At 69.2% G+C, this 57,671-nt stretch carries 42 protein-coding genes and 9 pseudogenes (1 of these 51 running past the window's edge); 27 read left to right on the forward strand and 24 right to left on the reverse strand.

The window, feature by feature from the left end:
- Together ACZ4O3_RS40590 and ACZ4O3_RS40595 are read right to left on the reverse strand one after the other, a co-directional pair.
- A partial coding sequence (locus ACZ4O3_RS40590) for an IS3 family transposase (RefSeq protein WP_467727320.1) occupies positions 1–481 on the reverse strand: 481 nt, incomplete at its 3' end.
- Complete coding sequence (locus tag ACZ4O3_RS40595) at positions 478–786, reverse strand: transposase (protein WP_467727322.1); 309 nt, start codon at positions 784–786, stop codon at positions 478–480. The genes ACZ4O3_RS40595 and ACZ4O3_RS40590, both read right to left, overlap by 4 nt.
- Before the next feature lie 202 nt (positions 787–988).
- On the opposite strand from ACZ4O3_RS40595, the pseudogene ACZ4O3_RS40600 reads away from it, so the two are divergent.
- The 4 genes and pseudogenes from ACZ4O3_RS40600 to ACZ4O3_RS40615 form a co-directional block, all read left to right on the forward strand.
- Positions 989–1,198 (forward strand): annotated as a pseudogene (locus ACZ4O3_RS40600) (telomere-protecting terminal protein Tpg); the annotation flags it as partial.
- A gap of 1,255 nt (positions 1,199–2,453) precedes the next feature.
- Positions 2,454–2,942: a hypothetical protein gene (locus ACZ4O3_RS40605; protein WP_467727323.1), complete on the forward strand. Its 489-nt coding sequence runs from the start codon at positions 2,454–2,456 to the stop codon at positions 2,940–2,942.
- 53 nt (positions 2,943–2,995) lie between these two features.
- On the forward strand, positions 2,996–3,268 hold the full coding sequence (locus ACZ4O3_RS40610) for a hypothetical protein (protein WP_467727325.1): 273 nt from the start codon (positions 2,996–2,998) through the stop codon (positions 3,266–3,268).
- Positions 3,269–3,787: 519 nt separating this feature from the next.
- Positions 3,788–4,976 (forward strand): annotated as a pseudogene (locus ACZ4O3_RS40615) (IS110 family RNA-guided transposase).
- Positions 4,977–5,010: 34 nt separating this feature from the next.
- On the opposite strand, the gene ACZ4O3_RS40620 reads toward ACZ4O3_RS40615, so the two are convergent.
- On the reverse strand, positions 5,011–6,024 hold the full coding sequence (locus ACZ4O3_RS40620) for an IPT/TIG domain-containing protein (protein WP_467727327.1): 1,014 nt from the start codon (positions 6,022–6,024) through the stop codon (positions 5,011–5,013).
- Between the two features lie 355 nt (positions 6,025–6,379).
- Positions 6,380–7,123, reverse strand: coding sequence for an IPT/TIG domain-containing protein (locus ACZ4O3_RS40625; RefSeq protein ID WP_362713887.1), 744 nt, complete (start codon positions 7,121–7,123; stop codon positions 6,380–6,382).
- 2,411 nt (positions 7,124–9,534) lie between these two features.
- Here ACZ4O3_RS40625 and ACZ4O3_RS40630 point away from each other — a divergent pair.
- A complete protein-coding gene (locus ACZ4O3_RS40630) occupies positions 9,535–9,753 on the forward strand; it encodes a hypothetical protein (RefSeq protein ID WP_362713884.1) in 219 nt (72 codons plus the stop codon).
- Between the two features lie 171 nt (positions 9,754–9,924).
- Positions 9,925–13,509, forward strand: coding sequence for a sodium/proline symporter PutP (putP, locus tag ACZ4O3_RS40635; RefSeq protein WP_467727329.1), 3,585 nt, complete (start codon positions 9,925–9,927; stop codon positions 13,507–13,509).
- Here the strand turns inward: putP and ACZ4O3_RS40640 are convergent.
- Positions 13,506–14,476: pseudogene (locus ACZ4O3_RS40640) on the reverse strand (IS630 family transposase). The gene putP and the pseudogene ACZ4O3_RS40640 overlap by 4 nt on opposite strands.
- A gap of 148 nt (positions 14,477–14,624) precedes the next feature.
- On the opposite strand from ACZ4O3_RS40640, the pseudogene ACZ4O3_RS40645 reads away from it, so the two are divergent.
- Together ACZ4O3_RS40645 and ACZ4O3_RS40650 are read left to right on the forward strand one after the other, a co-directional pair.
- Positions 14,625–14,822: pseudogene (locus ACZ4O3_RS40645) on the forward strand (transposase); the annotation flags it as partial.
- A 194-nt stretch (positions 14,823–15,016) separates the two neighbouring features.
- Positions 15,017–15,193: a hypothetical protein gene (locus ACZ4O3_RS40650; protein ID WP_467727330.1), complete on the forward strand. Its 177-nt coding sequence runs from the start codon at positions 15,017–15,019 to the stop codon at positions 15,191–15,193.
- Positions 15,194–15,283: 90 nt separating this feature from the next.
- On the opposite strand, the gene ACZ4O3_RS40655 is transcribed toward ACZ4O3_RS40650, so the two are convergent.
- From ACZ4O3_RS40655 to ACZ4O3_RS40670, 4 genes are all read right to left on the reverse strand, one after another.
- On the reverse strand, positions 15,284–16,411 hold the full coding sequence (locus tag ACZ4O3_RS40655) for an epoxide hydrolase family protein (protein ID WP_467727331.1): 1,128 nt from the start codon (positions 16,409–16,411) through the stop codon (positions 15,284–15,286).
- Positions 16,412–16,531: 120 nt separating this feature from the next.
- Entirely contained in the window at positions 16,532–16,666 is a 135-nt protein-coding gene (locus tag ACZ4O3_RS40660; RefSeq protein ID WP_362713891.1) for an aromatic-ring hydroxylase C-terminal domain-containing protein, read from the reverse strand.
- Between the two features lie 404 nt (positions 16,667–17,070).
- Complete coding sequence (locus ACZ4O3_RS40665) at positions 17,071–18,552, reverse strand: AMP-binding protein (RefSeq protein ID WP_467727333.1); 1,482 nt, start codon at positions 18,550–18,552, stop codon at positions 17,071–17,073.
- Between the two features lie 140 nt (positions 18,553–18,692).
- Positions 18,693–20,078 carry an MFS transporter gene (locus tag ACZ4O3_RS40670; protein WP_362713874.1) on the reverse strand — a complete coding sequence of 462 codons (1,386 nt, stop codon included), beginning with the start codon at positions 20,076–20,078 and terminating at the stop codon, positions 18,693–18,695.
- A 170-nt stretch (positions 20,079–20,248) separates the two neighbouring features.
- Here ACZ4O3_RS40670 and ACZ4O3_RS40675 point away from each other — a divergent pair, with 170 nt between their 5' ends.
- From ACZ4O3_RS40675 to ACZ4O3_RS40685, 3 genes and pseudogenes are all read left to right on the forward strand, one after another.
- Positions 20,249–22,087 carry a helix-turn-helix domain-containing protein gene (locus ACZ4O3_RS40675; protein ID WP_467727335.1) on the forward strand — a complete coding sequence of 613 codons (1,839 nt, stop codon included), beginning with the start codon at positions 20,249–20,251 and terminating at the stop codon, positions 22,085–22,087.
- A gap of 610 nt (positions 22,088–22,697) precedes the next feature.
- Positions 22,698–23,099 (forward strand): annotated as a pseudogene (locus ACZ4O3_RS40680) (glycoside hydrolase family 78 protein); the annotation flags it as partial.
- Positions 23,100–23,678: 579 nt separating this feature from the next.
- Positions 23,679–25,910 (forward strand): annotated as a pseudogene (locus ACZ4O3_RS40685) (family 78 glycoside hydrolase catalytic domain); the annotation flags it as partial.
- A gap of 288 nt (positions 25,911–26,198) precedes the next feature.
- Here the strand turns inward: ACZ4O3_RS40685 and ACZ4O3_RS40690 are convergent.
- Positions 26,199–26,954: a FadR/GntR family transcriptional regulator gene (locus tag ACZ4O3_RS40690; RefSeq protein ID WP_467727337.1), complete on the reverse strand. Its 756-nt coding sequence runs from the start codon at positions 26,952–26,954 to the stop codon at positions 26,199–26,201.
- Positions 26,955–27,057: 103 nt separating this feature from the next.
- On the opposite strand from ACZ4O3_RS40690, the gene ACZ4O3_RS40695 reads away from it, so the two are divergent.
- Both ACZ4O3_RS40695 and ACZ4O3_RS40700 read left to right on the forward strand, forming a co-directional pair.
- On the forward strand, positions 27,058–28,830 hold the full coding sequence (locus tag ACZ4O3_RS40695; RefSeq protein ID WP_467727338.1) for an IlvD/Edd family dehydratase: 1,773 nt from the start codon (positions 27,058–27,060) through the stop codon (positions 28,828–28,830).
- A 47-nt stretch (positions 28,831–28,877) separates the two neighbouring features.
- Complete coding sequence (locus ACZ4O3_RS40700) at positions 28,878–30,065, forward strand: fumarylacetoacetate hydrolase family protein (protein WP_467727340.1); 1,188 nt, start codon at positions 28,878–28,880, stop codon at positions 30,063–30,065.
- A 176-nt stretch (positions 30,066–30,241) separates the two neighbouring features.
- On the opposite strand, the gene ACZ4O3_RS40705 is transcribed toward ACZ4O3_RS40700, so the two are convergent.
- The 4 genes from ACZ4O3_RS40705 to ACZ4O3_RS40720 form a co-directional block, all read right to left on the reverse strand.
- Positions 30,242–32,623, reverse strand: a complete 2,382-nt coding sequence (locus ACZ4O3_RS40705; RefSeq protein WP_467727341.1) for a beta-xylosidase/alpha-l-arabinosidase — start codon at positions 32,621–32,623, stop codon at positions 30,242–30,244.
- Between the two features lie 115 nt (positions 32,624–32,738).
- A complete protein-coding gene (locus tag ACZ4O3_RS40710; RefSeq protein WP_362719150.1) occupies positions 32,739–33,635 on the reverse strand; it encodes a carbohydrate ABC transporter permease in 897 nt (298 codons plus the stop codon).
- Position 33,636: 1 nt separating this feature from the next.
- On the reverse strand, positions 33,637–34,539 hold the full coding sequence (locus ACZ4O3_RS40715; RefSeq protein WP_467727344.1) for a carbohydrate ABC transporter permease: 903 nt from the start codon (positions 34,537–34,539) through the stop codon (positions 33,637–33,639).
- Positions 34,536–35,846 carry an extracellular solute-binding protein gene (locus tag ACZ4O3_RS40720; RefSeq protein ID WP_467727346.1) on the reverse strand — a complete coding sequence of 437 codons (1,311 nt, stop codon included), beginning with the start codon at positions 35,844–35,846 and terminating at the stop codon, positions 34,536–34,538. Before ACZ4O3_RS40720 ends, ACZ4O3_RS40715 begins: the two co-directional genes overlap by 4 nt.
- Positions 35,847–36,509: 663 nt before the next feature.
- Between ACZ4O3_RS40720 and ACZ4O3_RS40725 the strand changes: the two genes are divergently transcribed.
- Both ACZ4O3_RS40725 and ACZ4O3_RS40730 read left to right on the forward strand, forming a co-directional pair.
- Entirely contained in the window at positions 36,510–37,547 is a 1,038-nt protein-coding gene (locus tag ACZ4O3_RS40725) for a LacI family DNA-binding transcriptional regulator (RefSeq protein ID WP_467727348.1), read from the forward strand.
- Between the two features lie 436 nt (positions 37,548–37,983).
- A complete protein-coding gene (locus ACZ4O3_RS40730; protein WP_467727385.1) occupies positions 37,984–38,241 on the forward strand; it encodes a hypothetical protein in 258 nt (85 codons plus the stop codon).
- A gap of 111 nt (positions 38,242–38,352) precedes the next feature.
- Here the strand turns inward: ACZ4O3_RS40730 and ACZ4O3_RS40735 are convergent.
- A pseudogene (locus ACZ4O3_RS40735) lies at positions 38,353–38,472 on the reverse strand (IS5/IS1182 family transposase); the annotation flags it as partial.
- Between the two features lie 84 nt (positions 38,473–38,556).
- Between ACZ4O3_RS40735 and ACZ4O3_RS40740 the strand changes: the two are divergent.
- A pseudogene (locus ACZ4O3_RS40740) lies at positions 38,557–38,655 on the forward strand (IS5 family transposase); the annotation flags it as partial.
- Positions 38,656–38,849: 194 nt separating this feature from the next.
- Here the strand turns inward: ACZ4O3_RS40740 and ACZ4O3_RS40745 are convergent.
- Positions 38,850–39,515: a TetR family transcriptional regulator gene (locus tag ACZ4O3_RS40745; RefSeq protein ID WP_467727349.1), complete on the reverse strand. Its 666-nt coding sequence runs from the start codon at positions 39,513–39,515 to the stop codon at positions 38,850–38,852.
- A gap of 100 nt (positions 39,516–39,615) precedes the next feature.
- Between ACZ4O3_RS40745 and ACZ4O3_RS40750 the strand changes: the two genes are divergently transcribed.
- Positions 39,616–40,608, forward strand: coding sequence for a quinone oxidoreductase family protein (locus ACZ4O3_RS40750; RefSeq protein WP_467727351.1), 993 nt, complete (start codon positions 39,616–39,618; stop codon positions 40,606–40,608).
- 438 nt (positions 40,609–41,046) lie between these two features.
- On the opposite strand, the gene ACZ4O3_RS40755 is transcribed toward ACZ4O3_RS40750, so the two are convergent.
- Positions 41,047–41,964: an endo-beta-N-acetylglucosaminidase H gene (locus ACZ4O3_RS40755; RefSeq protein WP_362719167.1), complete on the reverse strand. Its 918-nt coding sequence runs from the start codon at positions 41,962–41,964 to the stop codon at positions 41,047–41,049.
- Between the two features lie 309 nt (positions 41,965–42,273).
- On the opposite strand from ACZ4O3_RS40755, the gene ACZ4O3_RS40760 reads away from it, so the two are divergent.
- Entirely contained in the window at positions 42,274–42,402 is a 129-nt protein-coding gene (locus tag ACZ4O3_RS40760; protein WP_467727354.1) for a hypothetical protein, read from the forward strand.
- A 117-nt stretch (positions 42,403–42,519) separates the two neighbouring features.
- On the opposite strand, the gene ACZ4O3_RS40765 is transcribed toward ACZ4O3_RS40760, so the two are convergent.
- From ACZ4O3_RS40765 to ACZ4O3_RS40775, 3 genes are all read right to left on the reverse strand, one after another.
- Positions 42,520–44,484 (reverse strand): RICIN domain-containing protein, encoded by a 1,965-nt coding sequence (locus ACZ4O3_RS40765; RefSeq protein WP_467727355.1) that lies wholly within the window; start codon positions 44,482–44,484, stop codon positions 42,520–42,522.
- A 608-nt stretch (positions 44,485–45,092) separates the two neighbouring features.
- Complete coding sequence (locus ACZ4O3_RS40770; protein WP_467727357.1) at positions 45,093–46,124, reverse strand: serine hydrolase domain-containing protein; 1,032 nt, start codon at positions 46,122–46,124, stop codon at positions 45,093–45,095.
- Positions 46,121–46,957, reverse strand: a complete 837-nt coding sequence (locus ACZ4O3_RS40775) for an IclR family transcriptional regulator (protein WP_362720046.1) — start codon at positions 46,955–46,957, stop codon at positions 46,121–46,123. Before ACZ4O3_RS40775 ends, ACZ4O3_RS40770 begins: the two co-directional genes overlap by 4 nt.
- 54 nt (positions 46,958–47,011) lie before the next feature.
- Here ACZ4O3_RS40775 and ACZ4O3_RS40780 point away from each other — a divergent pair, with 54 nt between their 5' ends.
- From ACZ4O3_RS40780 to ACZ4O3_RS40800, 5 genes are read left to right on the forward strand one after another with little or no spacing between them, the layout of a single operon-like run.
- On the forward strand, positions 47,012–48,589 hold the full coding sequence (locus ACZ4O3_RS40780) for an ABC transporter substrate-binding protein (protein ID WP_362720043.1): 1,578 nt from the start codon (positions 47,012–47,014) through the stop codon (positions 48,587–48,589).
- Positions 48,586–49,578, forward strand: coding sequence for an ABC transporter permease (locus ACZ4O3_RS40785; protein WP_467727358.1), 993 nt, complete (start codon positions 48,586–48,588; stop codon positions 49,576–49,578). Before ACZ4O3_RS40780 ends, ACZ4O3_RS40785 begins: the two co-directional genes overlap by 4 nt.
- Positions 49,575–50,507, forward strand: a complete 933-nt coding sequence (locus ACZ4O3_RS40790; RefSeq protein WP_362720040.1) for an ABC transporter permease — start codon at positions 49,575–49,577, stop codon at positions 50,505–50,507. The genes ACZ4O3_RS40785 and ACZ4O3_RS40790 overlap by 4 nt, the downstream gene beginning before the upstream one ends.
- Complete coding sequence (locus ACZ4O3_RS40795) at positions 50,504–51,349, forward strand: ABC transporter ATP-binding protein (protein WP_362720036.1); 846 nt, start codon at positions 50,504–50,506, stop codon at positions 51,347–51,349. The genes ACZ4O3_RS40790 and ACZ4O3_RS40795 overlap by 4 nt, the downstream gene beginning before the upstream one ends.
- Positions 51,346–52,239 carry an ATP-binding cassette domain-containing protein gene (locus tag ACZ4O3_RS40800; RefSeq protein WP_362720033.1) on the forward strand — a complete coding sequence of 298 codons (894 nt, stop codon included), beginning with the start codon at positions 51,346–51,348 and terminating at the stop codon, positions 52,237–52,239. The genes ACZ4O3_RS40795 and ACZ4O3_RS40800 overlap by 4 nt, the downstream gene beginning before the upstream one ends.
- A gap of 65 nt (positions 52,240–52,304) precedes the next feature.
- Here the strand turns inward: ACZ4O3_RS40800 and ACZ4O3_RS40805 are convergent, their stop codons facing one another.
- Positions 52,305–53,243 (reverse strand): ROK family protein, encoded by a 939-nt coding sequence (locus ACZ4O3_RS40805; RefSeq protein ID WP_467727381.1) that lies wholly within the window; start codon positions 53,241–53,243, stop codon positions 52,305–52,307.
- Positions 53,244–53,305: 62 nt separating this feature from the next.
- Here ACZ4O3_RS40805 and ACZ4O3_RS40810 point away from each other — a divergent pair, with 62 nt between their 5' ends.
- Genes ACZ4O3_RS40810 through ACZ4O3_RS40820 form a run of 3 tightly spaced genes read left to right on the forward strand, consistent with a single transcriptional unit; the run spans position 53,306 to position 55,628 of the window.
- Entirely contained in the window at positions 53,306–54,079 is a 774-nt protein-coding gene (locus ACZ4O3_RS40810; RefSeq protein ID WP_467727361.1) for a creatininase family protein, read from the forward strand.
- 14 nt (positions 54,080–54,093) lie between these two features.
- Positions 54,094–55,221 carry a mandelate racemase/muconate lactonizing enzyme family protein gene (locus tag ACZ4O3_RS40815; protein ID WP_362719652.1) on the forward strand — a complete coding sequence of 376 codons (1,128 nt, stop codon included), beginning with the start codon at positions 54,094–54,096 and terminating at the stop codon, positions 55,219–55,221.
- The gene (locus tag ACZ4O3_RS40820; RefSeq protein WP_467727363.1) at positions 55,218–55,628 is read left to right on the forward strand and encodes a RidA family protein; all 411 of its coding nucleotides are present in this window, start codon (positions 55,218–55,220) and stop codon (positions 55,626–55,628) included. Before ACZ4O3_RS40815 ends, ACZ4O3_RS40820 begins: the two co-directional genes overlap by 4 nt.
- 354 nt (positions 55,629–55,982) lie before the next feature.
- Here the strand turns inward: ACZ4O3_RS40820 and ACZ4O3_RS40825 are convergent.
- Positions 55,983–56,558, reverse strand: a pseudogene (locus ACZ4O3_RS40825) (IS701 family transposase); the annotation flags it as partial.
- A gap of 272 nt (positions 56,559–56,830) precedes the next feature.
- Here ACZ4O3_RS40825 and ACZ4O3_RS40830 point away from each other — a divergent pair.
- Positions 56,831–56,974 carry a hypothetical protein gene (locus tag ACZ4O3_RS40830; protein ID WP_392202997.1) on the forward strand — a complete coding sequence of 48 codons (144 nt, stop codon included), beginning with the start codon at positions 56,831–56,833 and terminating at the stop codon, positions 56,972–56,974.
- A 223-nt stretch (positions 56,975–57,197) separates the two neighbouring features.
- On the opposite strand, the gene ACZ4O3_RS40835 is transcribed toward ACZ4O3_RS40830, so the two are convergent.
- Together ACZ4O3_RS40835 and ACZ4O3_RS40840 are read right to left on the reverse strand one after the other, a co-directional pair.
- Complete coding sequence (locus ACZ4O3_RS40835) at positions 57,198–57,377, reverse strand: hypothetical protein (protein ID WP_467727365.1); 180 nt, start codon at positions 57,375–57,377, stop codon at positions 57,198–57,200.
- Between the two features lie 280 nt (positions 57,378–57,657).
- Positions 57,658–57,671, reverse strand: the 3' end of a protein-coding gene (locus ACZ4O3_RS40840) for a TetR/AcrR family transcriptional regulator (RefSeq protein WP_467727367.1). It continues 571 nt past the right edge of the window; 14 of the gene's 585 nt are visible here — the last part of the coding sequence; its start codon lies beyond the right edge, outside the window — the gene reads right to left on this strand; the stop codon is at positions 57,658–57,660.

Consider the following 57,671-nt stretch of genomic DNA (forward strand, 5'->3'; position numbering starts at 1 on the left):
CCCGGCGGGAGGCGATGTCGATGACAGTGGCCAGATAGAGCCAGCCCTCCTCGGTCGGGACATAGGTGATGTCGCCGCACCAGCGGGTGTCGACACCGGCTGGGTCGGGATCGAACTGCCGCAAGATGAGATCGGGCCGGGCGGCGGCGCGGGGGTCGGGGATGGTGGTCAGATGCCGTCGTCTGCGGTGGCGGCCCTCCAGGCCCGCCGCTCGCATCAGTCTGGCGATGCGGCGGCGTCCGCAGAGGGCGCCCTCGCGTTTCAGGACGGCATGGATGCGTGGGGCGCCGTAGGTGCCACGGGACTTGGCGTGGACCTCGGTGATCTGCCCGGTCAACTCGGCGTCACGGACCGCCCGCGGACCGGGCCTGCCGGTGCGGCGGGCATAGAAGGCGGTTCGGGAGACCTCCAGCAGTTCACACGCTCGTTTGACGCTGTGACCTGCACGCTTCTCCGCCTCGATGAACGGGTGCACCGTCACCGGGTCTCCTTCGCGAAGAAAGCCGTCGCACGCTTGAGGACCTCCACGTCCTCACGGAGCCGGCGATTCTCCCGCCGCAGCGCGGCCAGCTCCTCGCGTTCGCTGCTGGTCAGGCCGTCGCGTTCGCCCGCGTCGACCTCGGCCTGGCTGACCCACAGCCTCACCGCAGTCTCCGTCAGGTCGAAGTCCTTGGCGATCTGACCGACCGAGCGGTCACCACGCCGGCACAGCTCGACGATCTCGGCCTTGAAGTCCGGCGTGAACGAACGGCGAGGCCGAGGCTTCTTCTTCCCCATGCTCTCCATGATGGACATCCTCCCGGGGCAGAACCCCTGATCTCGGATGTCCGTCAAAGCGGATCAAGCCCACCCTGGAGGAAGTCCGCCTCACGGACATCGAGCACCTGGAGTTCGACCTGTAGCGAACGCACCCCGAACAGCCCACGAGCCCGGTTTGTGACTTGAGAGCTTCGCTTGGCGAGTGAGCGCGTGAGTTGGCTACTGGAGCATCCGGTGTCGACGGCTTGGTGAGCCGGGACAAGAGTCGGCCGGCGCGAGATACGGGGACCTGGTCAAGCAGTACAAGGGCACCAAGGCGGTCGCCCAGATGCTGCGGATCTTCCAGCGCACCGTCGAGCGATACGTGAAGGACCAGATCAAAAAGCCCCGCCCGACCTCGCCTCACGCCTGGAGACCAGTCAAGAAGCGGTGGCAGCCGCCCGCGGCACGTGCCATGTGAGGTGCCGTCAGCGAGGCAGTCCTGATGGCCTACGAGCGGAGGCCCGTCCGCAATCTCCGAGGCGGGCTCTTCTCGATCGGGGCGACACGGCGATGGACCTCACAATTCACCCTCGTGGCACCCGTAGTTGTAGGCGTCGAAGTTCCAACCGAACCGCGTCAGGAAAGGAATCGTTCGATCCTGGTCGTGTCGTAACGGGGTTCTCAGCGGTATATACGCTTTTCTCTTCACGTCTCCCTAGTCACACACACGCGGTGGAAGGCGTGGTGGTTCGTAATGCGAAGGATTGTCGTTTCATCGTTTTTTCTGGGAGCGGTGAGTCTGGGTCTGTCCTGTGGGCTGTCAGGGCCGGTAGCGGCAGCTCACGGGATAAAAGGCGGCGCACTGTCAGGGGTTACGCCCGCAAACGCGCAGCGGGACCCCTCCCTGGCCTCGGTTCGCGGGACCGTCACGGCGAGGAACGGCTTGAGCATCCGCGCCCTGCCGACGGCTCGCTCTGCCGAGCTGGGTCATTACTCCAGGGGCGCGCGGATCGGAATTTGGTGCAAGTCACGCGGCACGAGCGTCGATGGCAACACAACGTGGTACAGGCTTGCGGAACGCTCGGGCTGGGTGGCTGCCCGCTACGTCGAAGTCTCAAGTGCCGTGCCGCTGTGCGGCGAGCCGGGCCCCCAGGGCCCCCAGGGTCCCCAGGGCGAAACCGGACCCGCCGGTCCCGCCGGACCTGCCGGTCCTCAGGGTGAGACCGGGAGTGCCGGTCCTCAGGGTGAGACCGGGACTGCTGGACCCGCCGGTCCTGCCGGTCCTCAGGGTGAGACCGGAACCGCCGGACCTGCCGGTCCTCAGGGTGAGACCGGGAGTGCCGGTCCTCAGGGTGAGACGGGGACTGCTGGACCGGCCGGTCCTGCCGGTCCTCAGGGTGAGACGGGGACTGCTGGACCCGCCGGTCCTGCCGGTCCTCAGGGTGAGACCGGGACTGCCGGACCCCAAGGGCCCTCCGGCACCGCCGACGTCACTCCCGTATTCGGAGAGACGACGACGCTCGGACCGGGGGCGACGACGGCTGTGGTTGCCTTCTGTCCGGTCGGTCAGAAGGCAATTTCCGGCGGTTGGTTGGCGGGCGACGAGGTCATCCCCGTTGGTAGTTTTCGGACTACGAGCTCGAATGCCGACGACAGTTGGACCGTCAATTTCCACAACACCTCGACCACCCAGGAGTACTCCATTACTCCCATTGCCTATTGTGCGCCGTGACGGCGCAGCGATACCGCGGCGTCCGGATCACCTCCACACGGTCCTGCCGGTCGGGGCGAGGGCCGATCAGGGCCCCGGCGTACAGCTACGGCCACAGCGCCTGAGCGCCGGGACTGCAGGCGGTCACCAGGCCTCGTCGTCCCGGTTCCTCGCCTCGCTGGGCGAGGAACCGGGCGAAACCCCGGTCGGCGCGGGCCAGAAGGGCCGGGCCTACCTGACCGTGACGAACGCGTTCGCAGGGCTCCGCCTGCTGCTGATGAGCGACCGGGACAAGGACGCGGAAATCCTCACCCTGCGCCATCAGATCATGGTGCTGGAACGCCAACTCGGCAACGATGGAGTGCGGTTCTCCCCGAGCGACCGTGCGTTCCTGGCGGCGTTGCTCCACCGACTCCCGGTGGAGGCGCTGCGCAGGGTGCGGTTGGTGTCCGGCCGGACACGGTGCTCCGCTGGCACCGGGACCTGGTAGTACGCCGCCACGCCGCCACGTCCCGGCCGAAGCGCCCGCGACGGCCGCGGACCGTGCGTTCCATCCGCGCCCTGGTCCTGCGCCTCGCGCGGGAGAACCCCAGCTGGGGATACCGCTGCATTCACGGCGAACTCCTCGATCTCGGGATCAAGGTGGCCGCCTCCACCGTCTGGGACATCCTCAAGGAGACCGGAATCGACGCGGCGCCCGAACGGACCTCCAGTACCTGGACGGGCTTCCTTCACCCCAAGCCGACGCCCTGCTGGCATGCGACCTCCTGGAGACGGTCACCCCGCCCGGGGCGCGGCTATATGTGTCCGCGGTAATCGAACACGCCGGCCGCCGGACCCGGATCGTCGGCGCCCCCGCACACCCGACCGCCACATGGGGACGCAAGCCGCGTCATGAACCTCGAAGACGCCGGCTGCCGACCCCGGTTCATGATTTGTGACCGCGACGGGAAGTTCCCGCCCTGTTCGACACCATCCTGAACGCCGCGGGGATCGAAGTCGTGCTCAGCGGCGTACGGACGCCGCGGATGAACTCGGTCATGGAAAGGTGGGTGCAGACCTGCCGACGCGAACTGTCGGACCGCACCTTGATATGGAACCAGCGGCACCTGCTCCACGCATTAGGGGAGTTCGAAGACTTCTACACCACCCACCGGCCCATCAGGGCATCGGCAAAGCCCGACCGCTGCACCCGGTGCCGATCAACGATCCGGAGCAGACAACCCACCTCGACGTCCGAAGACGGGAACGACTCGGCAGCATCCGCCACGAGTACCAACATACCGTCTGAGCTGGGCGGATGAGGTTTTCGGCAGGAGCAACGTCAGGAGCACGATGAGCTGGATATGGGTGGGGATCGACAGCGGCAAGGGCCACCATCACGGCCTCGCCCTGGATGCGGACGGCAAGACGCTGCTGTCCCGACGGTTCGCCGACGACGAGCCGGAGCCGCTGAAGCTGATCGGCGATGTCCTGGACCTGGCCGACGACCGATTGGTCACCTGGGCCATCGACATGACCGGCGGGGAACCCGTGCTGCTGCTGGCCCTGCTCGTCCGCCACGGCCAGCAGGTCCTGTACATGCCCGGCCGGCTGGTCAATCGGGCGTCCGACGGCTACCGCGGCCAGGGCAAGACGGACGCCCGTGACACCTACGTCATCGCCGACCACGCCTGGATGCGGCGCGACCTGCGGCCCATCCGCCCCGGCGACGAAGCGGCCATCGAGCTCAAGCTCCTGACCGGCCGCCGGGCCGACCTCGTCGAGGACCGCACCCGCGCGGTCAACCGCCTGCGCGGCACCCTGCTGAGCATGTTCCCGGCCCTGGAGCGGGCCCTGGACATGGCCAACACCGGCCCGCTCAGGATGCTGACGGGCCACCGGACTCCGGCCGCGGTCCGCCGGACCAGTGCCACGCGGCCGACGAAGTGGCTGGCCAACCGCAAGATCCGCAGCGCCAGGTATGTGGGCGAAGCGGCCGTCGAGGCCACTGAGCGACCGCTGTCCCCGGGGAGAAGACCATCGCCAAGCTGGTCCCCACTCCGGCCGAGGAGGTGATGGCCCTCAACGAGCAGATCGCCGAGATGGACAAGTTCATCGAGGGCCGGTTTCGCGAGCACGAGCTTGCCGACATCGTCCTGAGCGTCCGCGGCATCGGCACGACCCTTGGTGCCGAGCTCCTTGCTGCCGTCGGCGGCAGCCTGGATGAGTTCGACTCCCCGGACGCCCTGGCCGCCTTCGCCGGGGTCGCCCCAGCACCACGCGACTCGGGCAAGATCTGCGGCAACCCCGACCGTCCGATCGCCTACCACCGCGCACTCCAGCGGGTCTTCTACACGTCCGTGCTGATCAGCGTCCGCTACGACTCGAACTCGCGGAAGTTCTACGATCGCAAACGCGCCGAAGGCAAGAAGCACGTCAGGCCGTGGTCGCCCTCGCGCGCCGACACGTCGGCGTCATCTGGGCTCTCATCCGTGACCGACGGTGCTACGAAATGACACCACCGGTGACGACGGCGGCTTGACAACACCAACAAGAGGCAAGAATGCCTCGGCCGCTCAGATGCCGGGGGGCGCGGTCCGGGTGTAGGCCAGTCCCGCGCTGGTGCCGCCGGGGCTGATGACGGTGACCTGGACGGTTCCCGCCGATCCGGGAGGGGCGGTGGCGGTGATCTGTGTGGGGGACACGATCGTGAACGCAGTTGCTGTGGTGCCGAAGCGGACTGTTGTCACGTCGCCGAGGTTGGTTCCGGTGAGTGTCACGGTCGTGCCCCCCGTAGATGGTCCTTCATTGGGCGACAGGCTCGTCAGGGTGGGCAGCGCGACGTATTGGAAGGCAGCCCCTCCTCCGGTGCCGCCTGGGGTGATGACCGTGATCTGGGCGAACCCCGTGGATCCGGGAGGGGAGGTGGCAGTGATCTGTGTGGCCGACACGACCGAGAACGCAGCTGCTGTGGCACCGAAACGGACGGTCGTGGCGTTGAGCAGGTTGTTTCCGGTGAGTGTCACCGTGGTGCCGCCCCCGGTGGGTCCTTGGCCGGGAGAAACGGCTGTCAGGGTCGGCAGCGCGACGTAGTAGTAGGCCAGCCCTGCGCTGGTGCCGCCAGGGCTGGTGACGGTGACCTGGGCAGGTCCCGGCGTTCCGGCAGGGGCCGAGGGGGCGACGGAGCTGATCTGCGTGGCGGACAGGACCGAGTACGCCGCCGTTACAGTGCCGAAGCGCACTGTTGTCGCTGGGCTGAAGTTGGTCCCCGTGAGTGTCACCAGGGTGCCGCCCATCATGGGTCCTTGACCGGGAGACACGGCTGTCAGGGTCGGCACCGCGACGTAGGAGTAGCTCAGCCCACCGCTGGTGCCGCCGGGGCTGATGGCGGTGACCTGGACGGTTCCCTCGGTTCCGGGAGGGGCGGTGGCGGTGATCTGTGTGGGGGACACGATCGTGAACGCAGTTGCTGTGGTGCCGAAGCGGACTGTTGTCACGTCGCCGAGGTTGGTTCCGGTGAGTGTCACCGTGGTGCCGCCCGCGGTCGGTCCTTGATTGGGAGACAGGCCTGTCAGGGCAGGTGTCGTCATGGTGCCTCTTCGCAGCGGTGGACGGATACGGCCATAAGGGGTGGGGCAACGGTGACGGCCCGGGCGCCTTCCGGGGTGCACGGGCCGCCTGCTCGCCCGGCATGCGCCGGGAAGAGAGCGTCAATCAGGTACCGGGGCCCGCCACCGCCTGCCACCACCCATCACGCAGGCTCCGACCAGACGGGAGGACGCTCGCGGTCTGGTCGGGACCGGCCAGGCGGGTCGAACCCCCGGCCCGGGATGACTTCCGGACCGGGGGCCTTGGGGGCGGGCGCGGCACCCTGTGCGGTCAGCGCGTCCGCCCCGGGGCGGGACGACGGTCGCCGGCTGTGGCCGGCTCGCCCCTGAGGGGCGGTCAGATGCCGGGTCCTGTGATGTAGGTGTACCCGTCCGCGGCAGTCGCGCTGCCCGCGTCGTTGGTCACGACGACGTCGACGGCACCGGCCGCCCCGGGGGGCGTGACGGCCGACACCGCGGTGTCGGAGAGCACGGTGAAGGGTGCCGGGTTCCCGTCGAAGGTGACCTCGCTCGTGCTGGTGAGACCGGTGCCGGCCACGGTCACGGTCGTGCCGCCCGTCGTCGGCCCCGACGCGGGGGTGACCGTCGTGACCGTCGGGGCGGCGACGTAGGTGTACGAGAGCCCGTTGTTGGTGCCGCCCGCCGTGGTGACGCTGACTCCCACCGAGCCTGCGGCGCCGGCCGGTGCGGCGACCGTGATCTGGCCATCGGACACGACCGTCGGTACCGCCGTGTTGGCGCCGAAGGCGACGCTGCTGGCAGTGGACAGGCCGGTGCCGTTGATGGTCACGGTCCCGCCGCCTGCGGTGGACCCTGAGGACGGACTGAGGGACTGCTTGAACGGCGCTCCGACGTAGTAGAAGGGGATGGGGTTGCTCGTCCCTCCCGGGGTGATCACGGTGACGCCGACCGAGCCGTTGCCGGACGGGGAGACTGCGGTGACCTGGGTGGGCGAGACGTTGGTGACGGCGGTGGCGGACCGGGTACCGAAGCGCACGGCGGTGGTGCCGCTGAGGCCGGTGCCGGTGATGGTGACGAGTGTGCCGCCGCCACTTGATCCTTGGTTCGGGCTGATGGGCATGAGAGGTTCCTCCTCACCCGCAATGCGGTACATTGCGAGCAGTGATGGGACGTTCGGGTTCGGGTTCGCGTGCGTCTCGGGTGATTGCGACTCGGCTCGCGTGTCCACTGGCCAGGTCGTAGTTCGATGGCCCTGCGCAGTTGCTGGCTTGGCGGTATCGGCCGTCTGCCTGATACGCAGGGCCATCGACGAACACCCCTGATCCGGCGCCGGATCAACGACTCGCTCGCATCCGCTCGAAGAGTCGTACATCCATCGAAGCGGACAACTCCGATTAACCCATTCGGGTGGCATGTCCACAAGCTCTCTGACAAGATGCCAGCCATTCAGTCGAGCGCTCGGTGGGTACATGCGGAGCATTAACGGCGCACGTGTGAATAGCTGTTAGTACTATCTGCAGAACTGGAATTAGCCTGGGCCGCCCCAGCGGTTCCCGCGGTCCGCTCGCCTCGAAGCGTGGGGGCCTCCCACTGCGGGGCGTGTCTGATGTGCAACAGAAATCGAACACGCTCTAATGGAGTCATGTCGCGAAACAGCTTCCCCGACGACTTGGTGCAGATACAGGGCGACTGGATTTGCACGTACGAGGAGCTCGCCCTCCGTTCCGGGGATTGAGGAACATCCGTGTCAGATCGTGCGCTGTGGATCCGTAGGCTCTGGCGGGCGGCTGCCGGAGCGTCGACAGCCGGACCGGTCTGAAATCCCCCCACGGACAACACCCCAATATCTGCGGTAAAGGGCAGCGAATTGCATCTAGGGCGTGTTTGAGGTGTGGTCACAACGCCTGCCGTATGAGGGTGAGTTGGACGGTCGACTTGTAGCGGACGGCGAGCTTGATGCCGGGTGAACGCTGCCGATGTGTACTGGCCAGGTTCAACCAGCGCACGTCCCTTTCCCGGGCACCGGGAAAGCCGGCGACGAGCCGGCAGCCGTCCTTTGGTACAGATGGCGTCAGCCGTCGCGGGAGGCGTACTCGCTGGACGCCGGACACGATCTTGCCGCGTACCGCCCCGCCCCTGCCACGCCTCAGTCGGGACGCTGTTCCCACTCGTCCCCTCGGGGCCCGGCACGAAGCCAGGCGGATACCAGGCTTGCTCCGACGACTGGGCGGTCGTCCCGCTCGCCTCCCCAGCGTGCTCGAAGGTCATCACCCAGCGTTCCCTGGGGCGCGACGGATCCACGTGGATCCCGGCCAGTGTCCAGCCTTCGGACTCGATCACCGAGGTGGAGCGGTCCTGGATCTGCTGAATCGCACTGTTCAGTCAGTGAACGTAAGTGGTTTCGCCTCGCTGCCGAGCTGTGATTGCGCCCTGAGTCATGCGCTTACGCCCCCACTTTTGCAAGATCCCCATGATTGCCCCTCCCCGCCTGGCCGGGCCCCACGGCCCGATCACGGGGACGATAGCGGTACGTCACCTCCGCTCCTGATCGGGGTAGGCGCATTGACTTGTGGCGACATTGAGGCGCGTGCATTGGGTTTCACCGGACGTAGCCACGCGTCGCGCGGGTCGCGGCCTGGCCGTCCCGCCCATCCGCCTTCCAACTGGTGCGACCGTCCTGGCAGGCGACCCGGTGCCTCGTTTGCCGGGCCCGCTGCCAGGACGGTCTTCAGGGAGGTGGTTCCTGCCTGCATTGCACCGTCCCACGGCGGCACGGCAGGGCAGGTCACGCGGACTGCTGCGGCAGGGTGTTCGTCCCCGTCTGACGCCACCGTCCCGAGCGGGACCTGGAAATGGTTCTCGTGTCGCCGCGATGGCCCGGGAAGATCCTCAGAACCGCCGCTTCGGCGCCCCTCACCACGGATACCGGCTTCATTCGCCCCTGTCGGAGGCGGCGATCTGCTCCACAGGGCAACTGCACAGCGTCACTCTTCCCGCGTCCCACCGGGACTTCCTCAGTATGGTCGCCGGCGGCGGGGCGGGACCGGATTGCGGGCTGCTGGGCCTGGCGGAGACAGTGGACGAGGAAGAGGCCCTGCACGACGTTCGGGCCGAGTGCGTGCGAGTCGGCTTCCTGGCTTGCCCCGTTCCCGCATACCAAGGACCGGCCGGGGCCGGGCAGAGGAGGCGACAGCGACTACTCGGTCGCGGTGACGCTCGTCCTCGGTGAGATCGGATGCGGCATGTTCTCTCGCCTCGTCGTCACGGGCAGAAATGCCGGACAAGTGTGGCTCGACGACTCGTCGTGGGGCGGTCCGGCCTAAGGACCGGACTTCCATGACTGGTACACCGTATGGCTGGCATCTCAGTAGATCTCGAAGTCGAGTGGGATCGCTCGAATCGACGGCGCCGGATCAACAGAGGCTGGGCGAGGGCCACCCTAGATCAGATCACTGGAATCGGGACTTGCTGTGCGCAGGTGCTGATCCGGGTTCGTTCAGGTTCGGACCAACCGCTCGCGATGATCGAACCGTGACGGCTGATCTGAGCGGGCTCGGCGAGCCCGTAGTGCTGGAACAGGTAACTGATGAGCAGCGACGCAGACCGCACGAGGCCGACCTGGCGAGACCCGGCAAGGTCAGCGGGTTGCTGATCAAGACGCTCCTGCCGGACATGGCCACGCATGACGACGATGTGACACTGCTCCTGATCGGCCTGCCCATGCCGAAGGGAGAGTGCTTTCGTACCTGATCTCCGCGATGGCGGTCTTCTTCGGCCTCGGCGTGGCACAGTGCCCGTGCCGGCCCCGACGCGGGTGGCACCGGCCGCCGACGGCGACCGGAATCTGTAGATTTGTAGGGATCACGACTGTCGGTCGTGCGGTTGTAGTCCCGTGCTCATTCACCTCGCAGGCGAGGCATCATGTCCGACTTGAGTGCGCCGATCGTGGCCACGTTCCTCGTGTACGTGGCCGTCATGATCGGAACCGGTGTCTGGGCCTACCGCCGTACGCACACCTTCGCCGACTTCGCCCTTGGCGGCCGCAGGCTCCCCGCGTTCGTCGCTGCCCTGTCCGCAGGAGCGAGCGACATGTCCGGCTGGCTGTTCCTGGCGTTCCCCGGCGCGGTGTATGCGGCCGGTATCGGGGCCAGCTGGATCGCGATCGGCCTGGTGCTCGGTACATATTTCAACTGGCTGTTCGTCGCGCCGAGGCTGCGCACCTACACGGAGCGCGCCGGGAACGCGGTAAGCCTGTCGGCCTACCTGGAGGAGCGGTTCGAGGACCGCACCCGGATGCTCCGGATGGTCTCGGCTGCGGTGACCCTCGTGTTCTTCACCGTTTACGTCGCCAGTGGGCTGGTGGCCGGCGGGCTACTGTTCGGGCGCATCTTCGGTGCCGGGTTCGGGCTCGGGGTGGCCCTGACCGCCCTGGTGATCGTCGTCTACTCCTGCCTGGGCGGCTTCCTGGCTGTGAGCCTGACGCACGTCATGCAGGCCACGCTGATGTTCCTCGCCCTGCTCGTGCTCCCCGTCGTCGGTATCGCGACGCTCGGCGGCCTCGGTGCGCTTCGTGACGCCCTCGACAGCAAAACGCCCAGCCTGTTGGACATGGGTGCCACGGTCGACTTCGCGAATGGACGGTGGTCGGGAGGCGTCGGGCCGCTCGGCGCCGTCTCGATCATCTCGTTGCTCTCATGGGGCCTCGGCTATTTCGGGCAGCCGCACATCCTGGCCCGGTTCATGGGCATCCGGAGTACCAGTGCCGTACCCGCGGCCCGTCGGATCGAGACCGGGTGGGTGGTCGTGGTGCTGGCCGGTGCCACAGTGGTCGGCCTGCTGGGCATCGCGCAGTTCGGCACGCCGCTCCATGACCCGCAGACGGTGTACATCGCTCTGAGCCGGACGCTGTTCAGTCCGTGGGGCGCCGGTGTGATGCTGATCGCGGTGCTCGCCGCGATCATCTCGACCGCGGACAGTCAGCTCCTCGTCTCGTCCGTCGCCCTCACGGAGGACTTCTACCACGCGTTCCTCAAGCGGCGCGCCTCGGACGAGGCACTGGTGTGGGTGGGTCGCGCCGTCGTCGTCGTCGTGACCCTCGTGGCCTCCGTGATCGCGCTCAGGGGCGGCGGGCTGCTCGGGATCGTGGGGTACGCCTGGGCGGGCTTCGGGGCCGCTTTCGGCCCGGTGGTCCTGCTCTCGCTGTACTGGCCGCGCATGACCTGGGCAGGGGCCATGGCCGGGATCGTGTCCGGCGCAGTCACGGTGCTCCTGTGGCGTGTGGTCAAGCCGCTGCACGGCCCCTTCTGGTCGGGCGTCTACGAGATGATTCCGGGCGTCCTGGTCGCCACCGTCGCGGCACTGATCTTCGGCAGGTTCGTTGGTCGGCCCCCGAAACGGGCCTTCTGGCGGATGCCGGGCGGCGGGGTGAGCCAGCTGATGCTCACACCCTTCCTCAGCCACGCACCGGTCGGTATCGCCGTCCTCGACACGGATCTGCGGTACGTCTGGGTGAACGAGCCACTGGCCCGCCAGATCCCCCTCAAACGGCGGCTGGGACGGCGGATGGCGGAGGTCCTGCCGCAAGCCGAGGCCGATGCCTTCGAGGAGCAGATGCGCGAGGTTCTTCGCACCGGTGCTCCGGTGATGGACTACGAGTACCGAGGTGCCGGCTACGCGGTGCACGATCGGAGTCGCGCGATCTCCGCCTCCTTCTTCGCGATGAAGGACCGCCACGACCGGAACGTGGGCATCTGGTACATGATCATCGACGTCACCGAGCGATGGCGGGCCCAGGAACGTCTGGCGCTGCTCAACGACGCCGCTGCCCGTATCGGAAGCACCCTGGACGTGACGCGGACCGCGCAGGAACTGGCCGACGACGCTGTACCGGCCGTCGCCGACTTCGTCGCCGTCGACCTGCTGGACTCGGTCATGAGGGGTGAGGAGCCGGCACCCGGGCCGATCGGCATGGCGCCCGTCATCCGACGGGCGGCGCAGCAGTCGGTACGCGAGGGCTGTCCCGAGGCAGCCCTGGCCGTGGGGGAGACGGTCCGGCGAGCCCCGTCGTCGCCCGTGACCCGCTGTCTGATGGAGAGCAGGACGCTGGTCGAACGGGTCTTGGACCGCACCGACAGCCCGTGGGTGACCGTGGACGAGACGCTGGGCGCCTCGTTCCTGGACTACGACTTCCGCTCGGCGATGGTGGTCCCGGTGCGGGCACGCGGCGTCACCCTGGGCGTGGCGACCTTCGCCCGATCACGGAGGCTGGGGCCCTTCGAGGAGGACGACGTACGTCTGGCCGAGGAACTCGTCTCCCGTGCCGCGGTGTGCATCGACAACGCACGCCGTTTCACCCGCGAACGCACCGCAGCCCGCTCCATGCAGCGCTACCTGCTTCCGCAAGACCTGACGGGAGGGTCCGCTCTCGCCGTGGCCTCGTGGTACCTCCCGGCCGATGCCCCCAGCGGTGTGGGCGGCGACTGGTTCGACGTGATCCCGCTTTCCGGGGCAAGGGTCGCGCTGGTCGTCGGTGACGTGGCCGGGCACGGTATCAACGCGGCGGCGACGATGGGCCGCCTGCGCGTTGCGGTACGCACGCTCGCCAACCTCGACCTCTCTCCGGACGAACTGCTGGCCCATCTGGACGATCTGGTAATCGGCCTCATGGGAGCGCACGACATGGATGCGCCGTTGGAGGCCGAGGGTGAGGCGACGGGCACCGCGTTCCTGGGCGCCACCTGCCTGTACGCCGTCTACGACCCGGTCAGCAGGCGGTGCACCATGGCCCGGGCCGGTCACCTCCCCCCGATGATCGTCGCTCCCGACGGCGCCGCCGACATTCTGGACCTGCCCGCCGGACCACCGCTCGGCCTCGGCTACCTCCCCTTCGAGTCCATTGAGACCGAGCTGGAAGACGGCAGCCTCATCGCCCTCTACACCGACGGCCTCATCGAGTCCGTCGACCGGGACATCGACGTCGGGCTCTCCCGGCTGGGCGATGCCCTCACGGCGCCCCCGCCGACCCTGACGGGCACCGGCCAACGAGTGATCGACAGCCTGCTGACGAGTCCGCCTGCCGACGACGCGGCCCTGCTTCTCGCCCGGACCCGGGTCCTGGCCCCGGACCGCGTCGCCTCCTGGGACCTGCCCAGCGATCCGGCCGCCGTCGCGCACGCCCGCGACCTCGCGGCTCACAAACTGACGGAGTGGGGCATCCCCGATCTGACGTTCACCACGGAACTCATCGTCAGCGAACTGGTGACCAACGCCATCCGCCACGCGACCGGGCCGGTCTGCCTGCGCCTCATCCGGGACCGCGGTCTGATCTGCGAAGTCTCCGATGCCAGCAGCACCTCGCCCCGCCTGCGCCACGCACGTACCACCGACGAGGGGGGACGGGGCCTGCTGATCGTTGCCCAGGTGGCCCGCCGGTGGGGCACTCGTTACACGAAGACCGGCAAGGTCATCTGGACGGAGCAGGTCATTGCGGCCGACGCGATCGACTAGTGTCCCGCGCCGGGAATTCGTTCGCGATATGTCGCGACACGCTGGAGGATCTCGTCGGCGTCCTTGGTCCAGATGAACGGCTTCGGGTTGTGTTCCACTGGGCGATCCAGGCGCGGAAGCCGCGCTCCAGGGCCTGGAGGTTCCTGTGCACTGCGCGGCGTGTCCGCTTGTCCGTCAGCAGGCCGAACCACCGCTCGACCTGGTTGGGCCAGGACGAGTAGGTGGGCGTGAAGTGCATGTGGAAGCGGGGGTGGGCCTGAAGCCACTTGCGGACCGTGGGCGCCTTGTGGGTGCTGTAGTTGTCGCGGACCAGGTGGACGTCGAGGTGCTCGGGGACCTCCTTGTCCAGCTTGGCAAGGAACTTCTTGAACTCCGCTGCCCGGTGGCGACGGTGGATGGAGCTGATCACCTCGCCGGTGGCCACGTCCGGCGCGGCGAACAGGGTGGTATGCCGTGGCGGACGTAGTCGTGGGTCCACCGCTCGGGCATGCCCGGCATCATCGGCAGCACCGGAGCCGAGCGATCCAGCGCCTGGATCTGTGACTTCTCGTCGACGCACAGGACCAGTGCCTTCTCCGGCGGGTCGAGGTAGAGGCCGACGATGTCGCGGACCTTGTCGATGAACTGCGGATCGTTGGACAGCTTGAAGGTGTCCACCTGGTGCGGCTTGAGTCCGAACGTGCGACAGATCCGCCCCACGGTGGACTTCGACAAGCCGCTCTCCGCCGCCATGGAGGCTCCAGGAAACGGCGGCGCCACTTGCCCGCCGTCTGCGGCCAGATGCCGAGTTCGGCGGCCACCTGCTGGTTCGACTTTCCCTCCGCGCCACCCAGCACGATCCGGCACCGCTGAGCCAGTGCCTGAGCCGAGGTCGCCCGCCGCGACCCGCGCACCAGTGTCCCCCGCGCTCGTCGTCGGTCAACGTCACCTCGGCCACCGGCCGTCCCGGCCGTCCCGGGCTACACATATTCAACGAACTTCAGGCGCAGGACACTAGATGATCAATTCCAAGGGATGCCTGCGGAAGGTGTGGGGTGGGCGGCGGCCGAAGCCACCGCGAGACGGTCAGGGGGCGGGCGGCCGGCCCTCGTCGTCGAGCTGTCAGTCAGAGAGGGCCCTCCAGCCTCTGGCGGCAGATCTGGTCGAACAATCCGCAGGAGAGGCTGAACAAGGAGATCCGCCGCCGCACCGACGTGGTCGGCGTCTTCCCCGACCGCACCGCGCTGATCCGCCTGGTCGGCGCGGTCCTGGCGGAGCAGAACGACGAGTGGACCGAGGCCCGCCGCTACATGGGACTCGAACTCCTCGCCAAGGCCGTCTCCACCCGGTCGAGTCAGAAACCGACGAGACCGCCCTGCCCACCGAACTCACCGCATAACCTCAAAGACGAGATCACCGAGTGGCCGTCGATACACCACTCCAGCGGACGTGACCCTGCCTGCCTGATCCGTCCCCGCCGGCGCCGCCGGCCGCGAAGCTGCCGGACCATCCGGCCTACCGGCAGATCATGGCGGTGTTCGCCGTGGCCGACGCCCCGCTGCGAGCACGGACGGTCTGCGAGGCGATGGTTCTGGAGATCGCGCCCAGCAACGTCAACAACGTACGGCTGAAGCTGAAGCGGCTGGTCGAACCCGGGATCCTGACCGAGCCCGAGCAGGGGTTGTTCACCCAGCCACGGCCATAGCCACCCGGAGAGGCCACCGCCAGCCCAGCCGCAAGCACGAAACGGACAGCACGTCGCTTACCGCCGTCTGAAGAACACGATCGAACAGGATCACGGGGACGCAGACCCCCGCCTCGCCAGGTCCACTGCCGTGCGGACGCCGGCGGCGTACTCCGCCGGGCGCTCCCAGGCCGCGAAGTGACCGCCGGCGAACTCCTCCGTCCAGGAACGGACGTCGAAGAAGCGTGCCGCGAACTCGCGGGGCGCGTTGACGAGGTCCTTGGGGAAGATCGTGAAAGCCGTGGGGACGTCGATGCGTCCGGCCCCGGCCGGTTTCGACCCGCTCTCGGCGTAGGGGGTGAAGGAGGTGCCGATGGCGCCACTGACCCAGTACGCGGTGATCCACGTGAGCAACTGGTCCCGGGTGAACACCCTTTCCACATCTCCGCCGCAGTCGGTCCAGGCCCGCATCTTCTCCAGGATCCAGGCGGCCAGGCCCGCGGGCGAGTCACCGAGTGCCACCGACAACGTGTGCGGTTTGGTGGCCTGTTCGTGCATGTAACCGCCCTCCGTGGCTTGCCAGTGACGACCGTGCCGGACGTACGCCCGCTCCGCGTCTGACAGGTCCGTCGGCGGGTCCACCAGGAAGCGGTACTGCGACACGTCCGTCAGGTGCAGGGCGGCGACGCGGTCGGGGTGAGCGGCGGCCAGCGCCTCGGCGACGTCGCAGCCCACATCACCGGCGGACACGACATAGCGCTCGTAGCCGATCTCGGCCATCGCGTTCGCAACCGCTTCGGCCATGTCCCCGGACGACATGCCGCGGCGGGCGACCGGGGCGGCGAACGGGAAGCCGGGCAGGGCCGGGACGACCACGTGGAGGTCGGACAGCAGGGGCCAGACCCTCTCGAACCGCAGGACGGAGTCGGGCCATCCGTGCAGGAGCACCACCGGGACCGCGTCGGTGTGCGCCGCCCGCAGATGCATCGCCCGCACCGGTGCGTCGCCCCGACCGGCGAGGACCCAGGGCAGGGCGCGGAGCCGAACTTCGTGCTCGCGCCAGTCGTAGGAGTGGGCCCAGTAGGAGATGAGGTCCGCGAGATAGTCGCCGTCGACACCGCGCGCCCAGCCGAACCCGGTGGGGACGGCGACCCGGCGGTAGCCGCGCAGGCGCAGGCGCAGGTCGTCGAGCACCGACTGCTCCACGGCGGGGGCAGCGGCCTGTTCCGTGCTGGTCATACTCGGTCGATCCTCTCGTTCGTCTGAAGCGTGTCTCAAGTCCGCATCCCGGTGATGCCCAGAACGCACTCTGAGAGGCGTCTGCCCCGGAGGGCGTATGGGGTACCCCGAGACGATCGGTCACCCAGGTGGTGACCAGGCGGTGGCGCTGCCGAACCAGCGGGCAGCAGCGCGGGAGAGCGCGCCGCGGTCGGGATCGAGGCCATCGGCCCAGGCGACGACGTCGGGGCGGACGACGAGGGCACCGCACCCCAGTCGCGACTACGGTTCACCCACTGTCGGCACGAAAGCCACCGCGAAACGGATCTACGACTACGACTACACCGACGGCACCTGAAGACCAAACGGAGCGCACGCCAAATGCACGGACGAGCAGGTTTCACCCTGCTTCGGCACTGCATCCTCCTCGGATAGCGGTACGCTCCGTCACCACCGAATGGGAGACAGAGCCGTTGAATTGACACACCCGTCACCCACGGTAATCGCAATGAACTGCGCGGTTCCGCGGTGATCGGCCCGCCTCGGTGGAGAGATCCTGGCTGCCGTCAGGCGGATGGGGGCGTCGGCGAGGCTGAGCCACCAGTTGGCTTCCTCTGCGATGAGGGGGCCGGATCGGAAGGAGCGGGTGAGCGTCGGGGTAGTGGCGTCGTAGCCGGTCATCACGTCGACGACAGGCGCTCGGCGCGGAGCGCGGAGCGCCGCAGTTTGCCCGCCGCGTTACGCAGGGGAGTCGTGACCAGTTCGATGGACCGAGGCCGTTTGTGGGGTGACAGGCGGGTGGCCAGGAACGCGTCGATCTCCTCGGTCGTCGTCGGACGGCCTTCCTCGATCTGGACGATGGCGTGGACGCGGTTGCCGCGGTCCGGGTCCGGCAGGCCGATGACCGCGCCGGACAGGACGTGCGGGTGCTCGGTGAGCGCGGCCTCGATCTCGGCGGGATAGACGTTGACCCCGCCGACCAGGAGCATGTCCGAGCGGCGATCGTGCAGGTAGAGATAGCCGTCCGCGTCGAACTCGCCGATGTCGCCGAGGGTCGACCAGCCGTCCCGTTCCTCCGTCTCGGCGCCGATGTAGCGGAAGGCGGGCGGCTTGCCCTCCGTGACGCGCATGAAGATCTCACCGGCTACTCCTGGCTCGTTCACCGGCGCGCCGTCGAGGCCCATGATCTTGATCTCGCCCCAGGTGGGACGGCCCACCGAACCCCGGTGGGCCAGCCACTCGGTACCGGAGATGGTGCAGCCGGCCTGGGCCTCGGTCCCGGCGTACAGCTCCCAGATCCGGTCCGGTCCGAGCCAGTCGATCCACGCCTGCTTGGTCGCCGGCGGGCACGGTTCGGCGCAGTGCCACACCGAGACCAGCGAGGAGAGGTCGTAGCGGTCGCGGGTCTTCTCGGGCAGGGCCAGGATGCGTCGCATCATCGTCGGCACCAGATACACCCAGGTGATCCCGTGCTCCTCGACCTCTGCCAGCACCCGCTCGGCGTCGAAACGCTGCAGAAGGGTGACGGTGCCGCCGTTGAACAGCGTCGTCATGGCCGTGGAGAAGGGCGCGTTGTGGTGCACCGGCGCGGTGACAAGGGACTGTTCGCCCGGCCTGAGACCCCACGCCTCCATGTCGAAGGGGTTGAAGGCCCCCTCGGCCCCCGAGAGGATGATCTTCGGCCTGCCGGTCGATCCGCCCGACGTGGGCGCCTTCCACGAGGGACCCACTTCTGTCACGAGGTCGCCACCCCCGGCGCCCTGACGGCGAAGTTCCGCGACCGTGGTCGCCCTGAACCGGCCGTTCCCCGCCGGTGTGGCCGGATCGAGGCCGACGACCACCGCCGGATCGGACAGCGTGAGGATCGCCTCCTCCTCGGGCGGCGCAAGCCGCGTCGACAGCGGCTGCGGCACGGCACCGAGTCTCAGGCAGGCGAAGGCCGCGGCCACGACGTCCACGCCGTTCGGCAGTGCGAGCGGAACGATGCGTCCGTTCGTCACGCCCGACTGCGCCAGCCCCCGCGCGATCTCGCCGCTCGCCCGGAACAGCTCCGCCCACGTCAGCTGATCCTCCCCGGAGCGGACCGCGACGGTCTCGGGACGCTCAGCCGCGTACGCCTTGGGGATGTCACCGAGGGGGAACCCCGGTCGGGGGGTGAACATGGCGATCTCTCCTCGTGGTTCGCGATGCCGGGCCGCTGGTGGGTTCCGTACGGTTCTGAGCGGACGGGACGTAGGAAACATAGGGAACATCTGGGAATTCAAGCCTCTCCGGGGCGTCCGGACAGTCTCCGGCCGACCGTTCAGGCGTACAGCTGGGTCCCGGGAAGCTTCTCCGGATCGGCCCGTACCTCCGCCGGGTTCGTCTCGGGCAGGAACCACGCGCTGACGAAGGTGATCAGACCCATGAGCGCGATGTATACCGCGACCAGGGTGGTCGTTCCGGTCTTGGCGATCACGGTGGTCATCAGGACCGGTGTGCTGCCGCTGACGGCGATGGCGGACAGCTGGTACGCGAAGGAGGCACCGGAATAGCGGACGTCGGGGGCGAACAGCTCGCCGAGATACGCGGCCATCGGGGCGTAGGTCAGCCCCTGGAAGAGGAAGCCGACGCTGACGGCGATGAAGACCAGCGGGACCGACGCCGTGTCCACCAGCGCGAAGTACGGGAACGCCCAGGCCGCTACGCCGAGCCCGCCGACGAGGATGAGCCTGCGCCGGCCGAAGCGGTCGGACAGATGGCCCGCGTAGGGGAGTATGCCCGCCATGAGGGCCGAGCTGAGCAGGGTGGCGGTCAGCAGTGAGTTGCGCTCCATGTGCAGCGTCGTGGTGCCGTAACTGAGCAGGCCGGTGATACTCACGTAGAAGAGGCTGTTCGTGGCGGACAGCGTGCCGCAACCGAGCAGAATCGTACGCCAGTTGCGGCGAACGGCTTCGGCGATGGGAGCCCGGACCACCCGTGCCTGCGCGGTCCTGGCCGCCGCCTCCTGCAGCTCGCGGAAGTCCGGGGTGTCCTCGACCTTGCGCTGGATGTGCAGCACGACGGGGAACATGACCGCGCTGAGCAGGAACGGGATGCGCCAGCCCCAGCTCAGGAACGCGTCGCTCGATACGACGCTGCTGGTCGTGGTGAAGATCAGGTTCACGATGATGACCGCCACCGGGACGCTCGTCTGGCCGAAGGTGCCGGCGAACCCGCGGCGTTTGGGGTGGGCCGACTCCGTGAGAAGGAGCGCGATGCCGCCCCACTGGCCGCCCGCGGCCGCACCCTGCACGAAGCGCAGCAGCACCAGCAGAACCGGGGCGAGCGTGCCGACCTTCGCGGCGCTCGGCAGACAGCCGATGAGGAACGTCGCGACGGCCATCCCTGTCAGGCATACGACGACCGTGGGCTTGCGGCCGTACCTGTCACCGAAGTGACCGGCGAGGAGACCGCCGAGCGGCCGGGCCACGAAGCCCGCCCAGAAGGTGCTGAAGGACAGCAGAGTGCCCATGAAGGCGGATGAGTGCGGGAAGAAGACGTGCGGGAAGACCAGAGCCGCCGCCGTACCGTACAGGAAGAAGTCGTACCACTCGATCGAACTGCCGATCAGTCCGGCTACGAGCAGTTGCCAGCCGGTGCGGCGTCCGGAGGCGGTGGCGGGGTCGGAGCTGTTGCCCTGGATGGGGGCCTGCGCGGAAGAGGCCATGGGAGGCATCCCTCGGTTCTCGGTAGGGCTGCGACCTGCGTCACAACTCTGTGTCGTGCGGCGAGAGTAGAGCTGAGCAGGCGCTTTGCAGGATGGGACGGAGATACACTCCTGGCGCTCACGCGGTGGAGGAAACCTCCACCTGCTCGCTTCTCGTGGAGGCCGGACCGATGCCACGCACCGACTCCGACGCGCAGGATGCTCGCGATCAGGGTGGAAACGCCGAACACCACGAACTGGCCGCTTACCGTCTGCGCCGCGAGCGCGAGCTGACCAGCCTCTACGCGACGGCCCGTTCGCTTGCCGTGCTCGGGGAGGTCGACGTGGTGCTCCCGTCGATCGTCCGAGAGGCACACGAGCTGATCGGCAGCGACTTCGCGTACCTCTCGCTCCTGGACGCCGACGGCAACCTCAGGCTCAGGGCGTCCGCGGGCACCATCTCACCGGAGTTCTCGTCCGCGCGGATGCCCCCGGGGGCCGGCCTGGGCGGACGGGTGATCGAGACCAGGGCCCCCTACTGGGTCAGCGACTACCGCGCGGCCGACGGCATCGACCACAACTCGTGCTTCGACCGGCTCGTCGGCGACGAGGGGCTCGTGGCGCTCCTCGGGGTGCCGCTCCTGGTCGGCGATCGGGTGATCGGTGTCCTCTTTGCCGCCGACCGCACCGAGCGCCCCTTCCCGAAGGACGAGGTGGCCCTTCTCAGTGCCTTCGCCGACCACGCCGCCATCGCCCTGAACAACGCCCGGCTCTACGAGGAGAGCCGGGTGGCACTGCGGCGGCTGCGGGACGCCTACCGTGTCATCGAGGGCCAGGTCGCCACGATGGAACTGGCCGCGGCGGTGCACGAGGCGCTGACCCACGTGGTGCTGACGGGCGGCGGGCCCGGTGACATCGCACAGCTGCTCGTGGACCACCTGGAGGGTGCGGTCACGATACGGGACCGTGACGACAAGGTCGTCGCGAGCCGGTGCCCCGGCTCCGCGACGCCAGACGTCGACCCGCCGCTGGAACGGGAGCTGCTGGAGGAGGCACGGCGAACCGGCCGGTGTGTCCACGGCCGCGGCGACGACGGTACGGTCCTCAGCGTGGCGGCCATCCAGGCCGACGGCAGCCATCTCGGTTCTCTGTCTCTGTGGCGGCGGGCGGCCACGGACTCGGCGGATGTCCGGATGCTGGAACGCTCCGCGCAGATCACCGGCCTGCTCGTGCTCATGCGCGAGGCCCGCGTCGAGGCGGAGGAGCGGGTGCGGGGCGAACTGCTCACCGAACTGCTGTCCCGCCCCCCGCTCCACCCCGTCCACCCGACCCTGCGTGACCGCGCGCTCGCCCGTGGCATCGACGTGGACCGCCTGAACGTCCTCGTGGCGGCCGACTGTGCCGGGCGTCCCGCCGCCGACGTCGTCCGCGAGCTGCACGCCGCCTCCACCGAGTGGTCCGGACTCGCGGGCGAATACCTGGGCCGGGGGACGATGCTGCTGCACACCGACGACCCGGAGACGGCGGCCGCGGCGTTGCACCACCGGCTCCGTCACCGTCTGGGCTCCCCGACCCTCGTGGTCCTCGACCGCGTCACGGGCCATGACCGCTCGCGCTCCTTCACCCTCGCCCAACGCTGCCTCGACGTCATGCGCTCCCTCGGTGACACCGACCGTGGCGCCACCACCCGTCACTACGCCATGTACGCCCTTGTCTTCGACCCCCGACGCGCCCACGAACTGCGGGACTTCATCTCCGACACCCTCGGTCCCCTCCTCGACTACGACCGCCGCCGCTCCACGGACCTCGTGGCCACCGCCGCCGCCTTCTTCACTCACTCGGGCAACCTCAGCCGAACCGCCCACGCCCTCCACATCCACACGAACACCCTGCTGAAGCGGCTGGACCGCATAGGGGCGGTCCTGGGAGCGGACTGGCGCGCCGGTGACTGGGGACTGCGCGTACATCTCGCCCTGCAACTGCATCAGTTGAGGCGGGCGCCCGACGGGCGGGTGGCGGAGGGAAGGTGAGCGGCGCCGCCCCGACGCACGGTCCTGGACGGGTTCCGCGCACCCGGCACGCCGCCGGGCACGCGCGCTGCCGAGCGTGACGCGGCAGCGTCCATCCGATGCCGATCACGGCCGTCGAGGGCGTCCACCACGCTCATTGCGACACCACGCCGTATGAACGGGCCCGCGCGCAGCGGAGGTCGGGACGCACCGTATGAGGTCCCGGGCGGCGTGGGTTCCGGTGTGCGGTGGTGTCCGGCCCCGGACAGTCGCAGGGCATTCCCGCAATCCACCCGTCACGCTCCGCGCCACCTGCCCGACCGCGACACCGTCGGATTGAACCGATACACACGGCGTCCAGCCGTCCCTTCTCCGGCCCATGAGGCGGCCACGCGGAGATCACCCAGCCGTGAGAACACGACGACTGTCCGGAACCCTCGCCATGGCAGACACCGTTGCGACAGGAAGAGCCGACTCGTCTGATCCATTGACCCCGACGGAATGCGCTCGTACATTGCCAACGTCCCAGTCGATTGAAACGTTTCATTCCGCGGTGATGGTCCTGCCGCGACTTGGAGGGAAGCCCGTGCACAGTCGCTGGCGCTGGAAATCATCACGATGGCTCACGGTCATGACCCTGGTGGGGGCGGTGGTCTTCGGGGTGTCGCCGGGCGGTCCGGGAGTCGCGGTAGCCGCGTCCGGCCGGATCACCGTTGGACAACTGACCGTGGACGGCACGGTGAACCCGCTCGGCACCGACGACACCCGGCCCAGCCTCGGCTGGCAGTTGCACTCCTCCGCGCGCGGAGACCGGCAGACCGCGTACCGCGTCCTGGTGGCGAGCAGTCCGAAGCGTCTGACCACCGAGGACGCGGACGTCTGGGACAGCGGCCGGGTGTCCGACGCGGACTCGGTCGGAGTGGCCTACGGGGGACCGGAGTTGACCTCCTCGCGTGCCTACTACTGGACTGTGCGGGTGTGGGACGCGCACGGCAGGGCCTCCCAGTGGAGCCCGACCGCGCACTGGGAGACCGGTCTGCTGAACGCGGCGGACTGGCAGGGCGCTCAGTGGATCAGCCCGGACACCGGCAACAGTTACTCCTGGTCGGACTTCACCCTCGACGCGGACTTCACCATCAAGACCGGTGCGGCGAGTGTCCTGTTCCGGGTGAAGGACGCACAGGACTACTACATGTGGCAGATCAACGCCGCGCAGGCGGCCGGCAAGGTGCTGCTGCGTCCGCACGTCCAGTCTGGCGGCCGGTTCACCAACCTCGGCGAAGTCGATCTCAGTCCGGTCATCACCACCGCGAACGTCAACGCCCCGCACCACCTGACCATCAGAGCCGAGGGCAGCGGCATCACCACCTCGATCGATGGCGCCCAGGTCGACTCCCGTACCGACACCACGCTCAGCGCGGGCACCCTGGGCTTTCGCAGTTCAGTGACCAACGGTGTTGCCGAGGACGCCCTGTACGACAACATCGCGGTTCACGGCACGGACGGCGCCGCTCTCCTCTCCGACGATTTCAGTACCTCACCCGACCCGCTCTTCCCCGACAGCCCGGTCACCGGCGGTCAGCTCGAACCCAGGGGCGACCCGACACTGCTCGACGCGGAACCCGACGCGCCGATGCTGCGCCGTGCCTTCTCCCTCGACAGAACGAAGGTCGCGACCGCCCGCGCCTATGTGTTCGGCCTGGGCTTTTACGAGTTGCACCTCAATGGGGCCAAGGTCGGCGACCAGGTGCTGGCCCCGGCCTCCACTCCCTACGACAAGCGCGACCTCTACACGACATACGACGTCACCGACGACCTCAAGAGCGGCGCGAACACCGTCGGGCTGTGGCTCGGGAACGGATACGACGAACGCTTCAGCCCCTACGGCTTCCGCTGGTCCGGGCCTCAGCAGGCCGTGATGCTGCTCGAGGTCAGCTACGCCGACGGCCGTCGGCAGACCATTACCACCGACAGCAAGTGGAGTTGGTCCACCGGCCCGATCACCAGCAACGGCATCTACGCGGGCGAGTCCTACAACGCACAGTTGGAGAAGGACGGGTGGGACAAGCCCGGCTTCGACGGAACTCGCTGGCAGCCGGTACGGACCGTGCAAGCGCCGACCGGCACGCCGGCGGCCGCCACCCTGCCGCCGATCCGGGTCACCGACACGCTCGCGCCGGTGAGGCTCACCGAGCCGAAGCCTGGCGTCTACGTCTACGACTTCGGTCAGAACATCGCCGGCTGGGAGCGGCTGCACGTCAAGGGCGTGGCGGGCAGCACCGTACGGATGCGCACGGCCGAGGAGGTCGGTGCCGACGGCATGCTCGACACCACCACCAACCGGGCGGCGGCGGCCACCGACCGTTTCACCCTGGCAGGTACTCGCACCACCGAGACGTACGAACCCCGCTTCACTTACCACGGGTTCCGCTATGTCGAGGTCACCGGCTACCCGGGCACTCCGACGACGAAGAGTCTCGACGCCAGGGTGGCGCACGCCGACGTGGCGTCGACCGGCATGTTCTCCTCGTCCGATGCGCTGCTCGACCGGATCTGGCAGAACAACAGGTGGACCATCCTGAACAACTCGATGAGCCTGCCCACCGACAACCCGGTCCGTGACGAACGCACCCCGCCGGGCATGGACGTACAGGCGTATCACGACGCCTCCGTGCGGGAGTTCGGTATGGACGGCTTCTACGCCAACTACCTCCAGGACATGCCGCCCGGCACTCCGCTCCCCAACGACGGGGGCAACGCCCAGCAGCCCGACATGGGCGGCGACCAGATCACCCTGGCCTGGGCCCTCTACGAGCAGTACGGCGACCGCGCCACACTCGAGACCGCGTACCCGGCGATGAAGAAGTTCGTCGACACCAACGCCACCGACGTGCCCGGACACATCTGGCCGGCCGGCAGAGGGTTCGGCGACTGGTGCCCTCCCGACCGCAGCTCCAACGCGAACGGCGGCCTCGGCAACCCGAACGCAGGCAACTGCACCAGCGAAGTCTCGGTGGTGAACACCGCCCTGTCGTACCTTCAGGCCGTGGATGTCGCCAAGGCGGCCGAGGCACTGGGCCACCGCGACGACGCCGCGCATTTCACCCACCTCGCCGACGCCATCAAGCAGGCGTTCAACACCGAGTTCCTCAACGCGGCCGGCGACACCTACGGCGACGGACGCCAGACGACCAGCGTGCTGCCGCTCGCCTTCGGCATGGTCCCCGCGGAGAACGTCGACAAGGTCGGTGCCCAGCTCGTCAACACCATCCTCACCAAGGACGCCGGTCACCTCGACACGGGCATCTTCGGCACCCGCTACCTCATGGACGCGCTCGCCGTCATCGGCCGGACCGACGTGGCGATGACGGTATTGGGCCAGCGCACCTATCCCGGCTTCGGCTACGAGATCACGAAGGGGGCGACGACCTCGTGGGAGGAGTGGACCTACGCATCGAGCATGGAGAGCCACGACCACGCCATGTTCGCCGGTATCAACGCCTCCTTCTATACGCAACTGGGCGGCATCCAGCCGACCGGCCCCGGCTACAGCACCGTGGCCATCGACCCGCAGATCCCGCCGGGCCTGCGCCACGCGGCGGCATCCATCGAGACCGTCCGCGGCCGGGTTGCCAGCTCCTGGACAAGCGACGGCGACAGCACCACCCTTGACGTCACCATCCCGGTCGGCAGCACCGCGACCGTCCATGTCCCGCACCTCGGACAGCCCCTTGTGACGGTCCGAGCCACTTCCGGTGCGCGACCGCAGAACAGTGGCGATGACGAGACCGTCTACAGGGTCGGCTCCGGCCACTGGAAGTTCACCGTGACCGGCCACAGCTGAGACACTCACCCTCCCATCCGGTTCCGTCAGAGGGCCCCGCCTCTCTGACGGAACCGGCGCACGCCACGCCACCGCCACCAGAGCGCAGGCCGGCAGGGGCCGGTGTCATCACCGATCGGCAACCGGTGTCAGAACCCACCCGCGGCGCCAGTGCGGAGCATCAGCTGGTGGTCTCCCCGGGCCCGGATTTCAGGCCCCGTCGGCGTGGACCGTTCGTAGGTCAGGTGCGGCCGGTCCGGGGCACCGGCAGCCCGTCCAGGCCGATGTTCACCATGGTGTCCGGGTCGTTCAGGTGTCGGGCCGGCTCGAAGCGGATCCCTTGACCGGGCTCTGCGCGATGTCCCTGTCCGCTGCCTCGATGAGAGCCCGTACGGCGGCCGCCGCGGCCGCGCCGTCCCGGGTCTCGACGGCTCGCACGACGGCCCGGTGACCTGGCAACGAGGCTTCCACCGCACCGGGGGTCCGGGTGCTGACCAGGAAGCTGTGTTCCAGCGCGACGTGGACAGCCCGGCCCAGTGAGCCGAGGAGAGGGTTGCCGCTGGCGTCGAGCAGGGCTTGGTGAAAGGCGATATCGGCCTCGACGTACCCCGTGCCGCCGGGCTCCGCCGCCGCGGCCTCCATGGCCGCCACATGGTCGTACAGGGCTCGGACCTCGTCGGAAGTGGCCCGGCCGGCAGCGAGCCGGGCCGCTTCGGGTTCGACGACCCGGCGAAGTTCACCCGTGTCACGCAGCAGAGCCGTGGCGTTTTCGGCCTGTTTCCAGCGCAGCACGTCCCGGTCCAGGTGGTTCCACTGCTTCGGGGGCAGCACGCGGGTACCCGTACGCGGGCGCACATGCAGCATCCCCTTCGCCACCAGTGCCTTGACCGCCTCGCGCAGGACCCCTCGACTGACGCCGACCTCGGCGGCCAGCGCGTCCTCGACCGGCAGTGTGTCACCGGGCTTCCATCCGCCGCCCACGATCCGTCGCCCGAGTTGGTCGACCACGCGTTGGTGCATGGTCGGGAAGTCCACCACGATGTCCGCCTCCCCCCTGGACGCCATTCATCGAATCATTTAATGATTGCCTGACAGGGTACGGCCTGCGGGTCCCCACCCCCATGGCCCCACCCGAAGCGGACCACGTCACAGCCACGGGAGTGCGTGTATGACCGAGGGTCGAGAAGCCGGCAGCCGGAGCCAGGCATGGTTCGGCGCACAGGGTCGCAGCGGCATGGTGTACCGCTCCTGGATGCGCAACCAAGGACTCGGCCACGAGGTGTTCGACGGGCGTCCCGTCATCGGTGTCGCGACGAGCGCCTCGGAACTCGCACCGTGCAACACCCATCTGACCCAGGTCGCGGAAGCAGTCAAGAGGGGAGTGTGGCAGGCGGGTGGGCTGCCTCTCCAGTTCCCCACCATGGCCACGGGCGAGACCCTGATGCGCCCCACCGCCATGCTCTATCGCAACCTCATGGCGATGGAGGTCGAGGAACTGATCCGGGCCAACCCCCTTGACGGCGTGGTGCTGCTGTCAGGCTGTGACAAGACGACACCCGCCATGCTCATGGGCGCCGCGAGTGTCGACCTGCCCGCCGTCATGGTCACCGGCGGCCCGATGCTCAACGGCAAGTACCGCGGGCAGGACGTGGGATCCGGCACCCACGTGTGGAAGTTCGAGGAGGAGTTCAAAGCCGGCCGGATGACCGCGGAGGAGTGCTTCTTCGCGGAAGGGTGCATGGCCCGTTCCCACGGGCACTGCATGACTATGGGGACCGCGTCGACGATGGCTTGTCTGGCCGAGGCGCTGGGCATGCAACTGCCGGGGTCCGCGGCCTGGCCGGCGGTCGACGCACGTCGGATGGAGACCGCGCAGGCGGCGGGGCAGCGCATTGTTCGCATGGTGGAGGAGGGCCTGCGCCCCTCGCGGATTCTGACCCGGGAGGCGTTCGAGAACGCCGTCCGGGTCAACGCGGCCATCGGCGGTTCCACGAACGCCGTCATCCATCTCATCGCCATCGCCGGGCGTGTCGGTGTCGGACTGGGTCTGCAGGACTTCGACGACCTCGTCCGGGAGGTGCCGACCCTGGTCAACCTGATGCCCAGCGGCAAGTACCTCATGGAGGACTTCTGTTACGCGGGCGGACTGCCCGTGGTCATGGCCGAGCTGCTGCGCGGCGGACTGCTGCACGGCGAACAGATCACGGTCACCGGCCGCACCGTCGCTGAGAACGCTGCGAACGCCGAGAACGCCGAGAACGCCGAGAACACGGAGAGCGCCGATCGCGCAGACTCCGACGTCATCACCGGCCTCGACGCCCCGTTCCAGCCGGCCGGCACCGGTATCGCCGTCCTCAGGGGGAACCTGTGCCCCGACGGTGCCGTGATCAAGCAGTCCGCCGCGTCACCGCACCTGCTCACCCATCGTGGACCCGCACGCGTCTTCGACACCCCGGAGGCATACCACGAGGTGGTCGACGATCCCGAACTCGACATCGACGAGAACACCGTGATCGTCATCCGCTACGCGGGCCCCCGGGGTTACCCCGGCATGCCCGAGGTCTCCAACGTCCCGCTGCCCGCGAAGCTGCTGAAGGCCGGCGTCAAGGACATGGTGCGCGTCTGCGACGGACGGATGAGCGGCACCGGGTACGGGACGGTGGTTCTGCACGTGTCGCCCGAGGCCGCCGTCGGCGGGCCACTCGCCCTGGTGCGCGACGGGGACTTCGTCGTTCTCGACGTCCCGAGCCGCACCCTGCACCTGGACGTGGACGACGCCGAGCTCACGCGCCGTCGGCTGGCGTGGCGCGCGCCGGCCGAGCGGTACACCAGCGGCTACACCTGGCTCTACACCCAGAACGTGGAACAGGCCCACGAGGGCGCGGACTTCGGTTTCCTGCGCGGCAACCGCGGATACGAGGTCCCTCGCGACTCCCACTGAGCACCGGTCCAGTCGCCTCACACCTCGAACCCAGGGGAGCGTTGACCGTGGAATCGGAAACAGCCCATCCGCGGCCGGTCCTGACCGCCGGCACCGTCCTGCCGGAGGACGCCGACCGAGCCGCGCTCGTCGCACGCGTCCATCACCCCGAGTGGGACGGACCGTGCGTGGCAGCGGTCCGGGGCGAGCAGGTCGTCGACCTGACGGCCGTCGTGCCCACCGTCTCCGACCTCATGGAACGCGACGACGCGGCGGAGGTCGTCCGCGATGCCGAGGGCGGAGACGTCTGGTGCCTGGACGACCTGCTCGGGGCACCGGTCGGCCGCCGTGACGTTCCGCACCTGCTCGCCCCGGTCGATCTGCAGGTGATCAAGGCCGCCGGCGTCACCTTCGCCCGGAGCCTGATGGAACGCGTCATCGAGGAACGCACGGGCGGCGATCCGGCTCTGGCCGCCATGATCCGGGCCCGCGTCGGTCAGGTGGTGGGCGGCACGCTCGAAGGCGTCCGTCCCGGGTCCCCGGAAGCGGACAAGGCCAAGGAAGTGCTGGTCTCCGAAGGACTGTGGTCGCAGTACCTGGAGGTCGGGATCGGGCCGGACCCGGAAGTGTTCACCAAGGCCCCGGTACTGTCCGCGGTCGGAACCGGCGCATACATCGGGGTTCTCGGCACCTCGGTGTGGAACAACCCTGAGCCCGAGGTCGTCCTCGTCGCGGACTCACGCGGCCGGATCCGGGGAGCGGCACTCGGCAACGACGTCAATCTCCGCGACGTGGAGGGACGCAGTGCCCTGCTGCTGTCCCGCGCCAAGGACAACAACGCCTCGTGCGCGATCGGCCCCTTCGTCCGCCTGCTCGACGACGGCTTCGACCTGGAAGCCGTACGTGGTCTCGACGTCGACCTGCGGGTCGAGGGGACGGACGGATACGTGCTGCACGGCAGGAGTTCCATGCGGGAGATCAGCCGCGACGTAATGGACCTGGTGGCCGCCACACACGGACCGCACCACCAGTATCCGGATGGCTTCGTGCTCTTCACCGGAACGCTGTTCGCTCCCACCGAGGACCGGCAGGCGCCGGGCGCGGGCTTCACCCATGAGTACGGCGACCTGGTGCGGATCTCCAGCCCGAGACTCGGCGCCCTGGTCAACACCGTCATCGCCAGCGAGCGGGCCGCGCCGTGGACATACGGCGTCGGAGCCCTGATGCGCAATCTCGCCCGGCGAGGCGTGCTGTGACGGCACGTCGGGTTGCCGCCTGGCCACGGGGGCCCGGCGGCCGTCCCTTGGTGCCGCCGACACCGAGGTTCCCCGTCCCTGTCGTGCCAGGCCAGGCCAGGCTAGGCCAGGCCAGGACGGGGACGGCCCGGCCGCGCGTGCGCAGCGCCGCCGCGGTGTGCGCTGCGCACCCGGCTTCATGCCTGGCCGACCGGCTCCTGGCGGATCGTGGCGTGCAGGCGCCTCGTGTGATCCACGTGACGAACGGTCCCGGTCAGCGTGACGGCGGCCGTCAGGCGTCGATCCGTGCTGGAGGCGGCCAACCGCAGTTCCAGCTCACCCGGTTCGACCACCCGTCGCCCGTCGCGTCCGGTGAAGGAGGCGATGTCTGCCGGGACCGTGACATGCAGACGCCGTGCAGCGCCCGGTTCGAGGTCCACCCGTGCGTAGCCGACGAGGCGTTGCACCGGCTGGACGACGGACGCGACGGGGTCGTGGAGATAGAGCTGGACGACCTCGGTGCCCGCTCGCCCACCTGAGTTGCGGACGGTGAAAGCGAAGGCGAACTCGCCGTCCGTCGGTGTCTCCCGCACGTCCACGATCAGATCTGTCCAGTCGAACCGCGTATAGGCCAGGCCGTGGCCGAAGGCGAACGCGGGGGTCGGGTCGATGTTGGACACCTCGTTGGCGTGCGCCAGCCGGGCCCCGAGGTAGCCGGCCGGCTGGGAGCCCGGCCCGCGCGGGACGCTGACCGGGAGACGGCCGGAGGGATTGGTGCGGCCGCTGAGCACTCCGGCGATCGCGCGCGTGCCCTCTTCCCCCGGGAAGAAGGACTGCACGATCGCTGCGGACTCCTCGACGGCGCGGCCCAGAGCGTACGGTCGTCCGCAGAGCAGCACCGTGACCACGGGTGTCTCAAGGTCGAGCAGCGCGTCGAGCAACTGCTGCTGCGCACCGGGCAGCCGCAGGCTCTCCGCGTCACAGCCTTCGCCGCTGGTGCCGCGCCCGAAGAGCCCGGCGCGGTCACCGAGCACCAGCACGGCTACATCGGCCTCGCGCGCCGCCCGGACCGCCTCGCCGATACCGAGGAGATCTCCGTCGTCCACACCGGTTCCGCGGGCGACTGTGATCTCGGCGTCGGGAAACTCCTCGGTGAGAGCTTCGCGCAGCGTGGGCAACTCGATACCGAGGGGGGTCGCAGGATGGTGCATGCCGATGTGCTGGGGAAATGAGTAACAGCCCAGTACGGCGACGGGCTCGTCGCTGTTGGGGCCGAGCAGCGCGATACGGCGGGGCCTCTCCAGAGGCAGGGTGCCGTCGTTGCTCAGCAGCACGACCGCTTTCTCGGCGACCGCGCGGGCCAGCGCGCGGTTCTGCGGACCGTCCAGGTCGATCCGGCCGCGGAGTGCGGCCGGATCGACCAGGTCCGCTCCGTCGAGTGCGGCGGGGAAAGGGCTCCAGTCGGGGTCGAGCAGCCCGAGCATCGCCTTTTGAGTGAGCACTCGGCGCAGGGCGCGATCGACCAGTGCCTCCGGAACACGGCCGTCGGCGACGGCTTCGGTGAGGGGTACGCCGTATGCCTTGACATTGGGGAGTTCCACGTCGATGCCCGCGCGCAGTGCCGTTCCGGCGGCGTCGTCCCAGTCGGCCGCGATGCCGTGCAGAGTTCTGAGGAAGGCGACGGCGAAGTAGTCCGAGACGACAGTTCCGTCGAAGCCCCACGTGTCGCGCAGCAGTCCGGTGAGCAGTTCCTCGTCCGCACCGGCGGGCATGCCGTCGGTGTCGGTGTAGGCGTTCATCACTGACCGGGCGCCGCCTTCACGGATCGCCATCTCGAAGGGGGGCAGCAGCACGTCGGCGCGTTCACGGGGTCCTACGGAGGCGGGAGCGAGATTACGCCCGGCACGCGAAGCGGAGTGGCCGACGAAGTGCTTGAGGGTCGCGATGATCCCGGCGGACTCGAGGCCCTGTACGTAGGCGGTCCCGATGGTGCCCACGAGGTAGGGGTCCTCGCCGATGGTCTCCTCGACGCGGCCCCAGCGGGCGTCGCGCACGACGTCCAGGACGGGCGCGAGTCCCTGGTGGACGCCCACGGAGCGCATGTCCCGGCCGATGGCGGCCGCCATGCGCCGCACCGTGTCCGGGTCGAAGGTGGCGCCCCAGGACAGTGGAACGGGATAGGCCGTCGCTCCCCATGCGGCGAAGCCGGCCAGGCACTCGTCGTGGGCGAGAGCGGGGATGCCGAACCGGTTGGTGGCGGCGACACGGGTTTGGGTGCGAGCCAGGGAAAGCGCGCCCAGGGCAGGGTCGACGGGGCCTGTGCCGAAGGGGCGGGTCAGCTGGCCCAGTCCATCGGGCAGGAGCGCGTCGAGATCGACGGCTTCCTCCATGTCGTGCTGATGGGGGGCTACTTCACCGCCCTGATCGGAGGCCCCCACCCACACTCCGTACAGTTGGGCGGTCTTCTCCTGCAAGGTCATCGCGTCGATCAGGGCGTCGACTCTGGCGGTGACGGGGACGGTCGGGTCGTTCCAGACCGAGACGGAGGGGGAGTTGTCTGCAGCCACGTGGGAATTCACTTTCCTCCCATGTCTGTCAGCCCCTTGAGCGGGCCCGACGGGCGAACGGGTAGACGGGCGGAACTGGGGCTGGGGATCCAGCCTGATCGCGGGCCGGCCCGGCGGCACGATGTCGTCAACGGCCGAAGCCGGCGGTCAGGCCGCTCAGCAGTTGCCTGCGGGCGAACGCGTACAGGACCAGGACGGGCAGGGTGGTGAGGACGACCGCGGCGAGGACGGCAGGGACGTTCACGCCGTACTGGCCCTGGAAGGTCCAGAGCGCCAACGGCAGGGTCCGCCGGTCAGGACTCTGCGTGAGGATCAGCGGCAGCAGGAAACCGTTCCATATGGTCAGCGCGTTGAAGATGGTCACCGTGATGATCGCCGGCCGGGTCAGGGGTGCCGCCAACCGCCACAGTGCGGTCCATTCTGAGGCGCCGTCGACGCGCATGGAGTCGAAGAGCTCTTTGGGGATGTCCCGGACGAAGTTGCTGAGCACCAGCACGGACAGTGGGATGGCGAAGGCGATGGACGGGAGGATCAGGGCCAGCAGGCTGTCGTACAGGTGGAGCCTGATGATGATCAGGTAGACCGGAATCACCGTTGCCTGAAGCGGGATGGCCAGACCCATGAGGAACAGCCCGTTCATCGCCCGCAGGATCCGCATGCGCCAACCGCGGACGACCGCGTAGGCGGCCATGAAGGAGAAGACGACCGCCGGGAGGACCGCGCCGACCGTGACCACGACACTGTTGATGAAATAGCGAAGGAAGTCGGACTCGATGACCAGCCGGTAGTTGTCGAGTGTGGGGTTGGCCGAGGGCACCAGAGGGTTGCTCGCGTAGTAGTGGCTCTGCGCCTTGAGGCTGGTGATGAGGGTCCAGTACAGGGGTACGGCGACGACGAGGAACCAGAGCCATCCGGCAAGGCCACCGGCCCAGTTGCGTCGGCGGCCCGGGTACGGGAAGGGGCGTTGCCGCTTGCGGGGGCCGGATTCCCGCGGTCGTCGCGGCTCGGTCGGCGTGGTGGGCACCTCAGGCTCCCTCGAGCTGGCTCGCTCCGGCATCCCGGCCCCCCAGCCGGCGCAGCAGCAGGGCGAGGGCCAGACCGATCAGGACGAGGATGACCGCGATGGCGCTGGCCTGTCCCATCAGGCTGGCCTGGAATCCTCGCTTGTACATGTCCAGTGCCAGCACGCGGGTGGCATCGCCGGGGCCGCCTTCGGTCAGGACGAAGATGAGGTCGAAGAAGGTCAGGGACCCGACCACCATGAGCGTGGACGAGGTGACGATGGTGTACCTGAGCTGCGGCAGCGTGATGCTGAAGAACTGCCGGACCTGTCCCGCTCCGTCCAACTGCGCCGCCTCGTACAGGGACTTCGGGATCTGTTGGACGCCACCCTGGTAGATCAGTGAATGGAACGGGATGAACTGCCAGGAGACGACGAACACGACGATCCCGAAAGCGAGGCCCGGCCTCCCCAGCCAGTCCTGGCTGAGCACCTGGATCTTCAGCCCCGCCCCGAGCCCGAAGTTGGGGTCCAGGAGCGCCTTGTACGCGATCGCGATCGCCGCGGAACTGAGCATCAGGGGAACGAAGTACACCACGCCCAGGACCGCGCGATAGCGTTGACGGCCGGCCAGGAACACGCCCAGCAGAATGCTCACCGGCGTCTGAACGGCCCACGACACCGCCATGACCAGAAAGGTCACCCAGAGCGCGTGGGGGAGCCGCGGATCGGTGAGCACCGCACGCCAGCTGGCGAGGCCCGAGGGGTTGATCGCGCCGATCCCGTCCCATGTGGTGAAGCTCAGCGCGAAGACACCGGCCAGCGGAATCACGGCGAAGGCGACGAACACCACCAGCGCCGGCATGGCCAGCCAGGGCAGGATGCCGGGGGATCCAGGACGTGGCGGATGGCCGTGGAGTGAACTCATTTGCCGGTGACCTCGTTGAGGTTGCGAGCGAACTGCTGTGGCGATACGGACAGCTGGAACAGCTTGACGATGTTGTCCAGCAGGGTCTCGGCGGCCGTCGGGGGGAGGGCCTGGTCCCAGGACTGGCCGAACACCTTGGCCTTGCTGGCGATGTCATAAGTGAACTGCAGGAAGTCGGCACTCTTCGAGGCGGCCAGCAGCTTCTCCGTGCCCAGCCGGATCGGAACGGACCCGTTGTCGATCCACTTCTTCACCTCGGCGTCCTGGAGGACACCTGTGGCGAAGAAGTCTTTCGCGATCTTCTTCTGCTCGGCGCCTGCCTTCGAGGAGATGGACAGGTACTGCGCGGGGTTGCCGACGGTGTCGCTCGGGTCGCCCTTGCCGCCGTCCACAGGCGGGAAGGTCATGTAGCCCAGCGCGCCGCTGGAGACGAAGTCCCCGCCGTCCGCCTTCTGGATGCCGTAGGACCAGGCGCCGTGCAGCATCATCGCCGCCCGGCCGGTGTAGAGCAGCGCCTGGTCCGCGTTGGAGTCCGCGGTGATGGAGGAGAAGCCCTTGACGAACCCGTGGGCCCTGACGAGGTCCTGGACCTTGGTCAGCGCGTTGATGGCGTCGGGGTTGGACCAGGCGTTCTTCTCGCCTTCGATGATGGCCTGGAACACCTCGGGACCGCCGATGCGGTCGAACAGGAATTCCAGCCACATCATGTTGGTCCACCGGGACTGGCCGCCCAGGGAGAACGGCGCTATCCCCTTCGCGTTGAACTTGGGCACCAGCGCCATGATGTCGTCCCAGGACTGCGGCGGTTGCGCGTGGATCTGATCGAAAGCCTTCCTGTTGTAGTAGAGGATGATCGGCTGGACGGTCTCGCACGGCATCGCGTAGATCTTGCCGTCGACGGTCGCGGCACCGAACGAGGACGGGAACAGCCGCTTCTTGACCTCGGAGTGCTCCTCGAACCACGAGGTGAGGTCCTCGACCTGGCCCGCTTCGACGTAGGTGCGCAGCGTCCCGCCGCCCCAGCCCCAGATGACGGTGGGCGCCTGGCCGGCGCCGATGGCGGTCTTGATCTTCGTCTTGTACGCGTCGTTCTGGTAGGTGGTGCCCTTGATCTGCTGCTTGGGGTGGGAGTCGTTGAACGCGTTCACCGCACCGGTTCTGACGCCCTCCTGCGGCTGGCCGTTCAGATACCAGTACGTGGCCACACCTCCGCCCTTGCTGGGGCCGGAAGAACCGCAGGCCGCCAGTGCCGCGGAGACCGGTACGCCGGTGGCCAGGCCAAGGAGGGTGCGTCGGGAGAGCGCCATGTTTTTCTCCGCACTCGAGAGCCGTCGGCTTCTCGTGAGTCATGGTGAAAATGTTTCGAAATCCCTTGCGCAGAGCTCTGGTTGTGAAAATTAGGTTTCGAGCTGACGCGCTGTCAAGATGTGTGTAGGGCTGTTGTCAGGTGCTCTTGAGCTGGATGATGTTGGCTCGGCGTAGCGTGAAGAGCATCCGGAGCCGGACCGAAACAGTTTCGAAGATGCGTGGTCGGTGCGCGGGAGGGTCGCCGGCTGCCGCACCGTTGGTGCAGGTCGCTGCGTGCCGACTGGGGCCGATGCCTCGGGTGCAGGACGAGGAGGAGGTCCCCTTGCCGAGGCGCTGCGGCACCCCACAGCGGCCGGGTCCGCGATCGTCCACCGGACAGCGGACGGGCCGCGGCTGACCCCCGCGGAGCATGCGTTCGTCGGGATCCGGGGAGCGCCCCCGCGCGAGGCCGACCACGGGCTTCGTCGTGGCCCCCGAATACCCACCGTCACGGAGCGGGCGGCGGCCTCCGCCGCCCGTCGGTCGGGTCGCCCTACTGGACGGAGACCGGGCCGCCCGGTCCAGCTCAGGGCCGGGATTGCCGTACTGTTGACCGGTTCCACCCGTGTCGCCGGCCCGACCGGCGGCCCGTCCCACGGGTGGATTACAGGTGAGAGGAACCGATGCGACCGAACGCCAGGCGGACCACGTTGGCGGACATCGCCCAGGCAGCCGGGGTCTCCGTCGCGACCGTGTCCAAAGTACTCAACGGTCGCGGTGACGTGGCGCCGCATACACGCACCAGGGTGCAGGAACTACTCCAGCAGCACGAGTATCTCGCACCCGTGCTGCGCCACATCGAGGCCGTCGAGAGTCCCACCATCGAGGTGCAGTTCAAGGGTGCACTCAAGTCGTACGTGGCCGAGACGCTGGAAGGAATCATCGATTCCGCCGCCGAGCTGGGAGCCTCGGTGGTGATCAGCAGGGCGTCCCATGCCCCCCACTGGGCCAGGGACCTGGTCTCGGCCGGACGGAGGGCGGTCATCGCGATAACCAGCGTGTACACCGCGGCGCACCTGAACGAGTTGGCCCGGTCGGGGCTGCCGCTGGTCGTGCTGGACCCGTTGCACCTGCCGGACGGCCGGGTCAACAGTGTGGGGGCGACGAACTTCGCCGGAGGTCTGGCAGCGACGCAGCACCTGCTCTCACTGGGTCACCGCCGCGTCGCGTATCTCGGCGGACCGGCCCTGGCCGTGTGCAACCAGGCTCGGATGCACGGCTACCGCGCCGCGATGGAGGCGAGTGGAGAGCAGGTACCCGACGTCTACCTGCGGCCGGGCGAATTCACGTACGAGAGCGGGTTGCTCGGTGCCAAGGCGCTGCTGGATCTGCGTGAGCCGCCGACGGCGATCTTCGCGGCCAACGACGAGATCGCTCTCGGGGCCGTCGAGACCGCTCGCACCCGAGGTCTGCGTGTTCCCGAGGACCTGAGCGTGGTCGGCTTCGACGACACGAGCCTGGCCCAGATGGCTTCACCGCCACTCACCACGGTGCGCCAGCCTCTGCGCGAGATGGGCGGTGCCGCCCTGCGCACCGCCCTACGGTTGGCCAACGGCGAGAAAGTCGAGTCCCATCACATCGAACTCGCCACCGAACTCGTGGTTCGCACCTCGACCGCGCCGCCTCGCGCAGGCACCCCGGCCTCGGGTGATCGCGGGTGAGAGGTGTCCGGACGGAGCCCGCACGGCGTTCGGGGCCGCGCACAGGAAGTCGGTGGCGCTGATGAAGGTGAAGTGGACGATCGGCGGTGCGGTGCCGCGATGCCGATGAGGGGGGCGGGGCGGGGTTCTGGGTGCCCCTGTCCGGGTGGGGCCGTGGAGCCCCGGGCGATCCGCCGAGGGAGGGCGACCGAGGCCGGAAGCCGGTAGAAGCCGGCACTTCCCATCGCTTCGGGGGAGTTGCCGACATGCACGCGGCTCGGCATCGAGCTCCACGCCGTCCCATTGGAGCGCTGGCGGCGTCCGGTTGTCAGGTGGTTGTGGCGACGAGCAGGAGCAGCGGGTCGTCGGCAGGTCGAGTCTTCAGGCATGACGTGGGGACCGAGTACTCGTTCGACGTCCGCTTCTGGCTTTCTCGGCGGCCGTACTGGTCGCAGCCGTGGATCGGCCCTTCGCCCCCGACACGGTCGTCCGCGGGGTGCTCGCCCGGGGCCCGCCACATCGCGAGCGCCTGGCCGGCGTGTTCCCCAAGACCTGGAAGCAGGACGGCCGGCCCGACACCGCTCCGCCCTTGATGCAAGCGGCGTGCGAGTACCCGGAAGCGGCGACGCTGGTGGGGGAGTTGTCCAGGGGCCGCGTCGTCAGCCCGATCGTCGTGGCGATCGCCCCGGAGCAGGCCGGGCTGAAGGCTTCCTGAAGGGCAGTTGCCGCCCTGGGCCTGCACGTAGGACGCTCTGCTCGCGTTCGACGTCCCCGCCGCCCTGCCCGGACAGGCTCTGGCACCGGGCCGGGTTCGAGGTCTCTTCGGCCGGCGTCGGGTCCAGATGGGGACGGCGGCGAGGTGGAGTGCGGCCTGGTGGGCGATGGCGAGCTCGTCGGTCCGCATGGCCGGGCGGCGGCATTGGCTACGCCGGTTGATGCACGCTTCACCGTGTTCGGCGGATACCACAACAGCATCCCCAACCACGGCGCCTGGCTCGGCATCTACGCGGCAGTGGTCCAGCGACCACGGACGAAGGGCTTCGGACCTGTGCCGAAACGGGGGGTGATCGAGCGGACCTTCGGCTGGCTCATGCAGTACCGCCGCCTGGCAGGGGACTACGAAGCCCTCCCGTAGAGGTACCGCACGACGATCCACTGGGCGGTGGCTGGCAAAATGTCCCGCGAACCCTGTCTGCCGACGGGCTCCATGAAGGGGGCTGCTGATGGCCGGCAGGTGGCCCGGGGGCGGGACGGGTTTTCCCGTGGTGGGTATGGCCATCGACCGTAAGGAGCAGGTCGGGAAGGCTGGAGGGTGTGGCCAATCTACGTCGCGTCACCCCGGGGGGTCGTCTCGGTGAGTCCGATGGCGAACGCCTTGAGAGAGCGATTGAGACGCGGAGCGAAGTCGAGTGCAACGTGGCCCCACTGTGGTTCCTGCTCGTAGAGCGCCGCGAGGGTGGGGGTGGGGTGTGAGACCTGCCAGAAGCCGGAGGCCAGGGTGATCGCGACGGCCAGCAGGTTGCCGATCTGTTCCAGCGTCATGGTGCTTGCGCGGTCCAGCGCGTCGGCGATCTCGTCGTGCGCGGCGAAGGCGTTGGTCTTGTAGCGGCGGGCCCGTTCGATGTCGACGTCGCCTTCGAGGTGGAGCGTGGCGTGGGTCAGCAGGTCGCAGAAGACCGGCAGTGCGACCAGGGTCTCGCTGACCACGGCCGCGGTCTGCGCCGGCCCGAGCTCCGCGCGGCCGTCTGTCTCGTTTCTGATCGCGTCGCGCCACTGCTGCCATCCGCGTTCGGCCAATTCAAGGAGCAACTCCTCCTTGCTGGCGAAGTAGCGGCGTACGCCGGTGCGGTGCAGGCCGGCGCGCTCGGTCACTGCGGTGAGCGTGACGTGCCGGACGCCTCCGAGGTCGAGCGCGAGCGCTTCCGCCGCCTTGAGCAGATCTTCCGAGCGGCGGGTCTTGTCTTCGGCTGACCTGGCTCTCTGCTGCATTCCCCCACACTAACGCACGTTGTGATGCGCTAACCGGAATCGGGTGGTACGGTCGAGATAACGCATCACGAGGTGCGTTAAATGAGAAGTGGGAACCATCATGAAGGCGATACAGGCTGTCCAGTTCGGCGCACCGAGCGTGCTCACCGTTGCCGACCTGCCGGATCCCGCCCCCGGGCCCGGCCAGATCGCGATCGACGTCACCCACGCCGCCGTCGGGCTCATCGACGTGTACCTCCGCCAGGGCCTGTTCAAGGGCGCCCCGGGGCTGCCGCAGCCGCCCTACGTTCCCGGCCTTGAGGTCGCAGGCACTGTGCGCGCGCTCGGCGAAGGCGTCACCGGCTTCGCCGTCGGCGAGAAGGTGGTGTCACTGTCCTCCTACGGGACGGGCGGATACGCATCCGTGTTCGTCACCGACCAGGAGCGAGTCGTCTCCACGCAGGACTACGACATCGATCCCGCCCTGGCTGTCGCCGCCATTCCCAACGCGCTCATGGCCCACATCGCTCTCACCCGCGCCATCAGCATGTCCGCCGGCGAGAGCGTCCTCGTACACGGCGCGCTGGGCGGCCTGGCCTCCGCCTTCCCCGGTATCGCCCGACAGCTCGGCGCATCCCGGGTGGTGGGCACCGTCCGCTCCGGGAAGATGGGCGCGGCGGCCGCGAGCAGGCTGCACTACGACACCATCGTCGACTCGGCCCAGCTGCCCGACGTCCTCGGCGACGAGAAGTTCGACGTCATCGTCGACCCCGTCGGCGGACTCCTGCGTACTCAGAGCCTGGACCTGCTGGCACCCTCGGGCCGTCTCCTGCTGGTCGGCAACGCCAGCGGCGACTGGGACCAAGGCATCGACGGCAACCGTATCTGGCAGGGCAACATCACCGTCACCGGATTCAACGCTGGCGGTTACGTCCCGGCCCACCCCGAGTCCGTTGAGTCCGCCGCCCTGGCCGCACTGAAGGCGGTCGCGGGCGGACTGGCCGACATCGAGATCGAGACCCTCCCCCTGGCCGACGCGGCGACCGCACACGAACGGCTGGAGAACCACGCAACCGACGGCCGCATCGTCCTCACCGTCTGCGATGCTCGCTGAAGCTTCCTGCCTCGTTGAACCCCAGACCAAGTGGGGCGACGAGCACCCCTGGCCGTTTTGCAGCGGGCGCTGGGGCACGCGCGTCACAAGAGGCTGCCGTGAACACGCAACGGCCCCAGCGCGGATCAGATCCGGCGGTTGATGTGTCCCGGGCAGAGGGACTCCAAGACGGTTCACAACGGCTGTCTGGATCTCGGGAAGCACGGGATGGCGGTCCTGGAGGGCCCCAGCCGGAACGGGGCGAGTGCGGCTGACGCGGCTCGGGTTGGAGGCGGCCCTGGAGGTGTTGGGCCGCCCGCTGGGTGAGTACGGTGAGAGCGAGGACCTCGGCGACCGCGCCTTCGACATCGTTGTCCAAAGCGCGGCCTGCCCGGGGCGCGGCTCTACGGGATGCGGCAGGTCCGGAGGGGGTGCCGGACGCCGGGGTGTGTGGTCGGGCTACGGCGTGTAGTGGGCGTCACTGCCGTACAGCTCCTTGGTGAACGCGGAGACGTCGGCGCTGCGATCGGCGGCGTCGAGGTTGTACGTCAGATAGACGCCGTACCCCTCGCTGACCGTGCGGCGGGCGAGGCCGGCTGCCGTGCTCTGCGAGGTCCTGCCGATCTCGACGGCCGCGGGTGACAGTTTCGACTTGGGCAGTGCGATGCCGGGAACCTGCCAGGTGCCGTAGTACGGGTTCCAGGCGTAGTCGAACTTGGACGAGATGTCGACGCCGCCGTAGGACAGGCGAGACGCGGCCGGCCCGATGTTGTAGAGGCTGATGATCTTGCCCGGTATGTCGGCGCGCAGTGCCGACACCAGGTACACGAACGAGCTGGCGTTGGGCTGGCCGGTGCCGTTGTTGCCGTATTCGGCGTACTCGTCGTCGAAGTCGATGCCGTCGAGGCCGTACTTGGCCACGGTGTCCGACAGTTGTTTCGCGAACGCCGAAGCCGCCTGCTGGGACGGGAAGTTGGCGAAGCCCGCGCCCTGGTGGTTGCCGAGCACCGAGAGGACGACCTTGATGCCCTTCTGTTGCAACGGCCGTATCTGCGTGGCGGCGTTGTCGAGGACGTGCTGCACGTTCTCGTTGAAGTACAGGGTCGCTGCCTTCGTGCCCGTGTCGTAGTTGATGTTCGCCGCGAAGATCACGGCGACGTCGAAGACGTTGCCGCCGCCGTTGGCGAGGGTGTACTTGCCGACGTTCAGGATGCTGTTGTTGTTGACCTCGACGTACGCCACCGAGGTCGGTCCCTGTTTCGCGGGAGCGGGGGCCGCTGCCGCGCCGGTCGTGGCGGTCGCACCTAAGGTGAGGGCCGCAGCGGCCGAGAGCGCGAGCGCGGCCGTCCGTATTCTGCTCCGCACCGGAGTGAACATCGTTGATCGGTCTCCCATCGCATGGAGCGGCGTCCGACCCGTTCGCGGGCGCCGGGAAAGCCCCCCCCGGATCCTTCCGTTCCCACGGCCGACTCTTCAGAACCATGGGGAACTCTTCGCGACTCCCACGCACGTACGTCGCGCCGTAACCCTGGATCCCGGCAAAGGAGTTATCGGAATGCCGCGCTGGCCCAGGCCGGCGACCAGCAGGACCCGCGGAGATCGGCATCGGCGCGATCGCCGCGGGCGCACAGCTCCCGCACCCCGGCGGCGTCCTGGCCGTCGAGCCGGCCGCCGTCGCCGATTGGCTTGCTGTTCCCGGTCGAAGAGCTGCACGGCATCGGCTCCCGCCATGCCGTCACCCTCAAGCTCTACGGGATCGACCACGTCGGCGTGCTCGTCGCGCTCATGCCCGCGACGGTTCAGCGGATCCTGTGAGCCCCTGGTCGGTGAACTCGGCGCCGGCGCCTGCTGCCGGCCGGCTCTTCCCCGGGTGGCGCTGCCCGGCGTCGTGCGGCACCGCGGGTGCCGGACGGCGGGCAACGCCGATCCGGCCTACTGAGGGGTGAGCGTGAAGGACTGGGCAGCACCGCCGGAGCAGCTCCACTGCTGGAGCCGGGCGCCGTCGGTGGTGGAGACATCGGTGACGTCCAGGCACTGGGCGGGATTGCTGCGTGGCGTCAGGGTGTAGGTGCCGCCTGCCCCGGGAACCGGCCTCCACTGCTGATTGGCGCCGCCGCCGTAGGCCCAGAGCTGGATCTTCGCTCCGTCGCCGGCGCCCGTCCCGCCGGTGACGTCCCAGGCGGCGTTGGCCGCGTTGCGGCTGACGACTGTGTAGTAGCCGCTGTCGGTGGGCTGGAACCGCCACTGCTGGTTGGTGCTCCCGGACACGCAGGTCCATTGCTGCACGGCGGCGCCGTTGGCGGTCGAACCAGCCGCGTCGTCCACGCACTTGCCGCTGTTGACGTTGGTGACCGTGTACCACCTCGCGGGGTCGACGGGCCCGGTGCTGCCTCCGCCGACGTCGGGCCAGACGTACGTGCCCACCGTCTTGGCGGGCAGCGTGCCGCTGATCTGCTGGCCGTTGGCGCGCAGCGTGACGGGCTGGTTGGAGGCCGTCTGGTTGACCACCACGGTCACCAGGCTGCCGTCGGGGTTGAGGAAGGCGACGTTGGTGACACCGCCGCTGGTGCCGTTGTTCGTCTGGACCCGGGTGGCGCCGCGTGCGATGAACTTCGAGAACTGGGCGACGATGTAGTACTCGGGCAGTGCCCAGTACGTGTCCGGGTTGCTCGGCGACTGGATGAACATGGTCGGGTCGGGTGCGCCGGACCACTGCTCAGGGCTGCGGTTCTGGTCGAGCATGGTGACCCAGTCCTGGTACATGATCGACTGGTTGCGGAAGTACTGGACGATCCGGTCCGCGCCGGCGGTGCCCCATACGGCGCGTTCGGTCATGGCCACGTCCTTGGTGGGGTAGCTCGACTTGACCTGTCCCATGGAGGTTGGATCGCCGCCGTAGTCGTGGAAGGCGACGCCGTCGACCGAGCTGAACGCGCTGCTGGGCGAGCCGGGATTGCCGAGGACCCCGGCGGTGTAGGACGGGCCGTCCCCGAAGTTGTGGTCGAAGGCCCAGATCTTGGTGGCGGACGCGCCGTTGCTGTTCAGCTCGGTGCGCAGCGCGGTGGCGATCCTGCGTTCCTGGTCGGCGGTGAGCGTCATGCCCGGGTAGTCCGGTGGCGAGAACAGCGGTTCGTTCTGCATCGTGACGGCGTACAGCGGCAGTCCCTGGCCTGCGTAGGCGGTGACGGCCTTGCGCAAGTAGGTCGCGAGCACGGGGATGTTCGCGTCGGGAAGCGTGCCGCCGATCAGGCTGTTGTTGTTCTTCATCCAGGCCGGCGGGCTCCACACGCTGCCGGACAACAGCAGGTTGGGGTTGATCGCCTTCGCTTCCTCGAGGACCGAGATGATGTTGTAGTCGATGTCCTTCTGGATGGAGAACCGCGACAGGCTCGGGTCGGCCGCGCCGTCGTCGTAGGTGTAGAACTGTCGCGAGGTGAAGTCGCTCGAACCCAGCGGGATCCGGGCGATGTTGAACCCGGCACCGTTGACCGGGTCGACGAGCTTGCGCAGTGCCGCGGTACGCGCCGAGGCGCTCATCCGGGACAGGTTGTAGATCGTGGACTCCTCCAGCGAGGAGCCGACGCCAAGGACGGACTGGTAACGGGTGGCGGTGTCGGCGGTGATGGTGGCCGTGCCCGACGCGGTGACCGCGGTGAGGTCGGACTGCCGCGACAACTGGTACCGGGTCGAGGCGAGCCCCGTCGCCGGGTTGGTGAACCAGTTCGCGTTGGCCGGGCCGAATCCCGGGGCGGTCGACTCCGAGCTGAAGTACACCTGAACGGGAGCGCCCGCCGCCTGGGCCGACGGTGCGTTCACTGCGGTCAGAGCGACGGGTGTGAGCAGCGCGCCGACCGCCGTCGCGGTCAGTGCGAGCGTGGCCCGACGGCTGCGTACCACTGGAGTGACGGTCCGGGAGCGCGGTCGCCACCAGTGGGGGTGTCTCAGAGGCACGGGAACTCCTGATCGGGTGGGGGGTGTTGCCTGCCGCTCCGTGTGCGCCGGCGGGACTCGCTCGTCCGACACCTTGCGTACGTGGCGGTGCTGGATCGGGCGGGGTGTTCCGAAGGCGGGAGGCTGATGCGACTGTGGTGGACGATCAGTGCGGTGACGCAAGGGGATTTACATCTTTTTACAAGTCGTGAACTTAGGCCGGGTGCTGAAGCACCGTCAACCCATGCGTCTCGACGGGCGCATCAGCTGCGGTGCCTCGGACCAGGCCGTCGCCCTTTCCGCGCGTCGTGGGAACCTGGCGCGCCGAAGGCCCGGCCGGCCCGACCTGGTTCGGAGCCGAGCCGACGGCGAAGGGGGCGGCACGGTGGCAGGCCCGATGCGCTCGCCTCTCACCTTGACGTCCTCTGGACGACCGTCATGTACGGACAGTGGGGCGATGCGGCAACTGCCGAGGAGAAGTTCTCCTGGTGGATCGGCTCGTATGCCGTTTGCATGGACGGCCGATGCGCATGGTGGAACGGACAGCCGCCATGACGTGTTCGAACGGCGGCGCGTCACATGCCTGCCCCTGCGGCGAGGTCGTGGAACTCTCGGCGTTCGGCGGTGATCGCGTCGCCCGCCCTGGTGGGATGCACGCGGTTGGTCAGCAGTACGGCGTAGCGTCCCGCGGCCGGGTCGACCCACACGCTGGTGCCGGTGAAGCCCGTGTGTCCGAACGAGTCAGGGCCGAACGCCTCGCCGGCGGGGGAGCCGACCGGGTCGCGGCCCTGCCAGGCGAGCGCGCGGCGCGGCCCCAGTCCGTCGGTGTGCGGGGCCGTCATCAGCGCGAAGGTGTCCGGGCGCAGCAGGCCGCGGCCGCCGGCGGCCAACGCGGCACCGATGCGTTCCATGTCCTCCAGAGTGGAGAACAACCCCGCGTGCGCCGCGGGCGCGCCGAGCACGACCGCGTTCTCGTCGTGGACCTCGCCGACGACCACACGCCCGCGCCACGGGCAGTCCTCGGTGGCCACCGCCCGTGCCCGGCGCGCCGCGTCCGGTGCGAAGCCGGTGTCCCGCAGGCCGAGCGGCGCGGACACCAGCCGCTCCACCAAGGCGTCCAGCGGTTCTCCGGACGCCGCCTCGGCGATCAGCCCAAGGATGATGAACCCCTGCGAGGAGTACTGCACCCGCGTGCCCGGCCGCGCGGTCAGGGGCAGCAGGCGCACCGCCTCCAAGAGCGCGGCCCGGGTGGGATGTTCCCGGTAGAGCGGGATCCGGCCGGGGATGCCGGAAGTGTGTGTGAGCAGGTGACGTACCGTCAGGTCGGCTTTGTCGCCGCCGCGGTAGCCGGGGAGATGGGCGCCCACCGTGTCGTCGAGGCCGAGTGTGCCGCGTTCCACCAGGGCCATCACGGCCAGCCCGGCGAGCGGCTTGGTCACCGAGGCCAGGTCCCACACGTCGGTACCGTCCAGGGGCGGTCCGTCCCAACTCCGGGTTCCGATCCAGCCCCGGTCCAGCGGGCCCGAGGCGTTCCCGACGGACCAGGCGGCGCCCGAGTGGATCCGCCGTGCCCGTCCCCGGGCGAGCAGGTCGGCCGGCTCGCTCACGAGCGCTCCTCCCGGGCTTCGGCCTGCACCAGGCCGAACATCGGAGCGCGGGCGCCGAGCCCGGCGGACACCGTGCGCGCGGCGGCCCGGACCATCGGCCCGAACACCTCCACACTGTCCGGATCCAGGGTGAAGGTCACTCCCGCGATCCCGATCGCCCCCACGACCCGGCCCGCCGCGTCCGTCACGGGTGCCGCCACGGACCGAACGTCCAGCTCGTCGTACTCGTCGTCCACGGCGTAGCCGCGCTCGGCCGCCTCGGTGAGCAGGGTGCGCAGGACTGCCGGGTCGGTCGGTGTGTAGGGGGTGCGGGCCTCCAGGTCCAGCGCGTCGAGCACACCGTCGCGCTCGTCGGCGGGCAGCCCCGAGAGCATCGCCAGTCCCACTCCGCAGGCGTACAGGGGGGCACGGTGACCCGGCCGGGTGCTGATCCGGTACTCGCGAGCCGGCTCCGACTGCTCCAGGCAGACCGCGTCCCCTGCGTCGCGGACCGCGCAGAACGCCGCATGGCCGGTGTGCCGGCGCAGGTCCGCCAGGGCGGGCCGGGCCAGTTCGAGGACGCGGCTGTCGTTGAGCGCCGCCGCGGCCAGGCCCAGCAGGCGCGGACCGGGACGGTAGCTGCCGCCCTCGGTCGCCTCCGCGAAACCGTGTTCCGCCATGGTGCGCAGGTGCCGGTGGACGGTGGGCTTGGTCAGCCCCGTACGGCTCGCGATCTCCCCCAACCGATGCGGACTGCCGGGCTGGACGAGCGCTTCGAGCACCTCCATGGCCTTGTCGACGGGGCCCTTGACGAGTTCCTGGTCGACCGACCGGGTGTTGACCGCTTTCACCATGTCGCTTAGCTTAACCCAACCGCATTCCATCTGACGGAACGGAGGTGTTCTTCAGTGGAACGATTTCTTCAAGGGTGCACGGCGGGCAGCAGCCGTCCCGGCCGGCGTCAGGTCCTGCGGACCGGTGGTCTGCTGCTCGGAGCCCTCAGCGCCCCTGCGCTCCTGACCGCGTGCGGCACGACGGCCGCGGCGGACAGAGCCGGCAACGTCCTGCGGGTCTCCCAGCCGGGCGACCCCAAGACACTCGACCCGCAGAAGCAGGGCGACATGGTGTCGATGAACGTGCTGATCAACATGTTCGACACACTCACCACCCGCGGCCGGGACAACCGGTTGCACCCCAGGCTGGCCTTGTCCTGGAAGGCGACCGCCGCGCACACCTGGCGCTTCACCCTGCGCCCCGGCGTGACCTTCCACAACGGCGAAGCGTGCGACGCGCACGCGGTGGCCTTCAGCATCGAGCGCCTCCTCGACCCTGCGACCAAGTCGCCCATCGTCGAGCTGCGCTTCGTCAAAGGCGTCACCGTCGTCGACCGGCACACCGTGGACGTGCACACCACCGTGCACGACCCGATCCTGCCCGCCAAACTCTCCCTGTTCGGAGGCGTCGTGGTGCCGCCGCGGCACCTCGCCGAGGCCGGCGACGCCGCGTTCGCCGAACACCCCGTCGGCACCGGCCCCTTCGTCTTCGAGAGCTGGCAGCGCGACCACGAACTGCGTATGCGGGCCTACGACGACCACTGGAACGGCCGCCCCGCACTCGACGGCGTCGTCTTCAGCCCCGCACCCAACGCCTCCTCCTCACTGGCCTCCCTGCAGAGCGGCGGAGTCGACCTGGTCGCCGGACTCACCCCGGACGCCGCCCAGCAGCTCGACGGCTACGGCGGAATCAAGATCGACGGCCACACCGGGATCCGCACCGCGTACCTGTCGCTGAACACCCTGGAACGCGGCCCCCTCCAGGACCGCCGAGTACGTCAGGCACTGAACCACGCGATCGACGTACCGCTCCTGATCAAGGCCGTACTCGGCGGCAAGGCCACCGAGACCCCCGCCCTCGTCCCACGGGGCGCCTTCGGCTTCGACCCCACGGTCAAGCCCTTCACCCGCTCCCTGGACACCGCGCGCAGTCTGCTCGCCGAAGCCGGCCACCCCCACGGCTTCGCCACCACGCTCACCGCCTCCAACGTCGACGCCAACGTCGCCGAGGCCCTCTCCGGACTGCTGTCCCGCGTCGGCGTGGACGCCCGCGTCGACCTGCTCGACCCCGGTACCTACTCCGCCCGGCTCACCTCGGACAACCGCGGCGCACTCGGCCCGATCTACCTCGCCGCCAGCACCGTGTGGACCCTGGACGGCGCCAGCATCGTCCAGTCCAACGTCCGCAGCGACCGGCGCCAGAGCCGCTGGCACTCCAAGGAGGCGGACCGCCTCATCGACACCGAGGAGCTTGCCGAGGACCCGGCCGAGCGCACCCGGGCCCTCTCGGACCTGCAACGGCTGATGCGCGAGGAAGCCCCCTTCGTCTTCCTCTACCAGATCGACAACATCTACGCCCGCAACGACCGGCCCCGCTGGACGCCGGGATCCGCGGGCGTCCTCGCCATGGAGAGCGCGGAGGTGACCCGGTGAGCACACCGACCCTCGACCGACCACCCGCACCGGCGGCCCCGGCCGCCCGCCCCGGCCGCAGGACGGGACTCCTGCGCGACGTGGGCAAACGCCTGGCCATCGCCGTGTTCGTCCTCTTCTGCACGGCGACCGTCGCCTTCTTCCTGGTACGCCTGTCGGGTGACCCCGTGAAGATCCTGCTGCCGCCGGACGCCACCGCCGCACAGGAGCAGGCGCTGCGCCACTCCCTGGGCCTGGACCAGTCCCTGCTCTCCCAGTACCTCGACTACCTCTGGGGGCTACTCCACCTCGACTTCGGCGACTCCCTCGTCTACGGCCAGCCCGTGAGCGAGATCCTCGCCGACCGGCTGCCCGCCACCCTCGAACTCGCCGCTGCCGCTCTCGCCGTGACCCTCGTCATCGCGATTCCGGCGGGCATCCTCGCCGCCATGCGACGCGGCCGGGGCACCGACAGCACCGTGATGACCGGAGTCCTGCTCGGCCAGTCCACCCCGCCGTTCTGGGTCGGCATCCTGCTCATCCTGGTCTTCGCCGTCTGGCTGCGCGTCCTGCCCGCCTCCGGCTACGGCACCTTCGCCAACCTGATCCTGCCCGCGATCACCCTCGCCGTGTACTCCGTCGCCGTCGTCGCACGGCTGTTGCGCTCCTCGCTCGTCGACGTGCTCTCCTCGGACCACATCCGCAGCGCCCGCGCCAAGGGCTTCGGCCCCCTCCAGGTGGTCCTCCGGCACGGACTGCGCAACGCCTCCCTGCCCGTGGTGACCGTCGTCGGCCTCGAAGTCGGCAACCTGCTCGGCGGCGCGATCCTCACCGAACGGGTCTTCTCCTGGCCGGGAGTCGGACAGCTCACCGTCGAGGCGATCTCCAACCGCGACTTCCCGCTCGTCCAGGCCGCCGTCCTGTTCTTCGCCACCACCTTCGTCGTGGTGAACCTGCTCGTCGACCTCTCCTACAGCTTCCTCGACCCGAGGGTGAGGACGTCACGATGACCGTCACGACCCCCGCCACGACCGACCGGGCCGCGGCGCGGACAGCGACCGGCGGCCCCGGCTCCGGCAGCGGTTCCCGGTCCGTCGTCCTGCGGGCGCTGCTGCGCAACAGGCTCGCCGTGGTGGCCCTCGCGGTCCTCGCGCTGCTGCTCGTCGCCGCGCTGTTCGCACCGCTGATCGCCCCCTACGACCCCAACACCCAGAATCTTTTGCTACGACTCCGGCCTCCCGCCTGGCAGCACGGCGGCAGCGGCGCCCACCTCCTGGGCACCGACCAGCTCGGCCGCGACATGCTCTCCCGCGTCGTCTACGGCGCCCGGGTCTCCCTGCTCGTCGGCGCCGGCGCCGCCCTGCTCGCCGGTGTCATCGGCACCGTCGTGGGCCTGTCCGCCGGATACCTCGGCGGCTGGGCCGACCGCACCCTCATGCGTCTGGCCGATGTGCAACTCGCCTTTCCGGCGCTGCTGCTGGCCCTCGCCGTCGTCGGCTTCTTCGGCTCAGGACTGTGGATGGTGATCCTGGTCCTCGGCTTCACCGGCTGGGTCTCCTACGCCCGCGTCGTACGCTCCGAGGTGATGTCGCTGCGCAGCCGCGACTTCATCACCGAGGCCCGCGCCATCGGTGTCAAGGACGTCACCATCATGCGCCGGCACCTGCTGCCGAACGTGATGGCACCGCTGGCCACCATCGGCACCCTGCACGTCGCCGCCGCCATCGTCGCCGAGGCCTCCCTGAGCTACCTCGGCCTGGGCGTGCCCAAGGAGACCGTGACCTGGGGCGCGATGCTCTCCGACGGCCAGCTCTACCTCGGCACCTCCTGGTGGGTCGCCGTCTTCCCCGGCATCGCCCTGATGCTGACCTCCCTCGCCATCAACATCACCGGCGACGCCCTGCGGGACGTCGCGGACCCGAAGGCCTACCGCCGATGACCAACGACCGACCCACCCCCGAACCGTCCCGGCGGCCGGACGACGAGCAGCCGCTGCTGGCGATCGACGGCCTCAGCGTCGACTTCCGGCTCCCCACCTCCGTCGTCCACGCCGTCCAGGACGTCTCCCTGCACGTCCACGCCGGTGAAACCCTGGCCGTGGTGGGGGAGTCCGGCAGCGGCAAGAGCGCCACCGCGCTGTCCGTGCTGCGCCTCAACCCCAGCCCGCCCTGCGTCTACACCGGGGGCGAGATCCGGTTCGACGGCCGCGACCTGCTGAAACTCTCCGAGAAAGAACTCGGCAAGGTCCGCGGACGCGACATCGCCATGGTCTTCCAGGACCCCATGACCTGCCTCGACCCGCTCCAGCGCGTCGGCAGCCAGGTCGCCGAGGTCCTGCGGCTGCACACCGGCATGTCCCGCGCGGACGCCGCCGAGGTCGCACTGGCCGCCCTGGACGAGGTCGGCATCCCCGATCCGGCCGCACGCTACCGCCAGTACCCGCACGAACTCTCCGGCGGCCTGCGCCAGCGGGTGATGATCGCCACGGCCCTGGTGGCCCGCCCCCGTCTCCTGATCGCGGACGAACCGACCACGGCCCTCGACGTCACCGTGCAGCGCCAGATCCTCGACCTGCTCGTCACCCTCCAGCACAAGCACGACATGGCCGTGCTCCTCATCACCCACGACCTCGCCGTCGTCGCGGAGACCGCCGATCGGGTCGTGGTCATGAACCAGGGCAAGGTCGTCGAGACCGGCGACGTCCTGGACGTCTTCGACCGGCCTGCCGACCCCTACACCCGCACACTGCTGGCGGCCACCCCGCGACTGGAGGCGGCATGAGCACCGACGGCACCACACCCACGTCCACTCCCGAGGCGGCGACCCCACCCGCTCCGGTCATCCTCGAACTGGTCGGCTTGCGCAAGGAATTCGGCACCCGGCACACCCACGTCGCCGTCGACGACGTCTCCCTGGACGTCCACCAGAACGAAACCCTCGCCCTGGTCGGCGAGTCCGGCTGCGGCAAGACCACCCTGACCCGGCTGCTGCTCGGCCTGCTCGAACCCACCGCCGGCAGCGTGCGCTTCGACGGACAGGACCTCGCATCCCTCTCCGCGGCCCAACTGCGCGGCATCCGGCGGCAGATGCAGGTCGTCCTCCAGGACCCCTACTCCAGCATGAACCCGCGCATGCGCATCACCGACATCGTCGCCGAGCCCCTGGTCACCCACGATCCCGAGGCCCGCGGACGGCGCGCCCGGACCCGCAACCGGGAACGGGTCGGGGAACTCCTCGAAGCCGTGGGTCTGGACGCCGGCATACAGGACCGCTACCCCCACGAGTTCTCCGGCGGCCAGCGCCAGCGCGTCTCCATCGCCCGCGCCCTCGCGCTCCACCCCCGCCTGCTGGTACTCGACGAACCCACCAGCGCCCTGGACGTCCGCGTGCAGGCGACCGTCCTCGATCTGCTGGCCGAACTCCAGCAACGCCTCGGCCTGACCTATCTGTTCGTCTCCCACAACCTCGCCGTGGTGGCCCAGGTCGCCGACCGGGTCGCGGTGATGAGCAAGGGCCGCCTCGTCGAGGTCGGCGAGGCGGCGGCGGTGCTGCGCGACCCGCGGCATCCCTACACCCGGCGCCTGCTCGACGCCGTACCGGTCCTCGACCCGCGCCGGGGTCGCCGGGCCGCCGAGCGGGCCGCGGCGACGGCGGCCGCGCAGAGCCGATGACCAGGCCCGCCCCACGGGAGGCGGCGCCCGTGCCCACGGCACAGGCCCCCGCCTCCGCACCCGCCCTACGAGTGGGACAGGACCAGCCCCGCCCCGCCCAGCAGCGCCACGTCGTCGACGGCCGCCGTACCGACCAGCACCCGTGGCTGCTCGGCCCCCGCGAAGGCGACCGCGTCCCGCAGCCGCTCCTCCACCACGACGCGGAACCGCTCACCGCCCTCGCGGGCCTCGCCGTGCAGGATGAACAGGCCCGGCGCGAAGAGCTGCTGCACATTCACCAGCCCCAGAGCCAGGTTGTGCGCGTACTCCTCCACCACCCGGTCGGCCAGCGGATCACCGCAGGCGACCAGCGACTCCAGCGAGCACGCCGCACCGAGCCCCGCGGCACTCGCCCGCGCCCGCAGCCAGCCGGTGGTGGCCAGCGTCTTCCAGCAGCCCCGGCTGCCGCAGGTGCAGCGCTCACCGCTGGCCGACACGGTCATGTGCGCGCCGCTGCGGCCGCCCGGCGGGGCCATCACCTCACCGTCGTACAGGATGCCCACGCCCAGCACCTCACCGGTGGACACCGAGGCGAACGTACGCCGCCCGCGGCCCGCACCGAACCAGCGGTCGCCCAGCACCTGCAGCCGCGCCCGGTGCTCCACCCGCACCCCGGCCCCGGTCAGCGCGGCCAGCCGGTCGGCCACGGGATAGCCGCGCAGCGCGGGAACGTCGTTGACCTCCAGGATCCGTCCCGCGCCGGGATCCACGAGCCCCGCCGCGGCCACCCCGATCCCCTCCAGTGGACGGCCGGCGAACAGGGGCGCGACCCGGGCCAGCGCCCGGTCGATGTCGGCGGGGACGGCACGCGCCGCGTCGTAAGACGACTCGGTACGGTCCAGGACCCGGCCGGCCATCGACAGCACGGCCGCCCTGACCCGGCCGGGCACCAGTTCGACGGCGCCCAGCCGCGGTGCCGCGGGAGGAGGGGCCGGTTGCTCCGCGGCGTCGGGGACCAGTCGCAACAGGGAACTTTTGTGGACCATGCGCCGACTCTGCCATGGCCCCGTTTCGGAGAGGTAGCACTGTGAGTCAATTGAGGCTGACCGATCTCACCTGGCGTGAGGTACGCCGGGCCGGCGAGGAGGGCATCGTCCTGTTGCCCATCGGTTCGCAGGAGCAGCACGCCGCGCACCTGCCGATGGGCACCGACACCCTGCTCGTCGAAGAGGTCGTCGACCGCGCACTGGACCTCCTGGACCGTGAGCCCGAGGCGCCCCGCGTCGTACGACTGCCCGCCCTGCCCTTCGGGCACAGCCCACACCACCTGTTCGCGGCGGCCGTCTCGCTGTCCGCGGCCACCCTGGCCGCGGTCCTGGACGACGTCCTCGACTCCCTGGTGACCAGCGGCTGCCGCCGCATCATGGTCGTCAACGGCCACGGCGGCAACGACGAGATCATGCGGCTCGCCGTCAAACGGCTCGCGTTGCGCGCCGAGGTGACGGCCGCCGCCTGCTCCTACTGGACCCTCGCCACGGGCGACGACCCGGCCGGCCGGCCCGAGGTCACCCCGGGACACGCCGGATGGTTCGAGACGTCCCTGATGCTGGCGGCCCACCCCGACCTGGTGCGCACCCCCGTACCCGCCCGCATCCCCGTCGAACCTCCACCCCTGTTCGACAACCCGCCCCACCCCGGCCTGACCGTGGAACGCCACGGCGAGTGGGAGCGGGTCGGCGGCTCCACCGACGACCCCTCCGGCTCCGACGCCGACCGGGGCGGCCTGCTCCTGGACGACCGGGCGCGCGCACTGGCGGACGCGATCCGGGCCTTCGACACCGCGAGCCGGTCAGCCCGATGAAGCAAGGAGAAGAAATGAAGATCACCGACGTCGACGTGTGGGTCGTCAACCTCCCACTCGTCAATCCCTTCACGAGTTCCTTCGAGACCAAGACCGGCGAGACCCGCACCGTCGTCCGCGTGCGCACCGACACGGGCGTCGAGGGCTGGGGCGAGACGATGTGGGGCCGGCCGGTCGCCGCGATCGTCCGCCGGCTGATTCCCGACCTGATCGGCACGAGCCCCTTCGCGGTCGAGAGCTTCCACCGCAGGCAGCACATGGTCCCCTTCTTCTACGGCTACCTCGGCTACGCGGCGATCGCCGCCGTCGACGTCGCCTGCTGGGACGCCATCGGCAAGGCCACCGGCCAGTCCGTCACCGACCTGCTCGGCGGCCCCGTGCGCGACGAGGTCCCGATCACCGCGCTGATCACTCGCGCCGACGCACCCGGTGCGACCGGCGCCGACCTGCCCAAGGCCATGGCGGAGCACGCCGTACGCGTCGTCGCCGAGGGCGGCTTCCAGGCGGTCAAGCTCAAAGGCACCCGGGACTCCCGCGGAGACGTGGCCGTCCTGCGCGCCGTACGCGAGGCGCTGCCCGACCTGAACCTGCGCGTCGACCCCAACGCGGCCTGGTCAGTGCCGGACTCGGTACGCGCCGGCATCGCCCTGGAGGAACTCGACCTGGAGTACCTGGAGGACCCCTGCGTCGGCATCGAGGGGATGAGCCAGGTCAAGGCGAAGGTCCGCATCCCGCTGTGCACCAACATGTGCGTCGTCCGCTTCGAGGAGTTCGCCCCGGCCATGCGGCTCAACGCCGTCGACGTCATCCACGGCGACGTCTACAAATGGGGTGGTATCGCCGCGACAAAGGCGCTCGCCGCGCACTGCGAGACCTTCGGCCTGGGCATGAACCTGCACAGCGGCGGCGAACTCGGCATCGCCACCGCGGCACACCTGGCCGTGGTCGCGAGCACCCCCGTCCTGTCACGGGCCATCGACAGCATGTACTACCTGCACGCGGACGACATCATCGAGCCCCTGCACCTGGAGAACGGCCGACTGCACGTCCCGTCCGGGCCCGGCCTGGGCGTCACGGTCGACGAGGAGAAGCTCCTCCACTACGCCGCCGTCAACGAGCGCGACGGAGACCTGACCGGATGACCGACACACCCAACGGCAAGCGGGGCGTGAGCACCCCCGACGCACCACGTCCGGCCGGCGCCTACTCCCAGGGAATCGTCGCAGGCGGCCTCCTCTACACGGCTGGCTTCGGCCCGCAGCACCCGTCCACCGGCGAGGTCCCGCAGGGCGTCGGCGCGCAGACCGCACAGGTGCTGCGCAACATCCGCGCGGTCCTGGCCGCCGAGGGGCTGACCATGCGGGACGTCGTGAAGGTCACCACGCACCTCCAGCATCTCAAGCGGGACTTCGCCGAGTACGACGCGGCCTACCGCGCCTTCTTCGAGGACCCCTGCCCCGTACGCACCACCGTGGGGTCCGACCTGGTGGACATCCTCGTGGAGATCGACGTGGTGGCGGCCCTGCCCGGCCTGGACGCGCCCGGGTGACACGGCGTCGCGCCCGCAGGCCCGTCAGAGACAGGTGCCCACGACGTCCGACGGGCGCGGCACCCCCCGCGCCCGCCCGTGTCGGCCGGCGCATCCTGATCAAACACTCGCCGAGGCCCGCCGCAAGGAGTCCGCGTCGGTGATGTCCCCTCCGATCGGTACGACCAGGAAGGCCGACCGATGTTGCCTTAGCACTGCAACGGTGTCTGTTCTGATTGCTGGGCAGCTTTCAGGGGCTGTGTCCGCGTCGTTTGTAGTGACTGGTGCGGGCTTGGTGTTGGCGTCGTCGGCGCCATGTCGACCAGTGCAGGATGTGGTCGACGGTGGCGGGGCGGCGGTGGGTGAGGCGGGTGATCAGTCGTCGGATCTCGGCGAGACTGAGGTGGATGAGCTGGGAGGATCCGTTTCTGCTTTCTCCGTGTCCAGGTGGCGGGCGCGCAGGACGGTGAGGCAGGCGTTGGCGGCCATGGCGAGAGTCATGTGGCGGTGCCAGCCGGCGTAGCGGCGGACCTGGTAGTTCGTCGAGGCCGCCTTCCTGCTTGGCGGTCTGGAAGCATTCCTCGGCCGCCCATCTGCTGCCGGGGTTGTGGATCAGCTGGTCCAGGGTGGTGTCGTCGGGGCAGTAGGCGATGTAGTAGGAGATCTCCTCGGGCCGGCTGACTCTGCGGCGGGCGATGACCCAGTGCCGGCGGTCTTCGCGGTGCCAGGGTCTCACCTCGACACGGGCCCAGTCGTAGATCCGCCGGCCGTGAGCGCCCTCGCCGCAGGAGCGGCGCTTCCATTTCTGCCGTGGCAGGCAGGGAAAGAGGTCGTGGACGGGGCGGTCGAACGGTCATCCGTCCATGAGGTGGGCAGATGCAAACGGCGGTCGATCAGCGTGCGGCCACGGCCGGTGGCATAGGCGAGGAAGACCCCGATCTGGGAGTTCTCCCGAGGCTCCGACCGGCTGAACCGGTGCACGAACCGCCCGTGCACCGCATCCAGTTCCTTCGCCCCCCACGCACATCAGCAAGGTCCCCACCCATAACCACACCAACGACCGACCTGGCCAGCAGTCACGGTAGACACCGTTGCAGTACTAGCCTCGCCGTTTCACTTGCTGCGCGTCCGGATCTTGAGCGGGAAAGCGAAAGTGCCTCCTGAACTGGGAGGATGAGACTTGTCGAAGGTCTCTGTCCTCACAGCAGGAAGGCACTTTCTGCGTGCACACTACCGGGTCCCGCCCCAAACTCGTCGTCTCGGCCGACGGCCACGGGGTGGTCAGCCATGCCGGCTCCCGTCTACTGGCCGAACTGGCCGATGCCACCGGCCTGACCGCGGCCTTCGCCACCTCGCCGCCGCGCTGATGGGATGGCTGCTGGCCCGGCGCTCACCCATCCGAGCGCGGCCGGTGCGCAGCGATCCCAGCTTCATCGGGGCCTCGGACGCGCGATGATCTGCCTGCCGTCCGGTGGCTGAGCCTTCTCAGGCCATGCTCGGCGTTGCCCGCCTCCACAACATGGCCCTCACGGGACAACCCCAACGGTGAAGAGACAGCTCTCAGCGCGGAGTCGATCGCTGGCGAGCTGATCACGAACGCCGTCCGCCACGGCCCAGGATGCACCCGCAGTCACGGGTCCGCTCCTGGTCGGTGACGCCGACCGTGGACACCGCCATGCCGAGGATCCTGCCGTGCGGGTCCTGGAGCCGGAACCCCGACACCTCGACGGCACGCCTCTGCTTGGCCCCGCTCAACTGCCTGACGTGCATGACGTGTTGCCGCAGCGGCTTGCCGGTTGCGGATAGGCATGGTCGACGGTACCTGGGAGCGGGTCTTCACCGAGCTGATGACCCAGGCCGACGCCGATGAGGACCTGAATTGGGCGGTCTCGGTGGACTGCACCATCGTGCGCACGCATCCGCACGCGGCCCGGGCCCGTAGAAAAGGGCCCCGGCGGGGCACGCCCCACGACCGTGCCACCGGCCGCTCCCGCAGAGGACCGAGCACCAAGGTCTGCCGGGCCGCAGACGGGAACTGCCGGCTCCAGGGTCAAGAAACCGGCA

The organism is Streptomyces sp. NPDC026515 (genome assembly GCF_055567595.1).

Bases quoted from the DNA above. Each gene is read 5' to 3' on its own strand.
- ACZ4O3_RS40595 (WP_467727322.1), bottom strand. From the start codon at position 786: ATGGAGAGCATGGGGAAGAAGAAGCCTCGGCCTCGCCGTTCGTTCACG.
- ACZ4O3_RS40620 (WP_467727327.1), bottom strand. From the start codon at position 6,024: ATGACGACACCTGCCCTGACAGGCCTGTCTCCCAATCAAGGACCGACC.
- ACZ4O3_RS40625 (WP_362713887.1), bottom strand. From the start codon at position 7,123: ATGCCCATCAGCCCGAACCAAGGATCAAGTGGCGGCGGCACACTCGTC.
- putP (WP_467727329.1), top strand. From the start codon at position 9,925: ATGTCCGACTTGAGTGCGCCGATCGTGGCCACGTTCCTCGTGTACGTG.
- ACZ4O3_RS40650 (WP_467727330.1), top strand. From the start codon at position 15,017: ATGGCGGTGTTCGCCGTGGCCGACGCCCCGCTGCGAGCACGGACGGTC.
- ACZ4O3_RS40655 (WP_467727331.1), bottom strand. From the start codon at position 16,411: ATGACCAGCACGGAACAGGCCGCTGCCCCCGCCGTGGAGCAGTCGGTG.
- ACZ4O3_RS40665 (WP_467727333.1), bottom strand. From the start codon at position 18,552: ATGTTCACCCCCCGACCGGGGTTCCCCCTCGGTGACATCCCCAAGGCG.
- ACZ4O3_RS40670 (WP_362713874.1), bottom strand. From the start codon at position 20,078: ATGGCCTCTTCCGCGCAGGCCCCCATCCAGGGCAACAGCTCCGACCCC.
- ACZ4O3_RS40675 (WP_467727335.1), top strand. From the start codon at position 20,249: ATGCCACGCACCGACTCCGACGCGCAGGATGCTCGCGATCAGGGTGGA.
- ACZ4O3_RS40690 (WP_467727337.1), bottom strand. From the start codon at position 26,954: ATGGCGTCCAGGGGGGAGGCGGACATCGTGGTGGACTTCCCGACCATG.
- ACZ4O3_RS40695 (WP_467727338.1), top strand. From the start codon at position 27,058: ATGACCGAGGGTCGAGAAGCCGGCAGCCGGAGCCAGGCATGGTTCGGC.
- ACZ4O3_RS40715 (WP_467727344.1), bottom strand. From the start codon at position 34,539: ATGAGTTCACTCCACGGCCATCCGCCACGTCCTGGATCCCCCGGCATC.
- ACZ4O3_RS40720 (WP_467727346.1), bottom strand. From the start codon at position 35,846: ATGGCGCTCTCCCGACGCACCCTCCTTGGCCTGGCCACCGGCGTACCG.
- ACZ4O3_RS40725 (WP_467727348.1), top strand. From the start codon at position 36,510: ATGCGACCGAACGCCAGGCGGACCACGTTGGCGGACATCGCCCAGGCA.
- ACZ4O3_RS40745 (WP_467727349.1), bottom strand. From the start codon at position 39,515: ATGCAGCAGAGAGCCAGGTCAGCCGAAGACAAGACCCGCCGCTCGGAA.
- ACZ4O3_RS40750 (WP_467727351.1), top strand. From the start codon at position 39,616: ATGAAGGCGATACAGGCTGTCCAGTTCGGCGCACCGAGCGTGCTCACC.
- ACZ4O3_RS40755 (WP_362719167.1), bottom strand. From the start codon at position 41,964: ATGTTCACTCCGGTGCGGAGCAGAATACGGACGGCCGCGCTCGCGCTC.
- ACZ4O3_RS40775 (WP_362720046.1), bottom strand. From the start codon at position 46,957: ATGGTGAAAGCGGTCAACACCCGGTCGGTCGACCAGGAACTCGTCAAG.
- ACZ4O3_RS40790 (WP_362720040.1), top strand. From the start codon at position 49,575: ATGACCGTCACGACCCCCGCCACGACCGACCGGGCCGCGGCGCGGACA.
- ACZ4O3_RS40795 (WP_362720036.1), top strand. From the start codon at position 50,504: ATGACCAACGACCGACCCACCCCCGAACCGTCCCGGCGGCCGGACGAC.
- ACZ4O3_RS40800 (WP_362720033.1), top strand. From the start codon at position 51,346: ATGAGCACCGACGGCACCACACCCACGTCCACTCCCGAGGCGGCGACC.
- ACZ4O3_RS40815 (WP_362719652.1), top strand. From the start codon at position 54,094: ATGAAGATCACCGACGTCGACGTGTGGGTCGTCAACCTCCCACTCGTC.
- ACZ4O3_RS40820 (WP_467727363.1), top strand. From the start codon at position 55,218: ATGACCGACACACCCAACGGCAAGCGGGGCGTGAGCACCCCCGACGCA.
- ACZ4O3_RS40835 (WP_467727365.1), bottom strand. From the start codon at position 57,377: ATGCACGTCAGGCAGTTGAGCGGGGCCAAGCAGAGGCGTGCCGTCGAG.